Annotated in this window: 45 protein-coding genes (1 of these 45 running past the window's edge); 11 read left to right on the plus strand and 34 right to left on the minus strand. The window is 36.0% G+C overall.

Features of this window, described 5'->3' with window-relative positions:
* Positions 1–336: 336 nt before the first annotated feature.
* The 4 genes from ACFQ1K_RS00005 to ACFQ1K_RS00020 all read right to left on the minus strand — a co-directional run bounded on the left by ACFQ1K_RS00005 (position 337) and on the right by ACFQ1K_RS00020 (position 3,057).
* Positions 337–822 (minus strand): hypothetical protein, encoded by a 486-nt coding sequence (locus ACFQ1K_RS00005; RefSeq protein WP_320556058.1) that lies wholly within the window; start codon positions 820–822, stop codon positions 337–339.
* 231 nt (positions 823–1,053) lie between these two features.
* The gene (locus ACFQ1K_RS00010; RefSeq protein ID WP_320556059.1) at positions 1,054–1,848 is read right to left on the minus strand and encodes an anti-sigma factor; all 795 of its coding nucleotides are present in this window, start codon (positions 1,846–1,848) and stop codon (positions 1,054–1,056) included.
* A gap of 1 nt (position 1,849) precedes the next feature.
* On the minus strand, positions 1,850–2,380 hold the full coding sequence (locus ACFQ1K_RS00015; RefSeq protein WP_320556060.1) for an RNA polymerase sigma factor: 531 nt from the start codon (positions 2,378–2,380) through the stop codon (positions 1,850–1,852).
* Positions 2,381–2,475: 95 nt separating this feature from the next.
* Positions 2,476–3,057 (minus strand): superoxide dismutase family protein, encoded by a 582-nt coding sequence (locus ACFQ1K_RS00020; protein WP_320556061.1) that lies wholly within the window; start codon positions 3,055–3,057, stop codon positions 2,476–2,478.
* A gap of 191 nt (positions 3,058–3,248) precedes the next feature.
* Between ACFQ1K_RS00020 and hemN the strand changes: the two genes are divergently transcribed.
* Both hemN and ACFQ1K_RS00030 read left to right on the plus strand, forming a co-directional pair.
* Positions 3,249–4,613: an oxygen-independent coproporphyrinogen III oxidase gene (gene hemN, locus ACFQ1K_RS00025; protein ID WP_320556062.1), complete on the plus strand. Its 1,365-nt coding sequence runs from the start codon at positions 3,249–3,251 to the stop codon at positions 4,611–4,613.
* A gap of 11 nt (positions 4,614–4,624) precedes the next feature.
* Positions 4,625–5,458 (plus strand): universal stress protein, encoded by an 834-nt coding sequence (locus tag ACFQ1K_RS00030; protein ID WP_320556063.1) that lies wholly within the window; start codon positions 4,625–4,627, stop codon positions 5,456–5,458.
* 126 nt (positions 5,459–5,584) lie between these two features.
* Here ACFQ1K_RS00030 and ACFQ1K_RS00035 read toward each other — a convergent pair whose 3' ends face one another.
* The 8 genes from ACFQ1K_RS00035 to ACFQ1K_RS00070 form a co-directional block, all read right to left on the minus strand.
* The gene (locus ACFQ1K_RS00035) at positions 5,585–6,286 is read right to left on the minus strand and encodes a sulfite exporter TauE/SafE family protein (protein WP_320556064.1); all 702 of its coding nucleotides are present in this window, start codon (positions 6,284–6,286) and stop codon (positions 5,585–5,587) included.
* Position 6,287: 1 nt separating this feature from the next.
* Entirely contained in the window at positions 6,288–6,734 is a 447-nt protein-coding gene (locus ACFQ1K_RS00040; protein WP_320556065.1) for a FixH family protein, read from the minus strand.
* A 39-nt stretch (positions 6,735–6,773) separates the two neighbouring features.
* Positions 6,774–8,198 (minus strand): cytochrome c oxidase accessory protein CcoG, encoded by a 1,425-nt coding sequence (gene ccoG / locus ACFQ1K_RS00045; protein ID WP_320556066.1) that lies wholly within the window; start codon positions 8,196–8,198, stop codon positions 6,774–6,776.
* A 21-nt stretch (positions 8,199–8,219) separates the two neighbouring features.
* Positions 8,220–9,206 carry a cbb3-type cytochrome c oxidase N-terminal domain-containing protein gene (locus tag ACFQ1K_RS00050; RefSeq protein WP_320556067.1) on the minus strand — a complete coding sequence of 329 codons (987 nt, stop codon included), beginning with the start codon at positions 9,204–9,206 and terminating at the stop codon, positions 8,220–8,222.
* Positions 9,203–9,388 carry a CcoQ/FixQ family Cbb3-type cytochrome c oxidase assembly chaperone gene (locus ACFQ1K_RS00055; RefSeq protein ID WP_320556068.1) on the minus strand — a complete coding sequence of 62 codons (186 nt, stop codon included), beginning with the start codon at positions 9,386–9,388 and terminating at the stop codon, positions 9,203–9,205. Before ACFQ1K_RS00055 ends, ACFQ1K_RS00050 begins: the two co-directional genes overlap by 4 nt.
* A 5-nt stretch (positions 9,389–9,393) precedes the next feature.
* On the minus strand, positions 9,394–11,601 hold the full coding sequence (ccoN, locus tag ACFQ1K_RS00060; RefSeq protein ID WP_320556069.1) for a cytochrome-c oxidase, cbb3-type subunit I: 2,208 nt from the start codon (positions 11,599–11,601) through the stop codon (positions 9,394–9,396).
* A gap of 10 nt (positions 11,602–11,611) precedes the next feature.
* A complete protein-coding gene (gene ccoS / locus ACFQ1K_RS00065) occupies positions 11,612–11,785 on the minus strand; it encodes a cbb3-type cytochrome oxidase assembly protein CcoS (protein ID WP_320556070.1) in 174 nt (57 codons plus the stop codon).
* Between the two features lie 94 nt (positions 11,786–11,879).
* A complete protein-coding gene (locus tag ACFQ1K_RS00070; protein WP_320556071.1) occupies positions 11,880–14,255 on the minus strand; it encodes a heavy metal translocating P-type ATPase in 2,376 nt (791 codons plus the stop codon).
* Between the two features lie 112 nt (positions 14,256–14,367).
* Between ACFQ1K_RS00070 and ACFQ1K_RS00075 the strand changes: the two genes are divergently transcribed.
* The gene (locus tag ACFQ1K_RS00075; protein ID WP_320556072.1) at positions 14,368–15,045 is read left to right on the plus strand and encodes a Crp/Fnr family transcriptional regulator; all 678 of its coding nucleotides are present in this window, start codon (positions 14,368–14,370) and stop codon (positions 15,043–15,045) included.
* Between the two features lie 30 nt (positions 15,046–15,075).
* Here ACFQ1K_RS00075 and ACFQ1K_RS00080 read toward each other — a convergent pair whose 3' ends face one another.
* Complete coding sequence (locus ACFQ1K_RS00080) at positions 15,076–18,282, minus strand: VPS10 domain-containing protein (protein ID WP_320556073.1); 3,207 nt, start codon at positions 18,280–18,282, stop codon at positions 15,076–15,078.
* Positions 18,283–18,361: 79 nt separating this feature from the next.
* Complete coding sequence (locus tag ACFQ1K_RS00085) at positions 18,362–18,964, minus strand: hypothetical protein (protein WP_320556074.1); 603 nt, start codon at positions 18,962–18,964, stop codon at positions 18,362–18,364.
* Positions 18,965–19,054: 90 nt separating this feature from the next.
* Between ACFQ1K_RS00085 and ACFQ1K_RS00090 the strand changes: the two genes are divergently transcribed.
* Both ACFQ1K_RS00090 and ACFQ1K_RS00095 read left to right on the plus strand, forming a co-directional pair.
* The gene (locus tag ACFQ1K_RS00090; protein WP_320556075.1) at positions 19,055–20,206 is read left to right on the plus strand and encodes a vWA domain-containing protein; all 1,152 of its coding nucleotides are present in this window, start codon (positions 19,055–19,057) and stop codon (positions 20,204–20,206) included.
* A gap of 22 nt (positions 20,207–20,228) precedes the next feature.
* Positions 20,229–21,686 carry a magnesium chelatase gene (locus ACFQ1K_RS00095; protein ID WP_320556076.1) on the plus strand — a complete coding sequence of 486 codons (1,458 nt, stop codon included), beginning with the start codon at positions 20,229–20,231 and terminating at the stop codon, positions 21,684–21,686.
* A gap of 4 nt (positions 21,687–21,690) precedes the next feature.
* Here the strand turns inward: ACFQ1K_RS00095 and ACFQ1K_RS00100 are convergent, their stop codons facing one another.
* The 6 genes from ACFQ1K_RS00100 to ACFQ1K_RS00125 are packed head-to-tail and all read right to left on the minus strand — an operon-like array spanning position 21,691 to position 28,353.
* Positions 21,691–22,257 (minus strand): YdeI/OmpD-associated family protein, encoded by a 567-nt coding sequence (locus ACFQ1K_RS00100; protein WP_320556077.1) that lies wholly within the window; start codon positions 22,255–22,257, stop codon positions 21,691–21,693.
* 2 nt (positions 22,258–22,259) lie between these two features.
* Positions 22,260–23,861 carry a M1 family metallopeptidase gene (locus ACFQ1K_RS00105; RefSeq protein ID WP_320556078.1) on the minus strand — a complete coding sequence of 534 codons (1,602 nt, stop codon included), beginning with the start codon at positions 23,859–23,861 and terminating at the stop codon, positions 22,260–22,262.
* Positions 23,862–23,896: 35 nt separating this feature from the next.
* On the minus strand, positions 23,897–24,247 hold the full coding sequence (locus ACFQ1K_RS00110; protein WP_320556079.1) for a hypothetical protein: 351 nt from the start codon (positions 24,245–24,247) through the stop codon (positions 23,897–23,899).
* Between the two features lie 7 nt (positions 24,248–24,254).
* Positions 24,255–25,601, minus strand: a complete 1,347-nt coding sequence (locus ACFQ1K_RS00115) for a M28 family metallopeptidase (RefSeq protein ID WP_320556080.1) — start codon at positions 25,599–25,601, stop codon at positions 24,255–24,257.
* 6 nt (positions 25,602–25,607) lie between these two features.
* Positions 25,608–26,750, minus strand: a complete 1,143-nt coding sequence (locus ACFQ1K_RS00120) for a DUF6265 family protein (protein ID WP_320556081.1) — start codon at positions 26,748–26,750, stop codon at positions 25,608–25,610.
* Positions 26,751–26,754: 4 nt separating this feature from the next.
* Positions 26,755–28,353, minus strand: coding sequence for a nuclear transport factor 2 family protein (locus tag ACFQ1K_RS00125; protein WP_320556082.1), 1,599 nt, complete (start codon positions 28,351–28,353; stop codon positions 26,755–26,757).
* Positions 28,354–28,583: 230 nt separating this feature from the next.
* On the opposite strand from ACFQ1K_RS00125, the gene ACFQ1K_RS00130 reads away from it, so the two are divergent.
* Complete coding sequence (locus ACFQ1K_RS00130) at positions 28,584–29,417, plus strand: T9SS type A sorting domain-containing protein (protein WP_320556083.1); 834 nt, start codon at positions 28,584–28,586, stop codon at positions 29,415–29,417.
* A gap of 54 nt (positions 29,418–29,471) precedes the next feature.
* Here the strand turns inward: ACFQ1K_RS00130 and ACFQ1K_RS00135 are convergent, their stop codons facing one another.
* The 6 genes from ACFQ1K_RS00135 to ACFQ1K_RS00160 all read right to left on the minus strand — a co-directional run bounded on the left by ACFQ1K_RS00135 (position 29,472) and on the right by ACFQ1K_RS00160 (position 37,776).
* Entirely contained in the window at positions 29,472–31,280 is a 1,809-nt protein-coding gene (locus tag ACFQ1K_RS00135; protein WP_320556084.1) for an acyl-CoA dehydrogenase family protein, read from the minus strand.
* 23 nt (positions 31,281–31,303) lie between these two features.
* Positions 31,304–32,494: an acetyl-CoA C-acyltransferase gene (locus tag ACFQ1K_RS00140; RefSeq protein WP_320556085.1), complete on the minus strand. Its 1,191-nt coding sequence runs from the start codon at positions 32,492–32,494 to the stop codon at positions 31,304–31,306.
* A 4-nt stretch (positions 32,495–32,498) separates the two neighbouring features.
* Complete coding sequence (locus tag ACFQ1K_RS00145) at positions 32,499–34,907, minus strand: 3-hydroxyacyl-CoA dehydrogenase/enoyl-CoA hydratase family protein (RefSeq protein WP_320556086.1); 2,409 nt, start codon at positions 34,905–34,907, stop codon at positions 32,499–32,501.
* Between the two features lie 3 nt (positions 34,908–34,910).
* The gene (locus ACFQ1K_RS00150) at positions 34,911–35,360 is read right to left on the minus strand and encodes a MarR family winged helix-turn-helix transcriptional regulator (RefSeq protein ID WP_320556087.1); all 450 of its coding nucleotides are present in this window, start codon (positions 35,358–35,360) and stop codon (positions 34,911–34,913) included.
* Positions 35,361–35,510: 150 nt separating this feature from the next.
* Positions 35,511–35,906 carry a hypothetical protein gene (locus tag ACFQ1K_RS00155; protein WP_320556088.1) on the minus strand — a complete coding sequence of 132 codons (396 nt, stop codon included), beginning with the start codon at positions 35,904–35,906 and terminating at the stop codon, positions 35,511–35,513.
* A 94-nt stretch (positions 35,907–36,000) separates the two neighbouring features.
* Positions 36,001–37,776, minus strand: a complete 1,776-nt coding sequence (locus ACFQ1K_RS00160) for an AMP-dependent synthetase/ligase (RefSeq protein ID WP_320556089.1) — start codon at positions 37,774–37,776, stop codon at positions 36,001–36,003.
* A gap of 361 nt (positions 37,777–38,137) precedes the next feature.
* On the opposite strand from ACFQ1K_RS00160, the gene pflB reads away from it, so the two are divergent.
* The 3 genes from pflB to ACFQ1K_RS00175 all read left to right on the plus strand — a co-directional run bounded on the left by pflB (position 38,138) and on the right by ACFQ1K_RS00175 (position 42,468).
* Positions 38,138–40,363, plus strand: coding sequence for a formate C-acetyltransferase (gene pflB, locus ACFQ1K_RS00165; RefSeq protein WP_320556090.1), 2,226 nt, complete (start codon positions 38,138–38,140; stop codon positions 40,361–40,363).
* Between the two features lie 94 nt (positions 40,364–40,457).
* Positions 40,458–41,171 carry a pyruvate formate-lyase-activating protein gene (gene pflA / locus ACFQ1K_RS00170; RefSeq protein ID WP_320556166.1) on the plus strand — a complete coding sequence of 238 codons (714 nt, stop codon included), beginning with the start codon at positions 40,458–40,460 and terminating at the stop codon, positions 41,169–41,171.
* Positions 41,172–41,211: 40 nt separating this feature from the next.
* A complete protein-coding gene (locus tag ACFQ1K_RS00175) occupies positions 41,212–42,468 on the plus strand; it encodes an L-lactate MFS transporter (RefSeq protein WP_320556091.1) in 1,257 nt (418 codons plus the stop codon).
* 17 nt (positions 42,469–42,485) lie between these two features.
* Here ACFQ1K_RS00175 and purL read toward each other — a convergent pair whose 3' ends face one another.
* The 3 genes from purL to ACFQ1K_RS00190 all read right to left on the minus strand — a co-directional run bounded on the left by purL (position 42,486) and on the right by ACFQ1K_RS00190 (position 49,417).
* Positions 42,486–46,148, minus strand: a complete 3,663-nt coding sequence (gene purL, locus ACFQ1K_RS00180) for a phosphoribosylformylglycinamidine synthase (RefSeq protein ID WP_320556092.1) — start codon at positions 46,146–46,148, stop codon at positions 42,486–42,488.
* A 138-nt stretch (positions 46,149–46,286) separates the two neighbouring features.
* Complete coding sequence (locus ACFQ1K_RS00185; protein ID WP_320556093.1) at positions 46,287–48,197, minus strand: endonuclease; 1,911 nt, start codon at positions 48,195–48,197, stop codon at positions 46,287–46,289.
* Entirely contained in the window at positions 48,194–49,417 is a 1,224-nt protein-coding gene (locus tag ACFQ1K_RS00190; protein ID WP_320556094.1) for an RsmB/NOP family class I SAM-dependent RNA methyltransferase, read from the minus strand. Before ACFQ1K_RS00190 ends, ACFQ1K_RS00185 begins: the two co-directional genes overlap by 4 nt.
* Positions 49,418–49,596: 179 nt before the next feature.
* Between ACFQ1K_RS00190 and ACFQ1K_RS00195 the strand changes: the two genes are divergently transcribed.
* Positions 49,597–50,643 (plus strand): WD40/YVTN/BNR-like repeat-containing protein, encoded by a 1,047-nt coding sequence (locus ACFQ1K_RS00195; RefSeq protein WP_320556095.1) that lies wholly within the window; start codon positions 49,597–49,599, stop codon positions 50,641–50,643.
* Between the two features lie 28 nt (positions 50,644–50,671).
* On the opposite strand, the gene ACFQ1K_RS00200 is transcribed toward ACFQ1K_RS00195, so the two are convergent.
* Genes ACFQ1K_RS00200 through ACFQ1K_RS00210 form a run of 3 tightly spaced genes read right to left on the minus strand, consistent with a single transcriptional unit; the run spans position 50,672 to position 52,209 of the window.
* Positions 50,672–51,124 carry a sensor of ECF-type sigma factor gene (locus tag ACFQ1K_RS00200; protein WP_320556096.1) on the minus strand — a complete coding sequence of 151 codons (453 nt, stop codon included), beginning with the start codon at positions 51,122–51,124 and terminating at the stop codon, positions 50,672–50,674.
* Between the two features lie 10 nt (positions 51,125–51,134).
* Positions 51,135–51,635 carry a hypothetical protein gene (locus ACFQ1K_RS00205; protein ID WP_320556097.1) on the minus strand — a complete coding sequence of 167 codons (501 nt, stop codon included), beginning with the start codon at positions 51,633–51,635 and terminating at the stop codon, positions 51,135–51,137.
* A 31-nt stretch (positions 51,636–51,666) separates the two neighbouring features.
* The gene (locus ACFQ1K_RS00210; RefSeq protein ID WP_320556098.1) at positions 51,667–52,209 is read right to left on the minus strand and encodes an RNA polymerase sigma factor; all 543 of its coding nucleotides are present in this window, start codon (positions 52,207–52,209) and stop codon (positions 51,667–51,669) included.
* 385 nt (positions 52,210–52,594) lie between these two features.
* On the opposite strand from ACFQ1K_RS00210, the gene ACFQ1K_RS00215 reads away from it, so the two are divergent.
* Positions 52,595–54,973, plus strand: coding sequence for a hypothetical protein (locus ACFQ1K_RS00215; RefSeq protein ID WP_320556099.1), 2,379 nt, complete (start codon positions 52,595–52,597; stop codon positions 54,971–54,973).
* On the opposite strand, the gene ACFQ1K_RS00220 is transcribed toward ACFQ1K_RS00215, so the two are convergent.
* Together ACFQ1K_RS00220 and ACFQ1K_RS00225 are read right to left on the minus strand one after the other, a co-directional pair.
* Positions 54,970–56,793, minus strand: coding sequence for an ABC transporter ATP-binding protein (locus ACFQ1K_RS00220; protein WP_320556100.1), 1,824 nt, complete (start codon positions 56,791–56,793; stop codon positions 54,970–54,972). The two genes, ACFQ1K_RS00215 and ACFQ1K_RS00220, sit on opposite strands and share 4 nt — an antisense overlap.
* Before the next feature lie 3 nt (positions 56,794–56,796).
* On the minus strand, positions 56,797–57,671 hold the 3' portion of the coding sequence (locus ACFQ1K_RS00225) for a phospho-sugar mutase (RefSeq protein ID WP_320556101.1). Its footprint extends 853 nt past the window's final position; the window shows 875 of its 1,728 coding nt (coding positions 854–1,728); its start codon lies beyond the right edge, outside the window; its stop codon occupies positions 56,797–56,799.

Here is a 57,671-nt window from a genome sequence, read left to right on the forward strand (position 1 = left end):
TTTAGCTTTCCGGTTGTAAGTTCGTCTAAAATTTTCAGTTTGAAAGGTTCTGAATACCGTCTGATGACTTTGTCGTTTTTGTACATAATGTTTAAAATTATGTAGCCTTTATTCAGGACGGGTCATGCTTGTGCTTAACGGTTTTGTGTATGACTCGTTGCGGAAAATCAGCTATGATTTTCCGCCGTAACCGAAAGATAGCTAATTGCAATGAATTCCGATTAGGAATTCAGCCGCAATGAATTATACACATTGTTGTGCGTTCGTTTTTTTAATAACTATACCACATTTTGTTTTTCAAGCTGGTCTTTTTAAAAACTGTAGACGAATCCATAATTAATTAACATTGAGTTTATAATTTTTTAAGTATTCTGGATGTAATATATCTTGATCTTTTGTTTGAATATTTATTTCATTATGATTTGGATTTTTTATTTGAATTTCCTCCTCATTCATTATAAAACTGTACTTAATAATATTGACTTGTTCAGCTTCGAATTCAACCATTCCTTCATAATTAGTTTCTTTTTCTTCATTACTGTCATTTATTCTAACTATAGCATGTTCTAGAGGTCCATCTTTATCAGAGAAATAAATTCTTATTTTATTTTTTAATTCGGGATTTATCTTTCCGTTGTAAATCGTTACGGGAATTTCAGGTTGTAATATTGTATTCAATTCAATAGTGTCATTTGTCAATTGCTTCCATGTTCCACTAGTTAGATTTCCACTGCCATCAGGGTCATTATGGATTAAGTAGTCAAATGTATTGTCCGCCTTAAGTTCAATTTGTGAGCAGTCAGGTTTATTTTTTTTACACATATCATTACTGTATAAACCTATGACGGTTTTATTAGTTGAACATGAACTACAAAAAAGAAATAGCAATATGAATTTAATATATTTCACGATTTGGTTTTAGAAATGACGAACAACAAATGAATATAGTTATTGACTATATCCACATTATATGTTTTCGCTACAATTTACAGAAAATAAAAACCACTAATAAAGCTATTAGTGGTTTTTTAAAATTATTGTTCCCAATAGTTCTTAAGGAGTAGCGGCGACAACACCAAGTGTATAGAGTTGTTCCATTGTTGGACTTTCGCTACCACCTGCTGGCTCCAAGGTTATTCCAAAGGCCTGACTTTCATTGGTATTGGCAATGGTAAATATTTTATTTTCGTCTGTATTGAAATCGTCTATAGTGCCTAAACTCGTTGGTGTTAATGGGTTTAACGTTAAGGACCACACTTGCCATACTTTGCCATCTGGAGCGTTTGGTAAGCCTTCGCCATCTAAGTAAATGGTGTTATCGGCTTTATTCCAGTAGACCTTGGCATAGGTAGAGGCGTAGTCTCCTTGTCCGCCCAATGGTACGGTAATAATATCTTTATCCCGTATGGCATCTAATAGGCTTTTGGTGGCAGTCAGATTGTTTCTAGCTTCTTCTATTTGTATTTCGAGATATTGCTTTTCGGTAGAAACGGTTTGAAGTTCTTCCTCAACCTTGGTTTTGTTGTTAAGCGTCCATAACAAACCACCAGCAAGTATGATAGAGGCGGCCCATCCTGTAAAGGATATCCAGTTTGGTTTTCTTGGCTTTAGATCAATAACTTTAGTGCCGGTGGTATCTAATTTACCTTTAAACGATTCAAAATCTATGGCATGTGGTGATGCAGCTCCTGTCAGTTTTACAACGGCTGCTTCTATCTCTAAAACTTCTTGTAATATTTCAGGGTGTTCCTGCATTAACTCATAAATCTCCTGATTTTCTTTTTCAGAAAGCTTACCCGCCACGTAGAGCTCTAAAATACCCGATGCTATGTATGCTTTTATATCCATATTACAATACCATATCCCTTAGTTGCTGAATACAGTTTCTATTTCTTGTTTTTATTGTGCCAATAGGCATGTTGAGCTCTTCTGAAGCTTCCTTTTGTGTAAATCCTTTAAAGTACAACAACTCTATAACTTCCTTGCATTTTTGGCTTAGGTTGGTCACAAACTTTTTAATGCCGATAGCATCTGTACGTTCATCTAAACTATCATTGTTTGTTATAGTATCTACGAAATAATCGGAGTTAAGGTTTTGCTTGGATTGTTTGAAGGCTTTAGATCGGGTCATATCAATAGCCGCATTGCGTGCAATATTTAAGATCCACGTAAAAAATCGGCCCTTTTTTGAAGAATAGGTATCTGCCTTATGCCATGCTTTTATAAACACATCTTGCATAATTTCATCTGCAATATCGGCATCCTTCACAATGTTGTACACCACACCATGTATGCTTTGGCTGTACATACTATAGAGTTTTTTGAACGCAACCTGATTTTTAGATTGAAATTGCTGTACTAAGATTTCTAATTCGGTCATAAGTGACTTGCTTAGAATTTTTGCAGACAAGGGGAAGATTAGTACTGCAATAGCTCTAGCTAATTGAATTTATTTATTTGATTAGTGTTTTTAATTTATTCTATAATGGCCCCGCAACTTACTCTACTACCAGCAGCACCTGAAGGTTGGGATGTGAAGTCATCTGTGCCTTGGTGTACGATAATAGCTTTACCAATGATGTTTTTGGTGTCATCTTCACAACCTAGGCACCATTCACTGGTAGAGAATTTAACTTCTCCTTTACCATCTTCTCCAACCATGAAGTTTCCTATATCTCCTTTATGGTAGCCTGTATCTGCTCCCCATTTACCATGAGGTTGCGCAGTTGGATTCCAGTGTCCGCCTGTAGATTTTCCATCTGGTGATGAGCAATCTGCAGACTCGTGAATATGAATGGCGTGCTCACCTTCATCTAATCCTGACAGATATGCCGTCATGGTCACTACACCATTTTCTTCAACAAAAGTTACAGTTCCAGAAGCATTAGAACCACTTTTAGGGTCTAATGTCATTTTTAATTCTGTTTTGGTTACGGTGTCTTCAACCGTTTTTTCAACCTCAATGTCTACGGTTTCTTCTGTTTCTTTCTTATTCTCTTTACATGCTGTCATAACCATAATCGCTAAGGCCATAACGCTATATTTTAAGTGTCTCATAGTTCTTTTAAGTTTTTAGTAAAGTTAAGGATATAAGCCTATGAATGCAAATAGAGTCAAAGGATTCTTTCAAATTTAAATAAAGCTAATGCTTATAAATTAAGCTATTATGTTAATTATAAGGGCTTCATGACAAAAATCATATTTTATGCAGACGCTTAGGAGTAATTTTGAGTTAGGAGAAAATAAATATGTGTCAGAAGTTAGTCAATAAATACAATGTGGCAGGTCCACGTTATACGAGTTATCCAACAGTGCCTTATTGGGATGTTGAGTCGTTTTCATTACAACAATGGAAACAGGTTTTAAAGCAATCCTTTGAAGAATCTAACATCAAAGAAGGGATAAGTCTGTACTTGCACCTGCCATTTTGCGAAAGCCTTTGTACCTTTTGTGGGTGCCACAAACGCATAACGAAACGGCACGAGGTAGAATTACCATATATAAAAGCGGTCTTAAAGGAATGGCAGTTATACCGTCAATTATTAGGGACTAAGCCAAAAATTAAGGAATTACATTTGGGTGGTGGCACACCAACATTTTTTTCTCCAGAACATTTAACGCTTTTAATTTCAGAACTGCTCAGAGTATCTGACCTTGCTGATGATTATGAATTCTCTTTTGAAGGACATCCTAACAATACGACGGCTGAGCATTTACAAGCACTATATGATTTAGGGTTTAGACGAGTGAGCTTCGGCGTTCAGGATTATAATGCTAAAGTTCAAAAAGCTATTAATCGTATACAGCCATTTGAATATGTAAAGCGTGCCACAGAAATGGCCAGAGCTATTGGTTATACCTCTGTAGGACATGATATTATTTTTGGCTTGCCATTTCAAACCGAAGCAGATGTTAGGGAAACGATTAGCAAAACAGAAGCTTTAATGCCAGATCGTATTGCCTTTTACAGCTATGCGCATGTACCTTGGATAAAGGGTAATGGACAGCGTGGCTTTAAAGACGAGGATTTACCAACTGCTGAGTCCAAGCGTGCACAATATGAAACAGGTAAATCGCTTTTAGAAAAAGTGGGCTATACCGAAATAGGTATGGACCATTTTGCACTCAAAACTGATGGTTTGTATAAAGCCATGCAAAATGAAACCATGCATCGTAATTTTATGGGTTATACAGCCTCAAAAACCCAAGTTATGATTGGGTTGGGAGTATCTTCCATAAGTGATAGTTGGTACGGTTTTGCTCAAAATGTAAAGTCCATAGAGGAATATTATAACTTGTTGGAAAATAATATAATCCCGGTTTACAGAGGGCATATTTTAATTGAAGAAGATCTTAAAATTAGAAAACATATTCTCAATTTAATGTGTCACTTTAAAACTTCTTGGTTACAACCCGAATTAACGTTTAACGAATTGCCTGAAGTGCTCATGAAGCTAAAGGAATTGGAGCAAGATGGTTTAATCGAGTTTGAAAGAAAGCAGTTAATCGTAACCGAAAAGGGGAGACCTTTTATAAGAAATATTTGTATGGCCTTTGATTTGCTATTGCAGCGCAAAAAGCCAGATACTCAACTATTTTCAATGACCATTTAAACACTAACACCATGAAAAAAATTATTGTACCCATAGATTTTTCGGAGCATTCAGAATATGCTCTAGAAGCAGCAGCTAACTTGGCTCAAAAGTATGGCTCTGAACTTATCGTATTACACATGTTAGAGCTGTCTAATGCCATATTAACGGCCAACGGCAATTCTATTAATGAAGAAGCTGTCTTTTATTTAAAATTAGCAGAGCAAAAGTTTGATGCCTTTTTGGATAGACCCTATTTAGAGGGGTTGAAAATCACTCCCATTGTAAAACACTTTAAAGTATGGAGTGAGGTGAATGATGTAGCTAATGAACACCATGCTAATCTCATTGTCATGGGTTCCCATGGTGCAAGTGGAGTTAAAGAGGTATTGGTGGGTTCTAATACAGAAAAAGTAGTACGCCATGCAGATATCCCTGTGTTGGTGATAAAGCATAATCCAATCTTGTTGGATTTTGAAAACGGAGTCTTTGCCAGTGATTTTACAGACGAGGCCATTACACCGTACCTTAATGCCAGAAAAACATTTGAGAAATTAGGGGCGGAAATGCATTTGGTCTATGTTAACTCTCCAGATGGCAATTTTAGAAGTTCAATGGAAATAGATAAGCGTATATCTTTATTCCTTAAAAAGGCTGATGGTGATTTAGACAACTTAGAAAATGTTCATATCGTATCAGATTATTCTATTGAAAAGGGTATTTTGAATTTTGCCAATACCATTGGTGCAGATTTGATAGCCGTTGCCACACATGGCAGAAAAGGTTTGGCGCATTTCTTTGAGGGAAGTATTTCCGAAGACATTGCCAATCATTCAACCTTACCAGTGATGACTTTTAAAATATAGTTCTTGATGTTTGTTAGTTAGTGTTATTAATATCAAGTAATAACGCCAAAGACGAGGGCTTTGGCGTTTTTTATGGCATCTTTTTTTTTGAATTATTTTCTTGTTGAAAACTAAGAATCAAATCTTTTAATGGCATTCAATAGCACTAGTAGTCATTTCTACGACTGGGGCAGGAGAGATGTAAGGAATGCCTAATCCCAAACCTCTGAGAATAAATAAAACACCGATGAGCACAACAAAAACAGGAATGGCTTTTTGTATGCGTTGTTTTATAGTTTGGTTCAAAAACTTACCCAGATAAATAGCAGAGGTCATTAAAGGAATGGTGCCTAACCCAAATAAAACCATATATAGGCTGCCTTGAAATAGACTTCCTGTTGCAATGGCTCCAAAAACAGCCATATAAACTAAACCACAAGGTAAAAAGCCGTTAAGAAAACCTATGGTTAAGAAGGTATCTGGTGTTTTTTTCTTCAAGGCTTGACCTAAGTTAGATTTAATCTTGGAAATAAACGTGTTTAAAGGTTTGGACAGGTTGTATTTAGCAAAGGCCTTATAAGGGATAAGAACAACAATAATCATTAATATACCTATAGCTATAGAGAGTTGTTGTTGTACTCCAAAGAGATTGAGACTTTTTCCAACTAAACCAAAAACCAAACCAATAAGGCTATACGCCAATAATCTACCAAAGTGGTAAACACCGATTTGAGATACTTTTTTAATTGAATTAGAACGATCTACCGGCAGCATAAAGGCTATTGGTCCACACATGCCTACACAGTGTAAACTACCCAATAAGCCCAGTATAAATGCCGAATATAGCATGTTAGTAATTTATAGCGTCCTTGAAGAGGTAAGATTCATTATTATAGGTCCAGTCTATACTAATGTTCCAGCGACCATCTAACAATTTGTTGTCAGGTATGAGCAAATTATGATTAGACAATGAAATAGGAATTTCAAAATCTAAATGCTTGTTAGATGGTCTGTATAGGAACACTTTACCTTTAATATTTTCTATATCTAAATTTTTAGGGAACTCAACTAAAATGCCATCTTGGGTCTTTTTCCAGCTGACGTTGATTATTAGGTTTTTGGAGTTTTCTTCCTTATCAATATCGGTTTGAAATTTTAATTCTTTTTGATAATAATCTTCTACCACCAAATCATGATCGTACTTATCATTCGTTGCCATGCTAATCACAAAATACATGATAAAACCTATGAAGCCTACAAAAGCTAATACAATGGCTGTTCCCCAATTTACTTTCATAATAACGTTTATTTTATCATCCTGAACTTGTCTCAGGATTTAATTATAACTTCTAGGACCTAAAAACGATACCGAAGTTGTTTCTATTAATTTATCACCACTGTAAACATCAATGGTTAAGGTATTCTTGTCTCCAGAAAGATCACTTTGTTTAAGCTCTATAAACAATGTGCCTTCTGACAATCCATTTCCCTTGACCTCAAAAGTATCGCTGGTAGAGACTAGTTTAATTTCACCATCAATACCTCTTAGTTTAAAACTCACGTCCTTGATGTTCTCAGTCGTTTTGTTTACTAATTTATAGGTATATACATTACTTATAATGTTGTTGTCTTTGTGCTCGTATAGCTGGCCAGGTAATCTTAGTACTCTGGCCTCAACATCATTTCTTAAGGCTAGCATACCTAATAACACACCGATTAAAATAACCAGTACGGCAATATACCCTTTCATACGTACCGTTAGTTTAAAAGGCTCTTTTTTCTCTATATTATCTTCACTTGCATAGCGGATTAATCCTTTAGGCTTGTCAATTTTTTCCATTATGGTATCGCACTCGTCAATACAAGCCGTACAGTTTACACATTCCAATTGTGTACCATTTCTTATGTCAATACCTGTAGGACAAACATGAACACATTGAAAACAGTCTATACAGTCACCATGACCCAAAGCATCCCTATCCTCATTTTTTCTGAATTTTTTTCTACCGTTTTCACCCTCTCCACGTTTATGGTCATAAGCCACAACAATAGATTTATTATCTAAAAGAACACCTTGTAATCTACCATAAGGACAAGCAATGATACAGACCTGTTCTCTAAACCAAGCAAAAATGAAATAGAAAACTCCTGTGAAAATTAATAAGGGCACTAAGGTTCCTAAATGTTCAGAAGGTCCTTCTTTTACATATCTGAGGAGCTTATCACCTCCAATTAAATAGGCTAGGAAAATATTAGCGATTAAAAAGGAGATCACTAAAAAGATAAACCACTTTAAAGTACGTTTTCTAATTTTTTCGGCATCCCATTTTTGTTTTTTAAGTCGTATCTGTTTATTTCTATCACCATCTATCCAAAACTCAATACGTCTAAAGACCATTTCCATAAAAATGGTCTGAGGGCAAATCCACCCACAGAAAATACGACCAAAACCTACAGTAAATAGGGTGATAAATACCACACCAATAATCATAGAGATGACAAACAGATGAAAGTCCTGTGGCCAGAATGGAAAACCAAAGATGTTAAAACGCCTTTCTAAAACATTAAACATTAGGAATTGGTTACCATTAATCTTTATAAATGGAGCAGAGAAAAGAAAGGCTAACAGAAAGTAGCTTACTAGTTTTCTCTTTTCCCAGTATGGGCCTGAAGGTTTTTTAGGGAAAATCCAATTACGCTTACCTTCTTCATTGATGGTACCTATTGAATCTCTAAAAACTTCATTTTCTGGCGTTTCCATTTGGGTATGGATTTATATGATTTAATTGGAGGCTATGGTTTGGGCTTCTTCAACAACCTCAGTAGCATTCTCTTCTGTTTCATTGGTTGTTTCTTCAGAAGATGATTCTTCAGTTTCTGTTGCTTGTTCAGATTCATCTACCCAAACATCTCCTTCAGCTTCTTTTGGATTGGCTGGCGTTGTCCCTTGGAATTGTAATACATAACTAGCGACTTGAGCCATTTCAAGAGGTTTTAAACTGTTTTTCCAAGCAACCATTCCTTTACCATCTCTACCACCTTCGGAAATAGTTCTAAAAACATTTTTGATACCACCACCAAGAATCCAGTGTTGATCCGTTAGGTTAGGGCCAATACCACCACCGCCATCAGCCATATGACAGGCCACACAGTTAACTTCAAAAATCTTTTTACCAGCATTTAAGTCTGATGCATCTGTGAGTATTTCTACGGTATTAACATCAACTAAATTTTTCGCGGTCTTTTTATATTCTTCGATAGCTCTATTAGCCTCGGCATATTCAATTTCGTATTCTGCAAATTGATCTCCAGCATTAAAAACATGATAACGGGCCAAATAAACCGCAGCGAAAATAATAGTAGCATAAAAACCATATAACCACCATGGTGGAAGACTATTATCTAATTCTTTTATACCGTCGTAGTTGTGGTCTAGTATAATTTCACCTTCTTCTTCTATGGGTTTGGCTCCTCTAAGTTTATCATAGGTCTTATTGATCCATGAAGCTAGTTTAGATGGTGCCGCTCTTTGTGCATCGTATCTGGCCTTACCTTCTTCATCTAAACTTTGATAAAGAATGTTATCCATTGTGCCTACAATACCCTCTATGGCGATTAAAAACAGAAGCACCAATAAAAGGAATAATAGGATGACAGGTTGTTCAATAAACGCTGGTTGATCACCAGAATCTACAAAGTATTCAATAAGTCCTGCAATTATGAAGAATACAACAGGGACTCTGATATATGATGGAATTAAATTTCTCATAGTTGTGAATCTTTTTGGTTATCTAAAGGAATATTACTAACGGTTGTGATATAGTCTTTCTTTGCTGTAAATACCCAGAAAAAGAGTGCTACAAAAAAGAGGAAGAATATTAAAAGGGATATCAAGGGATAGATTTCTATCCCTGTGATACTTTCCATATGATGTTTTACAAATTTTAGCATGGCGATTAGTTTTGAGCAGTTTCGTTAATGATTTCTTTCACTTTAATGTCGGTACCTAAACGTTGTAGGTAAGCAATAAGTGCAACAATTTCTCTATTTCGCATTTCGACGAAATCTTCACCGCCAGCGGCTTTATCAGCTTCATAAGATTTTGCAAAATCAGGATCGCTATAAAGATTTTTCTCAATTTGAGTACCTTGTTCTAACATAGAAGCTTGTGCGTTAGCAATATCTTCTTCTGTGTAAGGGACACCCAGACTAACCATAGTTTCCATTTTCTTTTCGGTCATGGACTTATCTAGTTTAGCACCCTCACCAACAATTAACCATTTATAGGCAGGCATGATTGAACCTGATGAGGTTGTTTGTGGATCGTACATATGATTAAAGTGCCAATTGTCGTTATACTTACCACCAACGCGATGTAAGTCTGGTCCTGTACGTTTACTACCCCAAAGGAATGGATGATCATAAACATATTCACCAGCTTTAGAATACTCACCATAGCGTTCTACCTCACTTCTAAATGGTCTTACCATTTGTGAGTGGCAGCCTACACAACCTTCTCTGATGTAGATGTCTCTACCTTCAAGTTCTAATGGAGTATAAGGCTGGACACTACTTATGGTTGGTATATTAGATTCAACCACAATTGTTGGTATAATCTGTACAATACCACCTATTAATATGGCTATTGTAGCGTAAATAGTAAGAAGTACAGGCTTACGCTCTAACCATGTGTGCCATCCTTCACCAGCAACGCGTCTCTTAGATACCCGTTTTAAAGCTGGGGCTTCAGCAAGCTCATCTGTAACTTTACTGTCTGATTTTACAATCGTAACGATAACATTATAGACTAAGATTAACATACCAGTGATGTAAAGTGTGCCACCAATAGCACGCATCCAATACATTGGCATAATTTCGGTTACAGTTTCAAGGAAGTTACCATAAACTATACTACCATCTGGATTAAATTGTTTCCACATACTTGCTTGGGTGAACCCTGCAACATACATAGGTAATGCATAAAGTATAATACCTAGGGTACCTACCCAGAAATGTAAATTGGCTAAACCAACGGAATGTAGTTTTGTTTTAAATAGTCTTGGGATTAACCAATATATCATACCGAAGGCCAAGAATCCATTCCAAGCTAGGGCTCCAACGTGCACGTGTGCAATAATCCAGTCTGTAAAGTGTGCAATGGCATTTACATTCTTAAGGGATAGCATAGGCCCTTCAAACGTAGCCATACCGTAACCTGTAATTGCAACGACCATGAATTTAAGAACCGGATCTGTACGCACTTTATCCCAAGCACCACGTAAGGTTAATAGACCATTAATCATACCTCCCCAAGATGGTGCGATTAACATTACAGAGAATGCAACGCCTAAGTGCTGTGCCCATTCTGGAAGTGCCGTATATAATAAGTGGTGAGGTCCAGCCCATATATAGATGAATATCAATGACCAGAAGTGAACAATTGAAAGCCTGTAGGAATATACAGGTCGATTAGCCGCTTTAGGTACAAAATAGTACATTAACCCTAGGAAAGGTGTCGTTAAGAAAAATGCAACTGCATTATGGCCATACCACCATTGTACCAAGGCATCTTGAACACCAGCATAAACAGAGTAACTTTTCATACCAGTTAAACTGACCGGGAGTTCTAAACTGTTAAAAATATGTAGTACTGCGACGGTTACAAATGTTGCGATGTAAAACCAAATGGCCACATAGAGGTGACGTTGGCGACGTTTTAAAATGGTACCAATCATATTAACACCAAAAACAACCCAAACCAAAGCAATGGCAATATCAAACGGCCATTCTAATTCAGCGTATTCTTTAGATGTGGTATAACCAAGAGGTAAAGTGATTGCAGCACCAACAATGATTAATTGCCAGCCCCAAAAGTTAATGTTACTCAGTAAATCACTAAACATTCTAGCTTTAAGCAAACGCTGTAGTGAGTAGTATACACCTGCAAAAATGGCATTACCTACAAAGGCAAAAATAACCGCGTTGGTGTGAAGTGGTCTTAAACGACCAAAACTTAACCACGAAATACCGTCGGTCATGTTCGGGAATAAAAACATAAAGGCCAAAATAAGCCCAACGAGCATCCCAACCACACCGAATACTATGGTGGCGTAGAGGAATTTTTTAACGATTTTGTTATCGTAGTAAAATTGTTGCATTTCCATATTAATATAATTAGTCAGTTTTTGTTGATTTTTTTGGTTTTACTATTTCGTCTTCAAATAGCATACGTACTGATGGAGTATAGCTATCATCGTACTGACCAGATTTTACAGCCAATAAAAAAACGATAAAGAAAGCTACACCTACAATGACACTTACTGTTAAAACTATGTATATAACACTCATACCTATTTTGAAGTTATGGTTCAAATTTACAGTGGTCCCTTTTTTAAAAACATGACTTTTATCATGTCGACCTATTTTTATTTATTTCAAATAATCATTTTAATTTTCTTCCTATGATATTGGTACACACTGTTGTAAATATTACAATACTTATAGAGCTCAATGGCATTAATATGGCTGCAACTACTGGTGCTAATTGACCAGTTACGGCAAAATATAATCCAATAACATTGTATACGAATGATAGTACAAAGCTCCATTTGATGATATTTATGGCCGATTTTGAAGCCATAATGTAGCGATACAATTGTTTGAATTTTGAAGCGTCTAAAATGGCATCACAAGCTGGAGAGAATACATTAACATCTTCCGAAATCGCAATACCTACATTACTTTGTGCCAAAGCTCCTGCGTCATTAAGCCCATCTCCAATCATAAGTACTTTAGCACCTTCGGACTGATGGTATCTGATAAATTCCAACTTGTCGTCCGGCTTTTGGTCAAAAATTAATTTAGTCTTTGCTGGTAATAATTTTTTAAGATTTTCACGCTCACCTTCATTATCACCAGAAAGAATAACTAGATCAAAATGTTTTTTCAGTTGATTAAAAAGCTTTGAAACTCCTTTTCTATAGCTGTTATAAAATGTAAACTTGCCTTTGTAAACATTATTACTACTTACGTGTACTGTCGTGTTAAGCGTTGATGTTTGCTCTACATTGCCTACAAAGCTTGCAGAGCCAACCTTTAGGTTAATGTCATCATGTTTTGCTTCAATACCTTTACCAATGTGTTCCTCAAAACAATCAAGGGTGATGATGTTATGTTCATCTAAAATGTTGTAAAGTGTTCTACTTAATGGATGATTAGAGCCTCTGAGTGAATTTTTTAACACCAAACTTTCGGAATCGGATAAGGATATACCTTCGTATTCAGCATTACTTTGTTGGTTAGAGGTAATGGTTCCTGTTTTATCAAATATGACGGTATTGATATGTGCTAATTGCTCAATAACACTCGCATTTTTGACGTAAAATTTTAATTTCCCAAATATGCGAAGTAGATTTCCAAATGTAAAAGGAGCTGAGAGGGCAATAGCACAAGGACAAGCAATAATGAGTACTGCCGTAAACACATTCATGGCTTTGCTTGCGTCTGTAAACAACCAATATGTTGTTGCAATAACGGCTATTGTAATAATGGCAATTGTAAAATGTTTACTAATGTTATTGGTAATGTTGGTAAAACCATCCTCTTTATTCTTACTGAAAACATCGTTACTCCATAACTGGGTGAGGTAGCTTTGTTCTACAGATTTAATGGCTTCAAGCTCTATGATTCCAGAGGTTTGTTTGCCACCAGCAAAAAGTTTATCACCAGATTGTTTTGTAACAGGTTGAGATTCACCCGTCACAAAGCTATAATCAATTTTTCCTCTACCATTGATAAGGATACCATCTACAGGAATCAACTCTTCGTTTCTTATGAGAAGTCGGTCTCCTTTTTTAATGTCATAAACTTGAATGGCATTCTCACTACCATCTTTTTCGATTTTAGTGATGGCGATGGGAAAGTAGCTTTTATAATCGCGTTCAAAGGATAAGAAATCGTATGTTTTCTGCTGGAAAAACTTACCGGCTAAAAGAAAGAATACCAACCCTGAAAGACTATCAAAAAAACCAGAGCCAATATCAAACGAAATTTCTATGGTACTCCTAATAAACAATACCGATATACCTAATGCGATGGGTACATCTATATTCAGTAGTTTAGCTTTTAATCCTTTATATGCCGAAATAAAATAATCTTGTGCAGCATAGAAAACTACAGGAATAGACAAAGCAAACATAAGCCAACGAAACATGTGCTTGTATTGCTCTAGCCAATATTCATTGATTTCGAAATATTCAGGAAACGAAAGAAACATAATGTTCCCAAATGCAAAACCTGCTACACCAAGTTTATAGATCAGCGTGCGGTTAATATGTTGCTTCCCTGCCTTAAAATCATCTAAGCTAATGTAAGGCTCGTATCCAATGCCACTAAGTAAAGTGACAACTGACTTTAAATCTGTAGCCTTAGGGTTATAAGAAACCCTAACGGTTTTTTTGCCAAAATTAACTTGAGAATCTGAAATATGAGGGTTGAGCTTATTGAGGTTTTCCAAGATCCAAATACATGAACTACAGTGAATATGTGGAATGTATAAGGTGGCGATTTCTAGATCGTCACTTCTAAATTCGGTAAGTTTTTCAATAATATTACCTTGTGAAAGAAAGTCGTACTTCCCTTCAATTTCCTTAGGAATCGCACCAGGCGATTTCTGTAAGTCGTAGTAACAGGTTAAATCGTTTTTATTAAAAATTTCAAACACGGTTTTACAACCATTACAACAAAATGATTTTTCCTGAAACGTAATCGGGTGGTTGCCACAATCGTCACCACAATGAAAACAAGATTTGTTTTCCATTTTTATAATTTGCTCATTTATACCTGTAACAAAGGTGACATTATCTCTAAAGATAAAATATGATATTTGTCATGTAATTATTATATTTGATACAGTCACAAAATCAATTGGTATGAGTAAATGTGAGTCTTGTATTGTTAAGGAGTTTAATTCCTTAAAGTCTCTGACGCGCGATGAATTAATGCGAGTTTCCGCTTGTAAAACAGGTAAATTATATAAAAAAGGTCAGCTTATCTTTGAAGAGGGAGAAACACTTAATGGTGTTTACTGTGTAAGATCTGGTGTCTGTAAGCTTACAAAGTTAAGTGAAAACGGTAAGGACCAAGTTGTAAAACTCGTTGTTAAAGGCGACCTTTTGGGCAAACGCTCTTTGGTTACAGATCAGAAAACGAATCTAAGTGCGGTCGCTTTAAACGACATGGAAATGTGTTTTATCCCTAAGAGTGAAATCATGGATGATTTATCAAAAAATCCAAAATTCACCATGGATGTGCTGAGGGAAATGGCAAATGATTTAAAAGATTCTGACGTTTCCTTAGTAAATATGGCACAGAAATCCGTTAAAAAACGTATGGCTGAAATATTGATGTATAGTCATGATAGTTTTGGAACCGATGACGATGGCTATTTAAGTATTGTACTGTCCCGTGAAGATTATGCTAGCATCGTGGGAACAGCAACGGAGTCTGCTATCAGAATTTTGTCGCAGTTCAAAAAAGAAGGACTCATCTCTACAACAGGTAAACGTATTAAGATTGAAGACTACAATGGTCTGAAATGGATCGAATAAAAAAAGCGCCCTTTCTGGGCGCTTTTTGTTTTAATCAATTTTGAACGTCTCTATGGGTTTAAAAGGGTCGAGTTTTAAACTTTGCATTTGATTTTTATACTCCATCCAATCCTCTCTAAAGAATGTGTTGGTAATATCTAAAACTTCCTTGATTGCATCTTTGGCATGATTGATTAAGGTGGTTTCCGTATTGGTTAAACCATTTTGGCTACCATTTACATAGCCTCTTGCTGTACCTAGACGTTGCATAGGGGTAACTTCTGGATTTCTGGTAATACCTTGTCGTTTATCAACCTTGCCCAAAAATCTGTCTAATAAACTATCAATTGATTTTATGGTTTTGTCCGATAATTCAATTTGATCTTTATAGGATTCCTTATCTAATTTAGAAAGTTCATTCTTATAGCTTTGAGCTATGGTTTTGCTTTCTGCCAATTGTTTGGTAGCATCAGCAATTGTTTGTTGCATTTGCTCTAACTGTTTGGATGCAGCGTAAACCTCATTGGTGTTTTTCTCTGAATACTCTAACCTTGGATCTGGTTTCACTTCGATTTGAGTTTCTGAAGTTAATTCTCCATAATACAGCACAACTTTATATGTGCCTGGTTTCACAGACACCCCTCTGGGTTCTCGATTGCGTTTTCTTAAGGTTCTTGAAGGTCTGTCAGCACCAGATTCGTCCATATACCATGTCCAATAATGTATTCCATTTTCTTTAGGTGCTTTTTGCTTTAAGGTTCTGATTAATCGGTTGCCATCATAGACTTTTAAGAATAGAGTGTCCCATTTCTTTTCAGCCACTTTTTTGTCACTAACTGTTTTATCCTCTTTTTTGGTATCAGATTTCACATCGGCCTTTACGGGTTCTTTTTTATTGAAAATATAGCTTAACCGTGCACCACCACCACGATTATCACCTTGATACATAGCATCTGCACCAAATCGGCTTCCAGTAGGTTGTTGGTATGCCGCTTGATAAGCCGTTGGTGGATTAAAAAGTTTGACATGTTCTTTTAATACGGATTTGTCTTTAGCTATGGCTCGAAGTGGTCTAATATCATCTAATACCCAAGCTGCACGACCAAAGGTACCTATTACCAAATCGTGTTCTCTTGGATGAATGACTAAGTCTTTAACTGATGTGGTTGGAAAACCTTCTGTCCACTTGGTCCATTGCTCACCAGCATCTATAGATACGTAAAGACCATCATCAGTTCCTAAAAACATTAAGTTAGATTCTACAGGATCTTCAATTATTGCCAGAGTATAACTTTGTACGTCATTTTCATCCACAATACGCACCCACGTTTTGCCGTAATTTGTGGTTCTATAGGCATAGGGAGTATAGTTGAAGCGTCTGTAATCATTAGCAATTAAAAGGGCTTCCCCTTTATTCTTGTTAGAAGCTTTAATTTGGGCAATCCAACTGCCTTCTGGTAATCCTTTAATGTTTTTTGAAACATCAACCCAATCATTCCCACCATTGGTGGTATAATGTACAAGGCCATCATCGGTTCCTACCCAAAGCATATCTTTTTCAACTGGAGAGGGTTCTATGACTAGAATAGTGGTATGGTTTTCTGCACCAGTGGCGTCCATCGTTAAGCCTCCACTTTCTGACTGTTTTTGTTTTTCAGGATTGTTCGTGGTGAGATCAGGTGAAATAATGGACCAGGTTTCACCCTTATCAGTAGATTTATGCACAAATTGGCTCCCAAAATAAATGGTGTTATTATTAAAAGGATCTATATTGATGGCTGAGTTCCAGTTAAACCTTAATGCGACATCAGGATCGGGATGGGTTGGCCTTACACTATAATTATTTCCGGTTTGCCAATCGTATCGACTAACATAGCCTTGTTGACTCATAGACCAACCATAACGTGAATCATCACGGTCTGGTACGACATCAAACCCATCACCAAAACTAATTTCTTGCCAGTAACTATTTCTGATGCCTTGGGCTTTCCAAACATAGGCTGGTCCACGCCAAGAGCCATTGTCTTGCATGCCACCATATACATTATAAGGATATTCGTTGTCTACGGCTATATGGTAGAATTGTGCTACAGGAAGATTTCCAATAAAACGCCAGGTTTTGCCACCATCTTTGGTAATGTTTAGTCCACCATCGTTACCATCTATCATAAAACTACCATCGTCAGGGTGTATCCACCAAGCGTGATGATCGGGATGAACCCCATTATCTACACCATAAGCTGGCATAAGCTGTTCAAAATTCTTACCGCCATCTTCAGAGACATTAACGTAGGTGAAAATAGAATAGAGCCTGTTTTCGTTTTCTGGATCTACATAGATTTCAGAATAATAAAATGGACGATTACCAATATCATTTTTGTCGTTGATTTTTTTCCAACTAAAGCCTCCATCTTCACTCTTATACAAAGCATTTTTTTTAGCTTCGACCAGCGCATAAACAATGTTTGGTTTATTGGTTGCAATCGCTATACCAATTCTTCCTAAATTGCCCTTAGGAAAACCATCATCTTCAGTAATTTTCTTCCATGTCTCGCCACCATCGTGAGTTATATGTAACCCTGAGCCTTCACCACCAGAATTAAAAAACCATGGATCGCGCTTATGCTCCCATAGTGCCGCAATCAATTTATTGGGATTGGTAGGATCCATAACAAGATCTGCCACTCCTGTTTTGTCATTCGCAAAAAGAATTTTTTGCCATGTTTTACCGCCATCTGTGGTTTTAAAAACACCACGTTCTGGATGTTCACCCCATGGTGAACCAATAGCTCCTACATATACAATATTGGGATTGTTTGGATGAATAATGATTCTATGGATATGACGTGTTTTCTCTAGTCCCATAGCCATCCAAGTTTTACCGCCGTCTAGGGATTTGTAAACACCATAACCTCCATTTAAAGAATTTCTCGGGTTTCCTTCGCCTGTTCCCACCCAAATAACGCTTGGATTAGACTGCTGTATTTTTACGGCACCTATAGAAGCGGTTACTTCTTTTTCAAATATAGGTTCCCATTTAATGCCGCCAGATGTCGATTTCCAAAGACCACCTGAGGCGGTACCTACATACATGACATCCGGATTATTGGTTACCACATCAATTGCCGTAACGCGACCAGACATGCCACCAGGTCCTATATTTCTAGGAGTCATGTTTTTCATAACATCCATGGGAAGTTGTTGTGCAGTGAGCACGGTTATGCTAATGAGCATAACAAGAGAGAATAATCTTTTCATTACAATCAGGTTAGTTAAGTGAGCTAAAATTAATGAAAAGATAAGATTGCAACTCTAAAAGAGATGTTAACTTCTATATTTAGTTTGAAATTGAGACCGGAATGGTTTCACTTCGGTCATTGTAATTCTCATTAGATAATAACCACTCTGAACCATAAACATCTCTATATTTAATTTTGTAAACGATGTCCTTTGTGTTGAGGGCCTCCTTAAGAATTTTAATATTTTCTGTTCCATTTACTTCAAGGACATTGATTTCTTCATTTGCAGGCAGGACAAAGCCTTTAATCAATGTGCTAGTAATGTAGGGTATGGTATCTAGTCCTTTGGTGTTTTTGAAAATATGGTGAAATAGTTCGTTTGTATTATTAAACGTATGTGTTTTATCTAAGTCTATTTTTACGTCCTCAATAAAAGCTGGACCAACACCTTTATTGCCCACCACAAATTTAAATGCGTTGTTGTAGTCACTATACCATTGGTTAAGATGAGGTAAAACTGATGCGCTTTGTTGCATCTGTATAAGTTTATTTTCCTCTCTGGCTAGGTAAGATTGATAGATTAATGCTATGAGTGAAATAACACTTATAAATAGGGCGGAAGTACTTAAGATCTTATCGTTTGTCCAATGTATTTTTCGCTTAGAAGATGTTTCCGTATTATTTTCTAATTCTTCAGACATAAGGCTTTGGTTAAATTGTAAAGTTAACAAAATGTTAGAATCCAAAATAATGTAATTGTTACATCTAAAAAGTGTTATTTTTATCTTGCTATGAATGATAAGTTGAAAAAATCGGGTTTCATATTTAAAATCTATGAAGAACCCAACCAATCGCCTTTTGATAAGCTTTTTGAAATTTTCAAGGAGCTTATTACCTATACTTCGGGAGATTTTGACGAAGCCATAGACTGGTTAAGGCAGCTTGATGAAGAATACCAATTGACCACACCAGATTACACCATCGATGATTTTATCGAGGATCTTAAAAATAAAGGATACATAATAGAAGAAATTGACTTTAGTGATGGTGATGGTGATGGTGATGGATCAGGTAAAGGAAAAACCGTCATTACTTCAAAGACGGAACGAGCCATACGGAAACAAGCCTTAGAGCATATATTTGGTAAAATTAAACGCAGTGGTGCTGGTAATCATCGAAGCAAAGGTACAGGCATAGGAGATGAACATACTGGCGAGTTTAGAGCATACCAGTTTGGGGATGCTTTAGAAAAAGTATCCATTACCGAAAGTTTAAGAAATGCACAGGTTAATCATGGTGTTGGTGATTTTAATCTTACCGAAGATGATTTGGTGGTTGAAGAAACACTTCATAAAAGCCAGATGAGTACGGTACTTATGATTGATATAAGCCACAGTATGATTTTATACGGCGAAGATCGCATTACTCCAGCGAAAAAAGTAGCTATGGCATTATCGGAGTTGATTACCACGCGCTACCCGAAAGATTCCTTAGAGATTTTGGTGTTTGGTAACGATGCATGGCCGGTGAAGATTAAGGATTTACCTTATTTAAAAGTGGGACCTTTTCACACTAATACTGTTGCTGGACTTCAGTTGGCTATGGATATGCTCAGAAGAAAACGAAATACCAACAAACAAATTTTTATGATTACCGACGGTAAACCAAGTTGTTTGCGTTTACCAGATGGTCAATACTACAAAAATAGTAACGGTTTAGACCCTTACATCGTAAATAAATGCTATGCTATGGCTCAACAAGCGCGACGTTTGCATATTCCTATTACCACATTTATGATTGCAGAAGATCCTTATCTCATGCGATTTGTTAGAGAGTTTACGCAGGCTAATAAAGGTAAGGCATTTTATACGGGCTTGAAGGGATTAGGCGAAATGATTTTTGAAGATTACGAGAATAATAGAAAACGACGAATTAAAGGTTAAGATTAGCAAAAAAGACTAATACATGAATCAGATTAAAACACTTGGAGACTTAAAGAAAGCAGGGTATCAATCTAAATCTATTAAAGATGAATTACGAGATAACCTCATTGCCAATATAAAAAAAGGTATTAACACTTTCGAGGGTATACACGGTTATGAAAATACAGTTATACCTGAGTTGGAACGCGCCATATTATCAAGGCATAATATTAATCTTCTAGGTTTGCGTGGGCAGGCTAAGACACGATTGGCTAGAATGATGGTTGACTTGCTCGATGAGTATATTCCAGTTGTTGAAGGTTCAGAAATAAATGACGATCCTTTACAGCCTATTTCGCGCTATGCAAAAGAGCTTATCAAAGAAAATGGTGATGACACACCAATCATTTGGTTACATAGAAGTGAACGCTTTGCCGAAAAACTGGCTACACCAGATGTGACGGTAGCCGATATAATCGGTGATGTGGATCCGATAAAAGCCGCCAATCTAAAATTGAGCTATGCGGATGATCGTGTGATTCATTATGGAATGATACCGAGAGCCAATCGTTGTATTTTTGTTATCAATGAGTTACCAGATTTACAGGCTAGAATTCAAGTGGCTTTATTCAATATTTTGCAGGAAGGTGATATTCAGATAAGAGGATTTAAATTACGAATGCCACTGGATATGCAATTTGTGTTTACAGCTAACCCAGAAGATTATACCAATAGAGGGAGTATAGTAACACCATTAAAGGACCGTATCGGATCTCAGATTTTAACGCATTATCCAAATAGTATTGAGACAGCTAGGCAAATTACGGCTCAGGAAGCGCGATTAGATCAATCACAATCCGAAACTGTTTATATCCCAGATTTGGCAAAGGATATTTTAGAACAAATTAGTTTTGAGGCTCGAGAAAGTGAGTATATCGATGTGAAAAGTGGGGTGAGTGCCAGAATGAGTATTACCGCCTATGAGAATTTAATAAGTACTGCAGAACGCAGAGCACTTCTGAATGGTGATAAAGATACTACAGTAAGACTCACCGACTTTTTAGGAGTAATACCTTCTATTACTGGTAAAGTTGAGTTGGTGTACGAAGGAGAACAAGAAGGTGCCGATTATGTAGCTAATTTATTATTAGAGAGTGCTATAAAATCCTTATTTCCAAAATATTTTCCTAAGATAGAAAAGCTGCAAAAACAAGACGAAGAAACACCTTACGATGACTTAGTGTCTTGGTTTTTTAATAATGATGGTTTTGAATTATTAGATGACGATAATGATGCTACGTATAAATCTAAACTAGATCGAATACAACCATTAGATGCACTTATTGCAGATTACCAGCCAGATATTGACCAAAAAGATGTGTATTTTGAAAAGGAATTTATTCTATGGGGATTGGTACAATTTAAAAAATTGTCTAAATACAAATTTACAGAAGGAACACAGTTTAAAGATCCTTACGGGAGCTATATAAGTGGCCTATAAAGATCTATTGCCTGCTTTTGATATTTGTTTGACAGAGGTTAATAATCTCTGAGATTCGTTTTTGGCGAGTCGTATCTCGCTTAGCACTGTGCAACCATGCTAAGTAACTTTTTTGATAGCCTTTCGCAAAGTTTTGATAATTTTCAAAGGCTTTTGGATTATCATCAAAAGCATTCAGTAAATCTTTAGGGATTATACCATTTTCTACATCGTCCATCTCAGACCATTTACCAGATTGTTTGGCCAATTTAATCACTTTATAACCCGTTTCGTGGATCAGGTTGTTTGCTTCTAATTCTATAATATATTTTTTATTCAGAGCACTCCATGTACTTTTCGGATTTCGAGGTGAAAAGTATTGTTTGCGTTTACCGTTTCCAAGGCTCTTTACTGTAGAATCTATCCACCCAAAACACAAAGCAACTTTGACGGCTTCTTCCCAACGCATTGAAGGTAGGTGATGCTCTACTTTATAGAAAATTAGATACACAGCGTTATACCTGGTATGATTATTCAATAACCAATGATACCAGTCAGTGTCACGTTCAAAATACAGTTCTGGAATGTCCAACACTATAATTTTTTAGAATAGATGTAAAAGTCTTCATCTATCACGAATGAACCTCTTTTAATAGGCTTTGTTTTCCATTCAGCATTTGGGAAAATCCATTCGGATGTTCCATCTATTTCGACCCTAATTGGCATATCAAAACCGTCTACAATATCTGTATATCTGAATTTGAGCAGATTGTTTTCTATTTTATATTCGAGCGTTGGAATTTTGGTGGTTCTCAAATATTGATTGAAAAAAGCCGTTAAATCTTTATTGGTTTTTTTACTGATGAAACGTTCTATTTGTTGGGTTGTTACGGTTTGATGGAAAAATTTAGCATTTAAACCTCTTAAAATCTCTCGCCATTTTTCATCATCTTCAACAAGCTGTCGTAATGTATGAAGCATATTTGCTCCTTTATAATACATATCTCCTGAACCCTCATTATTGACGCCGTAAGCACCAATTAATGGTCTGTCATTTTTTATTCTCGACCTTGTACCTATGACATATGCTGCTGATGCTTCTTCACCATAATAATAATCCAAAAATAAGTTTTCTGAATAGGCGGTAAACCCTTCATGAATCCACATGTCTGCAATATCTTTATTGGTAATATTGTTGGCAAACCATTCATGACCAGCTTCGTGAATGATAATAAAATCAAATTTTAATCCCCATCCTGTCCCGGATAAATCCATACCCAGATAGCCATTTTTGTACTGATTACCATAAGTGACTGAGCTTTGATGTTCCATACCCAAATAAGGCACTTCAACGAGTTTAAAACTGTCTTCGTAAAAAGGATAGGGCCCAAACCAGTGCTCAAAGGCTTCCATCATTCTTGGAGCATCCTTAAACTGTTTTTTCGCTTTTTGAAGATTATACGATAACACCCAATAATCCATATCCAAATTCCCTTTCTCACCATTATAAACTTCAGAAAAGTTAACATAATCACCAATATTTACATTAACCCCATAGTTATTGATAGGGTTGGATACATACCACTTATACATTTTGTATCCACCATACTCATATTCGAAGGTGTCTTTAAGTCTTCCATTGGCAACAGCGACTAGGTCTTTAGGAACATCAATGGCTATACGCATACTATCTACTTCATCGTACATATGGTCTTTATTTGGCCACCAAACGCTAGCACCAAGACCTTGGCAGGATGTAGCGATAAAATGTTTTCCGTTTTTATCTTTTTTCCAAGAGAACCCACCATCCCATGGTGCTCGTTTAGCTTCCTTTGGCTTTCCTGAATATTGAACATATAATTCATTGTATTCACCAGGAACTTGTTCCTTTTTAAGAGAAACAAAATAAGCAGCACCAATTTTAGTATAGTCTAACGTTTCATTGTCTTGTTTAAAAACAACGACTTCTAAAGGATCTTGCAAATCAATTTGAATGATATTATGAGAATTTAATACTTTATAGCGTATAATATTATAGCCTGATATGTACTTTTCGTCGGGTTGAACTTTAATGTTGAGATCGTAATATGTGAGGTCCCACCATTCACGCTCGGGTGTAATACTTCCTCTTAAGGTATCCTGTTTAGTAAAAGTTCCTTTTTCCTGAAGTAGCTGTGCGTTTGAGATTAATGACATTAACAAACAGTAAATTATCACTAAATATTTCAATCTTAATGTATTTTAAGTTTTACATATTTTAAAAACATGACACCGCCAAGGCACAGGTTGATGCCTAAATATAAAGTGCCAAAAATGAGCAGATTATTATAAGCTTTAGTTAACTCTTCAAATTCAGATAATTCTGAAATTAGGGCTAAGACCATAAAGAGTGTTAAGGCTATAAATACAATGGAAAGTAAAAGACCTAACGTGGATTTTTTGCTAAAGATGAGGTATAATAGAACGGCTAGTAGCCCTATGGCTATTGGGTTAAAAAGATTTCCCGTTAAAATCCAGTAATAGATTACAGATACTATTAGAAATAGTTCGGGTACAATACACTTTAAGTTTAATTTGCTCATTTTTACTTTATCTTATGATTGAGTTAGGAAATACGACTATACTTTCATGTCCGTTTTCGCCAATAGCTGCTACACCAAAATAGTAATTATCAATAACAATGCCTTCGAGTGTAAACTCGTTGACATTTCCCACATAGCGGCTATAATCCCAAGTGGGAGAGGTTGTGCGTCTCCAGTAGATTTTATAACCTTTGGCACCATCAACCTTGTTCCATTTTAATTTTGCAGAAGGTTCTACAATACCACCAATACCAACTTCATTTGGTGCAGGAGGTGCCCATGCCAAACTAGCAAGTGTAATGGCATTGACTGCCGTTAACTTTTTGCAATATGGAAAATTAACGTGCTCAAATGTATCTCCATAGTTAATCCCGTTTTCAGTTCTAATATCTTGGTGCTGTTGTGTATAGTTTTCGTGAGCTTCCATAATTCTTATACCTGCAAACCCTAGATCGTTAAATGGGCGATGATGTCCTCCGCGACCAAATCTATCTAAGCGATATATCATTAGTGGATTCATTTCAGGCATATAGGTCTTGGTTGTATTGTATACATATCTTGCTAATTGTCTTGAAATACCATCAACTTCTCCACCATAAAAGCGTCTTGCTCTGGCTTGCCTAGCTAATTTTTCAGAGTCAGTTTCATCTGTTGTTATTGGTTCAGAGAAGATTCTAAAGGTTCTGTTATCTATAACGCCATCAACACCTTTAATATTTCCTATCATGTCATTATTGAGCACACCCATAATATTCCAGTTGTTTTCCTTAGCATATTTAGCTAGGCCCTGGCCACCAAAAAGCCCTTGTTCTTCACCGGATAAGCCAACATAAACGATGCTGCTTTCAAACGTATAATTTGAAAGAACTCTTGCTGCTTCAATAGTACCAGCCATACCAGAAGCGTTGTCATTAGCACCTGGGGAATCTGAGGTGTAATCGGTTGGATCAGATACCCTAGAATCTATGTCGCCACTCATAATGATATAGCGATTTGGGTACTTTGTACCACGCTGAATCGCCACCACATTAACTACATTTACATCTTTGATGATACGTTGATTGGTGCCTTTTTCATAAAAATTATTCTGAAAGAAAACCTCTAAGCAATTATTACAATTCTCAGAAATTTCATCAAACTGCTGTTTAATCCATCGTCTTGCCGCTCCAATACCTCTGGTGCTTGATATGGTATCACTTAACGTATGTCGCGTACCAAAATCGGCTAAGGTTTTAACGTCTTCTCTCAAGCGATCTTCAGAAACAGCATTTATAATATCATATAATCTGGTATCGGTTTGAGAAAACGAAACTATTGAATAAAAAAATGTAAAAACAATAAGGAATATCTTCATAGTATTTTATTTAATAAGTTTTAAAGTTCCGAAAATATTGGCATCAATCCAACCTCGATTTTTATCATCACCCTCTACATAAACGGATCCAATAAAATTTTCGCGATGTTCACTATTGTCATTGTCGCAATAGGCGAGGGCAAATCCGATATTTTTTCCAGTAACTAATTCAACAGGCGTATTTACCTGGTACTCTTGGTAGCTGTCATCAAAAAGTAAAATCTTAACCTCCCAAATAGAGGTATTGTCTTTAGTGGTGCGTTTGGATTCAACATGAGAATTATAGAGCTTGCCTATTTTTTCAGGCGACATATCTACCACATTACCATCCAATGAGACATGATAAGCAAAAGCATTATGGTTATATTGATGTTCACCACCACTATTATCTTCATCGATAAAAATTTCCAAACAATCATCATCCCACCAAATAGTAAGGGGATCTTGGTTAATGTCCAGGAGCTTGTCATCCTTTATTTCTGCTAAAAGGTAGAGGGCATCTTTAGTCCAGGTAAGTTTATAACGTCCTTCAAAATCGGTTGACGAGTAGGGTTTGCCCAACCAAAGTTGATCTATGGGATGCCATTGCGTTTTCTGCCAGATATTTTCATCAGCTACACCGTCAATCATAGGGCTAGCATCTGCTTTTTTTACCTCTAAAAAAGACTTATAAGGCTTTTCAGTTTTCTTTTTGTAGTTGAATTTTGAGGTCTCGACAGTATCATTTTCCTTAATGTCTACATAGACGTTCATCTCCTGGTCAGATACTTTTTCAAAAGTCATGCCCTCAAAAACAACTTTATTTTCTGTGATATATTTTAAAGGAAAATCTACTGTTTCGTTTTTGGACTCCCAACCTTTTAGTGTATTATCGAAATGCTTGAGTTGAAGAATTAGAGAGTTTTCTATTTCTCTTATAATTTCTATCTCATAGAATGTAACCTTATCGTCATTGATAAGTTTAAAGGTCGCCATCATTGAGCCTCCCGATGGCTCACTCCAAATTTCTTCGGTAATACCACCAAAGGCTTCTCCATGCCAAGTACCTGAAATCCACTCAATATTTTTTAGTTTTGGTTCTAGGGTATTTTCCTGTGAAGCGCTACATAAGCTAATTGCAAGTACAAAAAGGGTAAAAAGTATTTTCATTGTCTTATTGAATAAACGTCACTTTTGATATGAGTCCATCTTTTACCTCATAAATGGCTAAAGCATAGTATGTTTTCCCATTTATAGTAGCTTTCTCTTTATCAATGACCTTGTTGCCCAAAACGATTCTGTTCATGATTTCAGCATTAAGATCTGGTACGCTTTTAAAGATTATGTCATATCGTTTTCTCAATTCTTCTCTACCACTTGTAGTTAGATTTTCAGGAAACTCATAAAGTTTTACATCCTTAGTGTATGTTTTTGTAAATGCTTCGATATCTCTTTTGTTATAGGCCTCGAGTTGGTCGTTAACAATAGTCTCTGGATTAGAAGTGGTGTTTTTATTTCTAACAAAGGTCATGGATTTTATACCATTTCCATCCACATCATAAATGGTCGCTTGCCGTACCGTTATGTTATTGATGGTTACCAATTCTTCATCAACAACCATATTATTTAAAATCATACGATTCAATACTTTGATGTTGGCTTTTTTATTATTTCTGAAGAATTGCCTGTAATTTTCCTTAAGCGTGTTTCGACCTGAATACATGTAATCTTTTGGAAATTCATTTACAATAACATTGGTGTCAAAGGCATTTGCAAAATCATTGAGCTGTCTCTTGTTAAAAGGTTCTACATGTTTTTGAACAACTGCTGCAGCTTCGCTTTCTGATAATAGGTTTGAAACTACCGCATTTTCAGAAGTCATATTAGAAGTCTGAGATTCTGTAACGTCCGATTTTAATTCTGCTGCGATTAGCAATTTTGTACCATTTTCATTAAGGGAAAGACGTGTAATTTTAGAAATGCCATAAGAAGATAAGTCTGCAATTTTTTTCCAGTTATTGTCGCGTTTTAATGTGAGTTTGTACAAACTGCCACCTTTTCCAGATAGCAAGGTTCTGCCATCTAACCAGCAAATATCCTCCACACCTTGCATAGTATTGGCTATAAGTCTTGTGATGCCATTGTTAGGGTTTAATGATCTTATTTGCCAAGATTTGTCGTTTTCCTTGTAAATAAAACTTACCAAGTTAGAGTTAGGGATTTTGTGAAAGGATCTACCAACACTAGTAGCGTATTTTCTACTGATGCCATTACTAATGGTCGTGACATATAAATTGAGTTGCTCATTTTCTATTACCGCAGATACCGTAGTATTTTCATCATACCAGGTATAATAGGCAACCACTAAATCTTTTATAAGTTCTGTAGACTCACCATTACTCAGATTATAACTATATAGCCGTTGTTTGCCATCAGGATCTAACCTAACTGCAGATACGGCATTTTTATTTGGAATTTTTAAAGGAGTGTATTCACCGCCTTTGGTATAGTTTATATAGGTTTTTGATTTATAAGCGATATCATATTGAGCAATATCCGTTTGACCATTCCTTGTTGAAGCATATAAAATAGTATCATCCCCAAAAAAAGAAGGCTGATTGTCATAACCTTCATTATTTGAAATATTTACACCATTTGAAACCTCTATGTTTGTGTTGGTTTTTGCTAGGTCAAAAAGGAAGATTTCGGTATTAGATTGAGCAAAGGAGAGGGTAGATAATAGGGAGCATAGGATTAAAAAATAATATTTCATAAGATAGCAAGATTGATTCCTTAAATATAGTGATTATAAGTAATGTTTCTAAACAAACTAAAATGATATTGGTTTGAAAAATCAACAAGGAATTAAGCTTGCTAGTTATCGATAAAATTTGCAATTGGATTCATTTTAGCGAATTTATAGGCTTTTAAAATAAGTAAGATTAATAATTCCTAACTTTTTTGAATATTAGAAGAAATAATAACTTCATCCCTCTAAAAGTTATGAATGCAGCCACATCAACCATTAAGGCCATTGGTCTTATTTTATCCTTTTTGATTCTTCAAATGGGATTTGGGCAAGACACTTCAGCCCTGAATGATGGGAGCTTACCGTTAGATGACTTAGATATGTCCACTGAAAATTCTACTGACGATAGACCTAAAATAAGACTGCTATTTACCTCTGTAGGTATTATTAACAGAGAAATTCTTTTAACTGTTGATGACAGATGTACTGACGGTTATGATTGGGGATTTGATGGATATTTAAATGATGTCCAAGTTGATGATATGTCTTGGTTAATTGATGACGAATTATTTGTTATACAAGGCATTGGTGATATAGATACAGAAGAAACAATTTTGCCACTTAACATTCTTAAGAGCGATGTTGGTGATGTTGTTATAGCCATTCAAGCATTAGAGAATATTCCAGATGATTTAGACATCATACTTCATGATACTGAACTTGGTACGCATCACGATTTAAGAACCTCTAATTATGAAACTATGCTTCCAGCAGGTATTTATGAAGATCGTTTTGTTCTGGGCTTTCAAAATCCAAGTGCATTGAGTGTAGATGATAGTGAACAAGAACAGATAGATTTTTACTATGTCGCGAATACTAATAACTTAGTTGTTCTTAACCCAGAATACTCAAGTTTAAGCACGATTGAAGTTTATAATATTTCAGGTCAGACAGTGCATAAAATCAAAGATTTACAGCAAGGCTCATATCATGAATACAGTATGAATAACCTGTCTACAGGTATCTATATCGTAAGATTATATACAACTGAGCATAGGGTTGTTACGAAAAAAATCATTGTACAGTAAATAAAAAAGCCAATTCAATCGAATTGGCTTTCTTCATTCCTAACTTAAACTTAATTAAAAACAGTACCCATTTTCTTCAGATAATTTATCTGCGATTTGAGTACGTAGGGCAACAACATTAGGCATGTTGGTGTACTTTGTAAATCGTTTTAGGCCCATAAGCATCATACGTTGCTCATCTCCTTCAGCAAAACTTACAATACCTTCTTTAGCATTTTTGGTGATAATATCAACGGCGTTATATAAATACAACTTAGCCATTGCTATTTGGTGCGATTGCGCCTCTTCACCAAAACGTTTAGCGTTTTTCTCAGTTCTTAGAATAGTCGACTCTGCCATATATATTTCAATCAAAATATTAGAGGCTGCTAATAACAACTGTTGGTGTTTTTCTAAATCTGGTCCAAATTTTTGTACTGCAGAACCGGCTACCATTAAGAATACTTTTTTAAGTTTCGCAATCATCTCTTTTTCTTCAGAGAATAACTCAGAATAATCGGGTGTATCAAAGGAAGGTATACCCATTAACTCATCGGCAACTTTCATTGCAGGTCCTAATAAATCTACATGTCCTTTCATTGCTTTTTTAACCAACATACCAACAGCTAACATTCTGTTGATTTCGTTAGTCCCTTCATAGATTCTTGAAATACGTGCATCTCTCCAAGCAGATTCCATTGGTGTGTCCGCAGAGAAGCCCATACCACCAAATACTTGTATACCTTCATCTGAGCAATTTTGAATATCTTCGGATACAGCTACTTTTAAAATCGAACATTCAATAGCATACTCTTCTACACCTTTAAGTTCAGCTTCTTGATGGGTATTACCAGAAGCAACACGAATCGCAATACGATCTTCAATATTTTTAGCAGCTCTATAACATGCCGATTCACCAGCGTAAGCGCTAGTGGCCATTTCAGCTAGTTTTGATTTAATAGCTCCAAACTTTACAATAGGAGTTTTAAACTGAACACGTTCATTAGCATATTTTACAGCTTCTGTAGTCACACGACGTTGAGCATCTAGGCATGCAGCTGCCAATTTAATACGCCCAACATTTAAGGCATTCATTGCAATTTTAAATCCGCCACCACGCTCAGATAACATATTTTCTACAGGAACTTTGGTGTCGTTAAAAAATACTTGACGCGTAGAAGAGGAGTGGATACCTAATTTGTGCTCTTCTTCACCAAATGTCATACCATTTGGATTGTCTTTGTCATATTCTACGATAAAGCCAGTGATATTTTTATCATCTTCAATACGTGCAAAAACAATAAACGTTTCAGCAAAACCTGCATTGGAGATCCACATTTTTTGCCCTGAAATCAAATAGTGCTTGCCATCTTCAGACAAAACGGCTTTTGTTTTACCAGAGTTAGCATCGGATCCTGCACCAGGCTCTGTCAAACAGTAAGCCCCAAATTTTTCACCTGTTGCCAAAGCTGGAACATATTTTTTCTTTTGTTCTTCAGTACCATATAAGGTAATAGGCATAGTACCAATACCGGTATGCGCACCAAATGCAGTGGCAATAGATCCTGTAGCTCCTGAAATATAGTCACAAACCAACATGGTAGATACAAATCCCATATCTAAGCCATCGTATTCTTCAGGTACTGCTACACCAAGCAAACCTAACTCACCTGCCTTACGCATTATTTCTTCTGTAAGAGCATAATCTTTCTTTTCAAATCGTTCCTTGTTCGGCCAGATTTCTCTATCCACAAACTCTCTTACAGTTTCTAACATCATTTTTTGTTCCTCCGTGAAATCTTCAGGAGTAAAGATGTCGTCGCAACTTGTTTCTTTTACGAGGAATTGTCCTCCTCTTAAAATGTCTTTTTCTACAGTCTCCATTTTTTTATATGTTATAAGTTTTTTTAATTTAAAAATTCGAATATTCCTGCGGCACCTTGACCTGTACCAACGCACATGGTTACCATACCATACTTATTTTTCATATTCCGTTTGCGCATTTCATCAAATAATTGAACAGAGAGTTTTGCTCCTGTGCAACCAAGTGGATGACCTAATGCAATAGCACCACCATTAACATTTACAATATCTTGGTTGAGGTCTAGCTCGCGCATTACTGCCAATGATTGAGATGCAAAAGCTTCGTTAAGCTCTATTAATTCAATATCGTTTTGGGATAATCCAGCCTGTTTTAGTGCTTTTGGAATCGCAGCTACAGGTCCTATGCCCATAATTCTAGGTGGTACACCTGCTGCCGCATAACTTACTAAGCGTGCAATAGGCTCAAGATTTAACTCTTTTACCATCGTTTCACTCATTACTAGTACAAATGCAGCACCATCACTAGTTTGAGATGAGTTTCCAGCAGTTACGGAACCACCCTGAGCAAATACAGGTCTTAATTTTGCTAAAGCTTCTTTGCTAGTTCCTTTTCTTGGTCCTTCGTCTTTAGTGACAGTAAACTTACGTGTTGCTTTTTTTCCGTTTTCGTCAACATAAGTTTCTTCTACTTCTATTGGTACAATCTGGTCTTGAAATTTGTTTTCTTCAAGTGCTTTTAGAGCTTTCATGTGTGAGTAGTAAGCAAACTCATCCTGGTCTTCCCGAGACACATTGTATTTGTTTGCAACAGCTTCGGCGGTGTTACCCATTCCCCAATAATAGTCCTCGTGACCAGCATTAACAATTTCGTAATTTAGTTCTGGTTTAAATCCTGTCATAGGAACGGAACTCATACTCTCAGCACCACCTGCAATAATACAATCTGCCATACCAGCTTGAATTTTGGCAACAGCCATTGCAATGGTTTCTAATCCTGAAGAGCAGAATCTATTTACCGTTACACCTGGTACATCAACCGTATTTAAACCGATTAATGAAATGATACGCGCCATATTAAGACCTTGAGATCCTTCAGGCATGGCATTACCAACGATAACGTCATCGATACGAGTAACGTCAAATTCTGGTAATTTACCCATCATATATTGAATGGTTTCTGCCGCGAGCTCATCAGCTCTTTTAAATCTAAAACCGCCTTTTTTTGATTTACCAACTGCAGTTCGATATCCTTTTACTATATATACTTGTTTCATTTTTTTAATTTCTTAAAGGTTTACCTGTTTTTAGCATGTGCTGAATTCTTTCAAGAGTTTTTCGCTCTGTACAAAGCGAAAGGAATGCCTCACGCTCTAAATCAAGTAAATATTGTTCTGTAACTAGAGTTGGTTCAGATAAATCACCACCAGCCATTACGTAGGCTAGTTTATTGGCAATTTTTTGATCGTGCTCACTAATGTAGTGACTTGCTTCCATAGCGTCTGTTCCTACTAAGAACATACCTAAGGCTTGTTTACCAAGTACTTTTACATCTTTGCGTTTTACAGGTTGAGTATAACCAGCATCAGCTAACAATCTAGCATGTGCTTTGGCTGTAGCAATCTGACGATCTTTGTTAACCACAACGATATCCTTGCCTTTTTGCAGCACGCCTAAATCAAAGGCTTCATAAGCAGAGGTCGCTACTTTGGCCATACCAATAGTTAAGAAATACTCTTGTAAAACATTCAGTTCAACATCTCCTTTATTAAAAGTGTCAGCTGCTCTTAAAGCCATTTCTTTAGAGCCACCACCACCAGGAATAACACCAACACCAAATTCTACTAAACCAATATACGTTTCAGCAGCAGCTACAACTTTATCTGCATGCATTGATAACTCACAGCCACCACCTAAGGTCATGCCATGTGGTGCAGCAATTGTAGGTATAGAAGAATAACGCATACGCATCATCGTGTCCTGAAAGTATTTGATAGCCATATTAAGTTCGTCATATTCTTGCTCAACAGCCATCATAAAAATCATTCCGATATTAGCACCAACTGAGAAATTAGCGCCCTGGTTTCCAATTACTAAACCGTCATAATCTTTTTCGGCTAAGTCGACAGCTTTATTTAAACCAGCTAAAACATCTCCACCAATGGTATTCATTTTAGATTGGAATTCGCAGTTAAGGATACCATCTCCTAAATCTTCGATAACAACACCAGAGTTCTTGAAGACCTCTTTGGATTTTCTGATATTATCTAAAATGATAAAGCTATCCTGACCAGGTATTTTTTGTTGTGATTTTGAGGGAATGTCATACGTATAAGACGCCCCATCTTTTATGGTATAGAAAGATGTAATGCCCGATGCTAACATCTTATTAACCCAAGCATTTGGTTCTAGACCTTCGGCTTTCATCATTTCAATACCAGCTTCTACACCAATAGCATCCCAAATTTGAAAAGGACCATGCTCCCAACCAAATCCGGCCTTCATGGCATCGTCAATTTTATATAAGTCGTCTGTAATTTCTGGAATACGGTTAGATACATAAGCAAATAATGCTGCAAAACTCTTTCTGTAGAATTCACCTGCTTTATCTTTTCCATTTACCAATACCTTAAAACGATCTACAACCTTGTCTATTGTTTTAGTAAGTTCAAGAGTGGCAAATTTTGCACGTTTGTTCTCTCTATATTCTAAAGAGTTAAGATCTAAAGAAAGGATTTCTTTTTTACCTTCTTTCGATACCGTTTTTTTATAGAAACCTTGGCCTGTTTTACTGCCTAACCATTTGTTTTCCATCATGGTATTGATAAAGTCAGGAAGCTGAAACAACTCATGACGCTCATCATCCGGGCAATTTTCTCTAATACCGTTGGCTACATGTACTAAGGTGTCTAAACCAACAACATCAACTGTTCTAAACGTTGCAGATTTTGGACGACCAATAACAGGGCCAGATAATTTATCTACCTCTTCAATAGTTAAGTCTAAATCTTTTACAGTGTGAAAAAGACTCATTATACTGAAGATACCTATTCTATTACCAATAAAAGCTGGTGTGTCTTTAGCAATCACAGAGGTTTTTCCAAGGAATTGTTCACCATAACCATTTAAAAACTCTAGAACAGAAGCATCGGTTTTTGGACCTGGAATGACCTCAAATAATTTTAGATAGCGCGCTGGATTGAAGAAGTGCGTTCCGCAGAAGTGCTTCTGGAAATCTTCACTTCGGCCTTCGCTCATAAATTTAATCGGAATACCTGAGGTATTTGAAGTTATTAAAGTACCAGGTGTTCTGTATTTTTCAAGCTTTTCAAACACTTGTTTTTTAATGTCTAAACGTTCCACAACGACCTCCATAATCCAATCAACATGAGCAACTTTAGCAATATCGTCTTCTAAGTTACCGGTTGTGATGCGATCTTTAAATGAAGGGTGGTAGAGTGGTGCTGGCTTAGATTTTATTGAGGCCGTAAGTGCCTCATTAACCAAGCGGTTGCGTACTACTTTATCATCCAAAGTTAGGCCCTTAACTTTCTCAGAGTCATTCAGTTCCCTCGGTACAATGTCCAATAAAAGGACATCTACACCAATATTGGCAAAATGGCAGGCAATACCGCTTCCCATGATACCAGAACCAATGATGGCGATTTTCTTTATTCTTCGTTTGCTCATTGTTTAAATTGTATTCTTTTGATTGTATATTTTTTTGTTGGAAATCATATTATTGATAAGTTCAGCTACTTCGTAAAAATGTTCGATTTTTTCTGAACTTATATTTGATTTTATAGCGTCATTGAAGGTTAATACACGTTCACGGGAGTAGGCTCTTTTTTCTTTACCAAATTCGGTTAGATGGATTAAGACCCCTCGACCATCTTCTGGATTTGGTTTTCGTGTAATCAACCCTTTTGCTTCCATTGATTTGAGTGTACGGGAAAGACTTGTTGCTTCCATTCCCATTTTTGGACCTAAAGAGGTGGATGGTGTACCCTTCTCAGGATCAATACTCAATAATGCAAAACCAGTAGCCATGGTGGTGTCAAATTTTGAAGCCTCTTCGTTATACATCTTGTTGACTGCTAACCAAGTGGTTCTTAGTACATAATCTATTGTTTTATCCTTCATTTTTATCTAGTGAGTACCAAAGATATAAAAAAATACTATGCACGCATAATAAATATATAAAAATTATGCATGCATAGTAAATTTTAAATGTAAAGAAAAAGACTTCAATTAAAATGAAGTCTTTTAATTATAATTTAGTCTTGAAGCGTGCTAATTAAGTTTTCCACTTATAGCAGCGATTACCGCACCGGTTATTGCTGTCATTACAATGGTTATAACAATATCTACGGCAAACATCTCATAGGTCATCTCTTTATTCATTGCCAATCCAAAAAAGCCATAGTATAATGCCGTGAAAATACCAATTACAGCACCTGCTTTTGCACCAGAGGCGGCTGTTGATATTTGCGCCCATTTATTGTAAATAAACGAAATAAATAAACCATAGGTTACACAACCTAATAAAATTAAAATCATAGTATTAGCAGACTCTTCTGGTTGTGGGAAGAAACTTGCGAAAAGAATACCGTAAAAAAGCCAGCCCAAAAGCCAATTAGCGACTCCTCCGACAATACCACTGATAAGAAATGTTTTTGTTTTCATCATAAAATATTTTTAGTTAGTAATGTAAATTTACATTTTTAACATTATATTTTATAAAATATTAATAAAAACGTGAAAAAATTATGAAAAATATAATCTAATCTCTGTAGATTTTTTCATATAAATCTTGATAGATGTGTTTAATAACATCGCGTTTCATTTTCATAGTAGGAGTTAGGTGACCAGCATCAATCGTCCAGGCTTCAGGTGTTAATTCAAAACGCTTTATTTGCTCCCATTTACCAAAGTTTTTATTGTATTTATCAACTTCTTTCTGAATGCGATTGATTACAATTTCGGATGTAGCAATCTCTTTTTCCGTTGTACCTATAGTGTGCCCTTTATATTCTATCCAGTCTCGGATAAATTCAAAATTAGGTTGAATAATGGCACCAGGCATTTTTTCACCTTCACCTACAACCATAACTTGTTCAATAAACAAAGACTGCTTTAGATCATTCTCTAAAAGTGTTGGAATGATGTACTTCCCTCCGGATGTTTTAAACATTTCCTTTTTTCGTCCTGTAATTTTTAAGAAGCCATCTTCGTCTATAATTCCTTTGTCACCAGTATGGAAATACTTACCGGTCATGACATCAGCGGTTTTTTCAGGGTCTTTGTAATAACCCATCATAACGTTAGGTCCTTTGATTAGTATTTCACCATCCTCGGCGATTTTGACCTCTACATTTTTTATAGGTTTCCCAACAGTACCTACTTTGTAGTGTTTGTCTTTATACATGCCTACAGAAACAACAGGTGAAGTTTCGGTAAGTCCATAGCCCTCCATAACTCGCATTCCAGCGGCTGCAAAAATACGAGACAGGCGTGGCTGTAATGCAGCACTTCCCGAAACCATGGTGCGTAATTCCCCACCAAGCGCCTCTCTCCATTTGCTAAAAATAAGTTTGTTGACAATACGAAGTTTAAACTCGTACCAAGGACCATTAGCTTTGTAGGGTTCCCATACTTCACCTAATTGTACGGCCCAAAAGAAAAGTGCTTTTTTTATACCGGTAAGTTCTTCTCCCTTTAGCATTATTTTATCAAACACTTTTTCCAGTAATCTAGGAACAACACTCATTAAATGCGGTTTAATTTCTTTAGCATTGTCTCCGATTTTATCTAAAGCTTCAGCAAAATAAATCGAGGTGCCGGCGTATTGATAAACATATATGAGGACACGTTCAAAAATATGACAAATAGGTAAAAAGCTTAAAACTCTAGTTTCTCCTGATGTCGGTAAAGGTACTCGAGGAGAGCTGTCCAATACGTTGCTCGTAATATTCCAGTGACTTAACATGACACCCTTTGGTTTTCCAGTTGTACCTGAAGTATATATGATTGTTGCTAAATCATCTGGTTTAACGGCATCTTTTCTCTCTTCAACCTCATTTTGATTACTTTCATCCTTACCTAATTCAAACAACTCAGAGTAATGTTTACAACCGTCGATATGGTCAAAAGAATAAACTTCTTTCAATTTGGTTTTAGACTGCACCTTTTTTACTTTTTCTAGCACTTCTTTATCCGATACAAAGCAATAAATCGATTCACTATGATTTAACACATATTCATAATCTTCAGCAGATATTGTTGGGTAAATCGGGATATTTTGGGCTCCTACTTGAAGCACACCAATATCCATAATGTTCCACTCTGTTCTATTGGTTGAGGATATGAGGGCAATTTTGTCATTTTTTTGAACACCCAATTTGAGTAATGCGCGGCTTACAGCATTAGCCTTATCGATGTATTCTTGAGTAGACATCGGTGTCCATTTACCGTCATATTTAGTAATTAAGGCTTTTTGGTTGGGTTTATGCTTTAATTGATAATAGGGAAAATCAAAAAGGCGAGTAACTTCAGTCATAATAGTTTTTGCAAATAATTAGTCGGATTATTACGAAAATATGAAAATCTATCCTATAAATATGGTTATTTGAATAATGCAGGCGTTTTTTTTAACAAAATTTTGCCAGATTTCAATTTAAACCTTGATTTTTCCTAAAAAATTATCGCCTTTTCTGGATTATGAATACCAACAACTAAAAAGTTATAAAAATTATTATTTTCAACTTTCCTTATTTCAATCGTTTTCGTTGATAATCCCTTTATTTGTAAGGGGTTGAAAAAACAAAACATGATAAAAATCAGTATTAATAATTTATTTCAGAGGTAATTTTGTAACGCTGAAAAAACATAATTTTTTTAAGATATAAAATCACATAATCATGGAAGTAAAACAATTCCTGGAAGGTCTATGGACAGAATCAGTAAACGTTAGAAGTTTTGTTTTTAATAACATCACACCTTATCGCGGTACGGCTGAATTTTTAGAAGGTCCAACAACCAAAACAGAAAAGCTTTGGGACATTTGTAAAAATGCCATGGCAGAGGAACGCGCTAATAATGGTGTACGCTGTATAGATACAGATACAATTTCTACTATAGATGCTTTTGAGGCAGGATATATTGACAAAGAAAACGAGGTAATTGTTGGTTTGCAAACCGATGAGCTCTTAAAGCGTACTATGAAACCTTTTGGTGGATTTAAAGTTGTTCAAAAAGCACTATCAGAGCACGGTCTAGAACCAAATGAAAAGATAACTAAACTCTTTTCAAAATATGTTAAAACTCATAATGATGGTGTTTTTGATGCATATAATGATGAAATTAAAAAATACAGATCACTAGGTATTTTAACAGGCTTGCCAGACAATTATGCAAGAGGAAGAATAATCGGTGATTACAGACGAATTGCACTTTATGGTATAGACTTCTTAATTGAAAAGAAAGAAGAAGATTTAACAAGAATTACAGGACCTATGACGGATGAAGTCATTAGGTTGCGAGAAGAAGTATCTGAACAAATTAAGGCGTTAAATGCCATGACGCGTTTAGGTGAAAAGTATGACTTGGATTTAAGCAGACCTGCAGAGAATGCAAAAGAAGCGGTTCAGTGGACGTATATGGCATACTTAGCAGCTGTAAAAGAACAAGATGGTGCAGCTATGTCGTTAGGTAATGTATCTACGTTTTTAGATATATATATCGAAAATGATTTACGAGAAGGTATTATTACTGAAGCTCAAGCTCAAGAATACATTGACCAATTTGTAATGAAGTTGAGAATGGTGCGTCACTTGAGAATGAAAGCTTATGATGAAATATTTGCTGGTGACCCAACTTGGGTAACAGAAGCCATTGGTGGTATGTTCTCAGATGGTAGAACAAAAGTTACCAAAACATCTTATCGTTTCTTAAATACACTATATAATTTAGGACCTTCACCAGAACCAAACATGACGGTATTATGGTCTGATGATTTACCTGAAAACTTTAAAAAATTCTGTGCTAGGGTTGCCATAGAAACCTCCTCATTACAGTTTGAAAATGATAGATTAATGCGAGAAGTACGCTACAGTGATGACTATGGTATTGCTTGTTGTGTATCGCATCAGGACCTAGGTAAGTCTATTCAGTTTTTTGGAGCTAGAACCAATTTAGCCAAAACTTTATTACTAGCCCTAAATGGCGGTAAATGTGAGTTAACTGGTGTACAGATTTTTGATGGTGTACCAATTGATAAAGATGAGGTTTTAGATTTTGATAAGGTGATGACTAACTTCAAAATTGCTATGCAAGAAATTGCAAGAGTCTACAGTGATACTATGAATATCATTCATTATATGCATGATAAGTACTATTATGAGAAAGCTCAGATGGCTTTAATTGATACAAATCCGCATATAAATATTGCCTATGGAATAGCTGGTTTATCAATTGTTGCAGATTCATTGTCAGCTATTAAATATGCTAAGGTTAAACCAATTAGAAACGAAAAAGGATTAACTGTTGATTTTGAAATCGAAGGTGAATTCCCTAAGTACGGTAATGATGACGATCGCGTAGATTATCTTGCAGCTCAAGCTGTAGCAGATTTTAATAATGAGCTTAAGCAATTCCCGGTTTATAAAAATGCAGAACCTTCGTTATCTGTTTTAACCATAACATCTAATGTTGTTTATGGTAAAAAAACAGGGGCAACTCCAGATGGTAGAGCGTTAGGCGTGCCATTTGCGCCAGGAGCTAACCCTATGCATGGTCGCGACGAGCTTGGCGCTATTGCTTCTCTAAATTCAGTAGCTAAAATTAATTATCGAGATGCTCAAGATGGTATTTCTAATACCTTTTCAATTGTACCAAAATCCTTGGGTTCTGATATTGAAACCAGAGTTGAGAATCTGACGTCAATACTCGATGGGTATTTTGAGCACGATGCACAGCACGTTAACATTAATGTGTTAGATAAAGAGACATTGCTTGATGCTATGGAACATCCTGAAGAATATCCACAACTAACCATTAGAGTTTCTGGTTATGCGGTTAATTTTGTTAGACTTACAAGAGAACAACAGTTAGAGGTGATTTCGAGATCGTTCCATGAAACGATGTAATTTGACTAATAAAAGCATCTGAAAATCTCTTTTCAGATGCTTTTTAAATTCCAAACTTATTAAAACGCAAGAAAACATATTAAACGTTCATTCCATTGAATCTTTTGGTACGCATGACGGTCCTGGAGTACGATTTGTAATCTTTCTACAAGGCTGTAAATTAAAGTGTTTGTACTGCCATAATCCTGATACTATTGCTATGGAAGGTGGTAAACCTTACCATGTCGATGAGCTTTTTGATTTAATTTTAAAGTCAAAGTCATATTTCGGCAAAAAGGGTGGTGTCACAGTATCTGGTGGTGAGCCATTATTACAGGCAAAGGCACTTATTCCGTTATTCAAAAAATTGAAGGAAGAAGGCATTCATACTGCTTTAGATACAAATGGTAGAATACTTAATCATTTTGCAGAGGCGCTTATGGATAAGTATACGGATTTAGTAATGCTGGATATTAAACATATGACTGAAGATGGCTATGAGTATATCACAGGTATGAAGAATAACCAGACTACATTCAATTTTTCGCAATACAGAGAACGTTCAAAAAAAACCATGTGGTTACGTTATGTTTTAATTCCTGGTATTACAGATCATCCGGAATTATTAGTGTCCATGGGTGAGCAGTTCAAAGATTATCAATCCATAGAAAAAATAGAAATTCAACCTTACCATAAACTTGGTGTTCATAAATGGAAGGAGTTAGGTTGGGATTATCAGTTGAAAGATGCTAGAGAGAATACCGAAAATGAAATTGAAACTGCAAAGGAAATTTTAAGACCCTATTTCAAATCTGTAGTGGTTAATTGATAAACGCAATAGTAATTATTTAAATGAAAACTAATTAGATATGAATACTCAAAAATTAAAAAACCGTTGGTTAATAGCACTTTCTGCAGTTGGAATTCACATCTCAATTGGTTCGGTTTATGCTTACTCTGTTATTACAAATCCTGTAAAGGATATTTTTGATGTTGAAGGCAGTGTTATTAAATGGGCATTTAAAATAGCAATTCTGCTATTGGGCTTATCTGCAGCATTTCTTGGTCGCTGGGTAGAAAAAGTAGGGCCTAAAATTAGTGGTACAGCAGCAGGATTGTTTTACGGTATAGGTATATTGGGTTCTGGTTTGGCCGTACAATTAGAGTCATTAACTTTATTTTATTTGTGCTATGGAGTGATTGGTGGTATTGGACTAGGTCTTGGTTATATAACACCGGTAAGTACATTGGTAAAATGGTTTCCTGACAAACGTGGTTTGGCGACTGGTATGGCAATAATGGGATTTGGATTTTCGGCATTAATCTTTGGGCCAGTCATGCAATCTTTGTTTGAATCTGTTGGTGTTTCTATGGCGTTTTATATTCTCGGAGCAATATATATGATACTTATCTTATCGTCTTCACGATATATTGAAAAACCACCAGAAGGGTATTTGCCAGATGGCTTTAAACCAGGCGAGGGTAAAACTATTAAGGAGGATATTTCAAATATAACGGCTAATGCGGCATTAAAATCTTCACGCTTTTATTACATGTGGATTATGATGTTCATCAATATCACGTGTGGTATAGCGGTGATTGCAGCCGCAAGTCCTATGATGCAAGAAAAGCTAAGTTACAGTCCAATGGAAGCAGCAGCCGTTGTTGGTTTGATTGGCGTGTTTAATGGATTTGGAAGAATTTTATGGTCAAGTCTTTCAGATTATTTAGGAAGAGCCAATGTTTATATTCTGTTCTTTGTGTTTCAGATATTGGCATTTTATTACTTGCCTGAGATAACAATGGAGTTACTTTTCTTGCTTATTCTTTTTACAGTGATTACGATGTATGGCGGTGGTTTTGCAACTCTACCAGCATTTTTAGGTGATCTATTTGGTACAAAACAGTTGGGTGCTATCCACGGAATGATATTGGCTGGTTGGGGACTTGCAGGTGTTGTAGGACCAACTATCTATGACATAGTAAAGCACTCAACAGGTTCTTTAGACATTACACTAAAGGTATTTTCAGGACTGTTTGTTGTGGCACTTATTGTTTCGTTACTAATGAAGCGATCTGTAAACAAAGCTTACAAGGCAAAAATTAGTGAAATAAAAGTGGCTTAAGATTAATTTTAGTAACGCTAATGCTTTTCAATCCATTTTCTAGCATTTACAAAGGCTTCAAGCCATGGCGAAACTTCGTCTTTCCGGTCTTTAGGGTAATACGCCCAGTTCCACTGAAATGTAGAGCGCTCTATGTGTGGCATGGTCACTAAGTGTCTGCCTGTTTTATCGCACATCATTGCAGTGTTATAGTCGGAACCATTCGGGTTATGAGGATATTCACCATACCCGTATTTAGCAACTATATGATAGTTGTCTTCAGAATATGGTAAATGAAACTTTCCTTCACCGTGAGAAATCCACACTCCTAATTGACTGCCTGCTAAACTCGATAGCATCACCGAATTATTCTCTTGAATTTTTACTGAAGTGAATGAACTTTCATGTTTGTGGGAATCATTATGAACCATTTTACCATGTTGTTCATGATCTTGATTGATAAGATCTAACTCCATAAAGAGTTGGCAGCCATTACATATACCTACCGACAAGGTATCGTCACGCTCGAAGAATTTTTTAATGACTTCATTTGCTTTATCGTTGTATTTTATCGCACCTGCCCAACCTTTTGCAGATCCCAATACATCAGAATTTGAGAAACCACCAACAGCACCCAAAAACTGAATGTCTTCTAATGTTTCGCGTCCCGAGATTAAATCGGTCATATGCACATCTTTTACATCAAAACCAGCTAAATACATAGCGTTTGCCATTTCACGTTCTGAGTTACTTCCTTTTTCTCTAAGAATGGCTGCTTTAGGTCTAGGTTTAGTGTTATCAATATTAGGTAATTTACCCGTAAAATGATTTGGGAACGTATATTGAAGTGGTTGTTGCTTGTAGTTGTTGTAACGTGTTTTAGCCAAACCATTAGCGGTTTGTTTTTGGTCGAGTAGGTAAGAGGTTTTGTACCACATGTCTCTTAAACGAGAGATGGTCATGGTAAATACATCATTTCCATTAATAATACCTAATACATCAGCATTAGTCACTTTACCTATGTTCTGAAAATCAATACCAGCCTCGGTTAATGTGTTTTCAATACTATCATCTAAAGACTGAATAACAATACCGCAATTCTCAGCAAACAAGACTTTGAATGAGTCTTTTTCAGATAAAGAAGTAATATCCAATTCAGCACCAAGATGATTATCCGCAAAACACATTTCTAAAAGTGTGGTGATGAGTCCACCTGAAGCTACATCATGTCCTGCAACGATTTTATCGTCTTTAATTAAATTTTGTAGGGTATTAAAAACTGTTTTTACATACGATGCACTTTTTATACTTGGAGTTGTTTCCCCAACTTTATTATTGATTTGTGCAAACGAGCTACCACCCAATTTAAAATTATCTTGAGATACATTAATATAATAAATATCACCCTTGTTTTTCTGAAAAACAGGCTCTACCGTTTTAGTAATATCGTTACAATTAGCAGCTGCCGAAATGATAACCGTACCAGGTGAAATAACATCTCCATCAGGATATTTTTGTTTCATGGATAAGGAATCTTTACCGGTTGGTACATTGATTCCTAATTCTATAGCAAACTCTGAGACGGCTTTTACTGCCTCATATAATCGTGCATCTTCACCTTCGTTTTTACAAGGCCACATCCAATTGGCTGAAAGCGAAACACTTTTTAATCCATCTTTTAATGGTGCCCAAATAATATTAGTTAACGCTTCGGTAATGGAATTGCGACTACCTGCAATAGGATCAATGAGTCCTGAAATAGGTGAGTGCCCAATACTTGTAGCGATACCCTCTTTACCTTTAAAATCCAAAGCCATAACACCAAGATTATTTAATGGTAACTGTAGTGGGCCAGTACATTGTTGTTTGGCCACCCTACCGCCAACACAGCGGTCGACTTTATTGGTGAGCCAATCTTTACATGCCACAGCTTCAAGTTGTAAGACCTGATCGAGATAATCATAAAATTTGTCTTTGCTATAAGTAATGCCCGAATACTGTTTTTTTATGGTGATGTCTTTCATTATTGTTTTGGGAGAGCTGCCAAACATATCTTCTAAAGCTAAATCCATTGGTTTGTCACCTTTGGTTTTAGATTCAAATGTAAAGCGATGTTTCCCAGTTACTTCACCGACATCATAAATAGGTGAGCGTTCTCTGTCTGCAATTTTATGCAATGTTTCAAGATGCTCATCAGCAATAACCAATCCCATACGTTCTTGAGATTCATTTCCAATAATCTCTTTAGCCGAAAGGGTAGGGTCTCCGATAGGGAGTTTGTCTAAATCTATATGTCCGCCAGTATCTTCGACCAATTCCGATAAACAATTTAAATGTCCACCAGCTCCATGATCGTGAATAGAAACAATATAATTTTCATCACTTTCTACCATGCCACGTACAGCATTAGCAGCACGTTTTTGCATTTCGGGATTGGAACGCTGAACGGCATTTAGCTCTATACCCGTATCGAACTCACCTGTGTCAGCAGATGAAACAGCAGCACCTCCCATACCAATTCTATAGTTATCTCCACCTAAAATCACAATTTTATCACCTGTTTTAGGCGTTTCTTTTATCGCTTGGTCAGCCTTACCATAACCGATACCACCAGCCAGCATTATGACTTTGTCATAACCAAGTTTGTCATTTTCTTCTTGGTGTTCAAAGGTCAATACAGAACCGCAAATCAGTGGTTGACCAAATTTATTACCAAAATCTGAAGCACCGTTGGAAGCTTTAATAAGAATATCCATGGGTGTTTGGTACAGCCATTTGCGTTCAGGAAATGCCTTTTCCCAAGGACGTTCTTCTTCTAGTCGCGAATACGAAGTCATGTAAACGGCAGTTCCTGCCAAAGGGATAGAACCTTTACCACCAGCAAGACGGTCTCTAATTTCACCACCAGAACCTGTGGCAGCACCATTGAAGGGTTCTACTGTTGTAGGGAAGTTATGTGTTTCTGCTTTTAAGGAAATTACAGATTCAAAATCTTTTGTTTGGTAATAGTCAGGTACATCAGCACGCTTTGGAGCAAACTGCTCAACAACAGGTCCTTTAATAAAAGCAACATTGTCTTTATAAGCTGAAACAATGTCGTTAGGATGTTGCTTAGATGTTTCCTTAATCAATTTGAATAAGGATGTTGGCTTTTCTATACCATCTATAACAAACGTACCGTTAAAAATTTTATGACGACAGTGCTCTGAATTTACTTGTGAAAAACCAAATACTTCAGAGTCTGTTAGTGGTCGTCCTATTTTTTTAGAGACACTTTCTAAATATTCAATTTCTTCTTCACTAAGCGCTAATCCTTCCTGTTGGTTGTATGCTGCTATATCTTCAATATTCTGAATGGCTTCAGGTTGAATATTTATAGTAAAAACATTTTGAGATAAACCATTAAATTTCTCTGAAATCATTGGATCGTAACCTTTGAAATCTTCTGAAACAGATGTAAATTCCTCAATACGTAGAATTCCTAAAATCCCCATATTTTGGGTGATTTCAACAGCATTGGTACTCCAAGGAGTAATCATAGCGGCTCTAGGACCAACAAAAAAAGCATCAATTGATGCTTCCTCTATTTTTGGCTGGTTGCCAAATAACCATACCAATTTAGAAATGGTTTCAGTTGATAATTCTTTTGTGGCTTGAACAGCAAAAACCTTGCTGTTTTGGTTTCCAAAGAAATGAATCATTTATGTGTTGTGTTTGGTGTGAAAAATAAAACACAAAGTTAATTCATTTTGACAAAATGATACTATTTATTTAGTGCTAAAGAAAAACTTATTCAACAAGTTTTAAACAAAAAAGCAGCCATAAAGCTGCTTTTTAATTTATGATTTTATCAGTTTTTTGCTAATCGTAGAATTGTTCTGAGTTAATGTAATGATATAAACTCCAGCTTTTAAACTATGAAGATCAATTCGTCCAGAGTCCGATATAGTTTTATTAAAGACTTGCTTACCTAAAATATCAAAAATTTGAATTTTTACAGGTTGATTATTTTCTATGTTTATGGTCAGATACGATTTAACCGGATTCGGGTAAAATGATACCTTGTTTTCAGCATAACTATCAAGGTTTAAAGTTTGGTTGTGTGTACCCAAATCGTCACAATTATTAGAACCAAAACTGTTCCATTCGCTAATATCAAAAGTTGTTGTTGGCCTGTCTACTGTGGGCTTTCTAACCAAGGTTGTATTTTGGGCATAGTTAGCACTACTATTAAAATCACCAAGTATATCAATTAGTACATCATTTTTAAATAAGCCGATAGCATCATTTCCATTAAATGACGTTATGGCGTTGTTGAGGTCGTCATATTCCGATGTGCATACCGTAGAGCCACCGTTGGCAATTATGAACACATCTTGGTTAGCAATCGTAGCACCAGCGGGAAATGAATATGGTGTGCCCCAAGAGGCATTACCATTAGCACTTAGCTTTAATGTGTAGTTTGATAAGTTAACACTAGTGCCCGTAAAGTTGGCTATCTCTAACACCTTATTATTACTAGACCCTTCAATATACTCTGAAAAGAAAATATCGATGTCTCCTCCAGAAGAGCCGTTATCTGTTGTAGTTTCACAAGTTTGGTTGCTAAATCCAGACTCATTGTTGGAAGTATCTCTTGCCTTTACAGTAAAGCAATAATTTGTATTAGGAAGTAAGCCTGCTACTGTTGTGTTTGTATTGGGGTTTCCCGTATTGTAAGCGAAAGCAGCATTAATGTAAACATCATAAGATGCTACGGCAATATTGTCTGTTGACGCTGTCCAGTTCAGATCTATGGTGTTATCCGTTGGGTTTGAAGCTATCAAATTCGTTGGGTCAGATGGAGCTTCAGTATCTTGGGTTGTAACCCAAATTGCATTTACCCATTCAGGATGATCAATAAAAGGATTTCTATTGTTTTGATGGTTGTAGAAAATATTATTATTTCTATCGATTTCTTTTTGAGATACAGGATCATTGTTATGCCAGGTGAGTAAAATGCTCAAAAATGTATCTGTAAACACCTTATCATTACTGCCATCAAACATATCAAATGAACTCCAAGCACTTACCTGATCTTCGTAGCGTGTCGCAAAGTAAAAATAGATTCTTGCTACATCCCCTTTAAACTCATCAATGGGTTCAAAAACAATACCTGTATAACCGGCAGAATAACCACTATTCAAATTATTGCCGACTTTACTGCCGTTTAGAGTTGGATTAGAAATTCCGCCTTGACTCAATAACTGGTTATCATCAACAACTCCGTAGGGATAATTGCTTCTAAAACCATTAACTCGTCCATCTGTTGGCAAGAGTTCATGGGCATCGCTATACATTGGAGTGGCATCGTTGAAAACAGAAGCTGGAATAACATGTTCCTTATTGTAGCAATCGCCTTCGCCAGAATAGTTACCACATTCGTCAGATATAGGTGTGTAAGTATAGGGATCGGTTCCACTAGGATTTTCTGAATAGATGTCTAAAATAGTATTGCTTCCCGTTTCATAGTAATTATCTAAGTCAAAAGAAGCAATGAAGCCATCCATGGCATTGTAGCCTTGATCTTGATGCAGTTCTTCAATAGCATTGCTAATCTCTGGGTCATCTATATCATCGATGATTTTTTTTAATTGGGTTTTTAAGGAATAACCTGTACCTGTCGCGTAATCATAATAACCCGATGGGATTTGGGCAAATACAGTTGAGGTGATTAATAAACCGATTATCAGAATGTAAAATTGTTTCATGTATTTTCAGTTTTCTTTTCTAGTAACGCCATGTAAAATCCATCAAAACCAGATTTATGGGCGAGTATTTTTTTGTCTTTTATAAGCTTAAATGCTTTTCCGTCTTCCGAATTTAAAAAATTTTCAACTTGCTTTTGGTTTTCAGATGGTAAAATAGAGCAAGTGGCATAGACCATTTTGCCTCCATTCTTCACCATTTTTGAATACTGTTGCAATACCTCGGATTGTGTTTTTTTAATGTTTTCTATAAACTCAGGTTCTAGTTTCCACTTGGCATCTGGGTTTCGTCTCAACACTCCTAAACCGGAACATGGTGCATCAATCAGCAAGCGATCTGCTTTGCCATACAATTTTTTAATAGGCTTTGTAGAGTCAATAACTTTCAATTCAATATTATGCACTCCGTTTCTTCTGGCCCTCACTTTTAGTTTTTTCAATTTACTTTCATAAATATCCATAGCAATGACCTGTCCCTTATTTTCCATAAGCGATGCTAAGTGCAAGGTTTTTCCACCAGCACCTGCGCAAGCATCCACAACTTTCATACCTGGTTTTACATCCAAAAAATCTGCAACAAGTTGAGAAGATGCGTCCTGAACTTCAAACCAACCATTTTTAAAAGCTTCGGTTTTAAATACATTAGCACGTTTTGTGAGTTTTAAAGCCCAAGGGTGATCCGATAAAAACTCAGTTTCTATATCCTCAGATTGTAATTTTAATTGTAAATCTTTTTTGTTGGTTTTTAAGGTGTTGACTCTCAAAATCACATCTGCCTGCTCGTTTTGTATAGCCATTTCTTCAGTCCAGATTTTTTCGCCTAGTTCCCTAACACCTAGATCATCCATCCAGTCTGGTATGGACTCGCGAAACTTTCTAATTTTGGATAATTCATCAAAACGACCTTTTATTTTTCTGGTAGGAGTCTCAGTAAAATATTTCCAATCCGGAAGTTTAATGCCTTTAAGTGTTGCCCAAACGGCAAAAAGCCTCCAAAGATTATCTCTGTCGTAAGGGGCTTTTACATTCGCAATTTCTGCATAGAGGCGTTGGTATCTCACGATTTCATACACAGTCTCAGCAACAAATCCTCTATCCCGACTTCCCCAGCGTTTATCTCGTTTAAGTAGTTGTTGTACTACCTTATCTGCGTACTCGTTTTCATTAAAGATTTGGTGCAGACCATCAATAACCGCAAAACATAAATTTCTGTGTAATCTCATTGCAAAAAAATAGCATGCAAATGTACTATAAAAGTTGAGATGTGCTACTGTAATGAATGTTAAGTCTTTTTTATGGTTTACGGAGTAATAAGGTTAAATAGTGGGAGCATAAAGAGTTTATCAGAAAAGCACTTCGGTAATATGAAAAAGCTTTTCTATTTTTAAGGAAAATTGAGAGTATGAGAGTATTGTTAGTTTGTTTATTACTGTTAGGCTTGTGTTCTTGTAAATCTGAAGTGCCTTTAAAACAAAGAAATTTTTCAACGGTTAAGATCGAAACTTTGCTGCAAGATTCGCTTTTGAATGTTAGGGCTTTAGAAATAAATGAAGGTAGAGTAGTTGTAGCTACTTCTTCTGGTAAGATATTAAGATCTATTTTATCATATATGAATTATTTTGAAGAGGGTAATTATTGGTTGCAAACAGAAGATTCATTACTTCCAAATAATTTTAGATCAATCGCATTTCAAGGAGATAAAACATTCACTTTATCAATTAGTAGTCCAGCTAAATTATTTTATGATGGAAGGTTGGTTTATTATGAAACCCACCCGAAAGCATTTTATGATTCCATGGACTTTTGGAACGATCAAGAAGGTATTGCCATTGGTGATCCAACAGATAGTTGTATGAGCATTATTATTACCAGAGATGGTGGTGAGAGGTGGACAAAATTATCTTGTGATGATTTACCAAAGGCCAAAGAGGGAGAAGCCGCTTTTGCCGCTAGTGATACCAATATTGCCATTGTAGGTGTCCATACTTGGGTGGCTACAGGCGGCAAGGCCAGTCGGATTTTATATTCGCCAGATAAAGGAAAAACATGGGAAGTTTTTGAGACACCTATCCTTCAAGGCAAAGTAACTACAGGGATGTATTCTTTAGATTTTTATGATGAAAACAATGGTTTTGCCATTGGAGGTGATTACACAAAGCCCAATGATACTCTTAACAATAAAATAAGAACAGCAGATGGAGGTAGATCTTGGGAAGTGGTAGCTAATGGCAAAGGACCAGGTTATAGAAGTTGTGTACAGTATGTGCCAAATTCTAATGCTAAGGAATTAGTTGTTGTAGGTTTTAAAGGCATAGATTATAGTAACGATTCGGGAGATACTTGGAAGCATTTAAGTGATGAAGGTTTTTATACAATCAGGTTTTTAAATGACTCGGTGGCTTATGCAGCTGGTCAAGGTCGTATAAGTCAATTAATATTTAAGGAATAAAAAAGAGACCGCATTGGTCTCTTTTGATTTAGTTACGTCGCTTTTGTCGGCGTTCCCTAAATTCTTTTAATCGATCTAAAAGCTTTTGATTAAATTGATCTTCGGCGACCTGAAGCAAAATGATTTTTTTGGCAGGTAGTACCTTTTTTAAATCATTTAAAAGTTCTTGTTTCGCCTCGAACATAGCCGTTTCTGCCTTCATAAGTTTCTCCAAAATTTCATTTGCCCGTTTATCGCTAACATTGCCTTGGCGCATTTCTTTCTTTAAAGGTCTTAATTCTTCAGATTTAATGGTTTCAACTTTAGCTTCAAATTCGTTATATATTGGCCAAAACTGTTGTGCTTCTTCTGAGCTTAAATCTAGTTTATCTGTAATAAAGGCAATTTTTTGAGCTTTTATTTTTTCCTGAATTTCACTTCCTGGTTGGGAAAAACCCAATGTGCTCGTTAGTAAAATCAATATGAGGATTAATCGTTTCATGGTTGTAATATTATTGTTGCAAAATGGTTTCAATATCTGTGTTTTCCAAAAGGTAAGATTCTAGGTGTTCTTCGTTAAAGTCCGTTTCCATTACTTTAAAATCGGTATCTATAATCTCAGCTTTAGCAAGTAGTTCTGCTAACTCATAACTATCTAAGTCACTGTTTTCAAAATAGGTTGTAACCATTTCTGCGGATATATCTTCAGTGTTGTTGTCATTATTTATAAATATAGCGAATAGCAATACTAATGAGGCGGCTATACCAGAAATATAATATAGGGCCTTTCTGCTATAGAGGCTAATTACTGGCTTATCATTGAGTTTGCTAATTATGTTATGCTCTACAGAATCAAAATAGCCTTCGGGTGTTTTAAATCCAGTTGTAATAATTCCCTCAATACTGTCTTTTTTGTTTAATCGATTAAAGAAAGCGTCTTCAACAGTATCGAAATAATTGTCTGGTACCTTAAAACCGTTGGATTTGATGTTATGTAATTTCTCTTTTTTCATTTCTACTATGACTTCAAAATAATAAAATGGTTTAATATGAAGTTAAAATGCTTTCTATTTTTTTTACTGCAATATGGTAAGAAGCTTTTAAAGCTCCTTCACTGGTTTCTAGTATTTCTGCCATTTCTTTGTATTTAAGATCATCAAAATACTTCATGTTAAATACGAGTTGTTGCTTTTGAGGGAGGGTGGCAATTGCCTTTTGTAATTTCAGCTGAATTGCATCACCTTCAAAATAGACATCGGCTTTTAAATTGTTTATGGCTAGGTTTTGATATTCTTCATTACTAATTTGCTTACGTTTTGCATTTCTATTGATCAACGTTATCGATTCGTTGGTGGCAATACGATACAACCATGAGTATAGTTTACTATCACCTTTAAATTTATCAATACTACGATACACCTTGATGAAGGTGTTTTGTAAGACGTCGTCCGCATCGTCATGAGAGATTACAATCTTTCGGATATGCCAATACAAACGCTCTTTATAGAGCTCTAGAAGTTCTCTAAAGGCCGCATCTTTATGTGTAGGGTTCTTAAGGCGCAGTATAAAATCTGTCTCGTTTATCAAGTGATTGCTTTTGGTTTTTAGACCTGTGAATCTACTAAAAGTTTAAAGTCGAAAAAATATTATTTTCTAACAAATGTTTAAGTAATTGATAGACAGGTGTATAGATATTTAAAAGTCGATAAAAAGCAAAAAAATACGATAAAATGCATTATTTTCTTGTTTTGTAGATTTATTTGTTATATGTTTGACACAGCTTAACCTATTAACTGTTATCAGTTTCCCCAAATCTGGTAGCAATTATGAGAAGGGTGTACAAATGTGCACCCTTTTTTAATGCACTTCTATCTTTCTAGTAGACTGATATATTTAGGATTATCTCTATATTTTTTTTAGAATATTTATAAAAATAGTATCTTCAATCGCTTTATTTTAAATATAGTATACAATGAAAATTACAGCTCTACTATTTTCACTAATGTTCACATTTTGTATTTATGCCCAGGTTGGTGTTGGTACTACAACTCCAGACCCTTCGGCTGTATTAGACATTACGGCCACTAACCAAGGGGTTTTGGTTCCTCGTGTTGCATTAACAGATGTTGCGGATGCAACGGTACCAATTAATGCGCCAGCCACAGGCTTATTGATTTGGAATACCAATGGCGCAGTTACGGGTGGTAGTGGTGTTGGCTTTTACTTTTTTAACGGCGCTCAATGGGTAGCCATACAACAAGCACAAGTGGACGATGCCGATTTTTATGAGGAAGGTACAACGACAGCACCAGACGATATTAATGATGACATGTACACACAAGGGAATATTGGCATTGGGCAGGTCACTGCGGATTATAAGTTAGATATCACCGAAGACACTGGGCTCAAGGCTGTCGATATTTCTGTTACTGGAGATGTGGATGGCAATCGGGTAGCTATAGATAATAATATTTCAGGAACCCAAAATCCTGGTATTGCTAATCAAATATATGGTCTACGCAATACTATATTCTCTGGAGGAGGATTTGGAGTCTATGGAGTTGAGAATAGGCTGTCAGGTAATTATTCTTCACTGAAAAATACTGTTTCCAATGTCATTGATGGTGGAACGGGAAATCATTTTGGTATATCGAATAGCTTAAGTGGAAGTGATCCCACAACAAGCAATTTGCGTATTGGAGTTCAAAATCAGTTTAATTATAACGATCCATCTAATGGATCAGAACGAGGAATATCAACTATTTTCTCTGGAACTTCAACTGGTACTAAATATGGTGTCTTTAGTTCGTTTGAATTTACTTCTGATGCAACACTGTACGGGATGTTTAATAGAACAGATTTTTCAAGTGGAAATGGCTCTCAGTTTGGTGTTTACAATTTGTTATCATCAGAAGGTTCGGGTTTTCTTTATGGTGGGCATAATTATTTTAGAGGTTCAGGAACTGGTAACAATACAGGCTTATTTAATGGATTTGAAAGTTTAGGAGGTTCAGAATATTATGGTTTACACAATGAATTTTCAGGATCTTCAACAGTTGAAAGAGGGGTTTTCAATAATTTTGTGCAGTCAGATTCAGCCAATAGATATGGATTATACAATATATTTGATTCAACAGATTCACTAAGCCCAACTGACTATGGGGTCTTTACTATAATGACTGGGAATTCCACGTCTAATCAATATGGGATTTATCAAAGCATAGGGACCACTGGAGCCGGAACGCACTACGGATTTTTTAATCAATTAAATGGTGGTGGTGGACTTAAATTTGCCATTGAAAATGAAATCACAATTCCAAATTCAGCGGAGGGTACTGGTGTCCACAGTACGTTATCTGCTGCAACTAGTTCAGCTTCTGCAACAGGAAGTCATAATGAATTTTTGGGTTCCGCTTCAGAAATGACGGGTGTAAAAAATGAATTTTCAGGAAGTGAGGCTTTACAAACAAAAGGGGTCGATAATGATTTTTCCGGTTTTACTGTCACGGGAAGTAATAACTATGGATTATTTTCAATCTTTAACAATAATTCAAATGGCAGCCAATATGGTACTTACAATCAGTTTACAAGTGCGTTAGGAGAAATGTATGGTACTGCTAATTTGGTTTCAGGTGGCACTCAGCGATTTTATGGGCTTTATAACCAAGTAACGAGTACAGCAAGCTCAACAGAAGATAAATATGGAGTTTATAATGTCTTTGATTCCGCAGCTGGTGGTGCACATTATGGCGTCTATTCTTCAGTATTAAAGGCTGGAAGTTATGCAGGTTATTTTTTAGGTGACGTTTCTATTGGAACAACTGCAGTTAATACTTATATTTTACCGGATTCCGATGGTATAGCTGGCCAAATTATGCAAACTGATGGTGCAGGTAATGTGGATTGGGTGGATAATAATGATAATTCTACATTATCACTTGTTAGAGTTAATTTATCGAGTACTTATAATCAGTCTGCTACAGGTGCGACTTGGGTGAATATAGATTTTGATAATGAGATTTTTGATACTAATGCTGAGTTTAACACAGCAACAAATACCTTTACGGCAGCAAGTGCAGGATACTATCGAGTAAATGCAAGCTATCATACTACAGCACAATCAAATACGGGGTATTTTGGAATAGCAATATATGTTAATGGAACACTTTATGCTGAGTCAACTCATAACCATCATAATGTTGGTGATGTAATGCGTCAAGTAAATTGTTTAGTTGCTTTGGCAGTTTCCGATACAGTTGAAGTAAGAATAAGAGCTGAAAGCAATGCTGTAGATATTGATGGATTTGGTGGAAAAACGTTTATGGAAATAGAACAGGTTAAAAGAAACTAGTCAAAACTCTGCATATCAACCAGCTTTTTATAAGCGCCATTTTTGGCCAAAAGTTCTGAGTGGGTACCTTGCTCAACAATTTCTCCTTTTTGCATTACTACAATAAGATCTGCATTTTGGATGGTAGATAGCCTATGTGCAATAACGATGGACGTTCTATTTCTCATCATGTTCTCCAGAGCATCCTGTACCAAGCGTTCACTTTCTGTATCTAGTGCAGAAGTCGCTTCGTCTAAAATCATAATAGGTGGGTTTTTTAGTACGGCGCGTGCAATACTTAAGCGTTGTTTCTGTCCACCAGAAAGTTTATTGCCAGAATCTCCAATATTAGTATTTATGCCTTGAGGTAAATCTTTTACAAACTCCCAAGCATTAGCAATTTTTAAGGCTTCAATGATTTCTTCGTCATTAGCATCTTCTTTTCCTAAAAGTACATTATTCTTAATGGTATCATTGAATAAGATAGAATCTTGTGTTACAATTCCCATCAAGTTTCGTAACGAATGCTTTGTAAGCCCTTTTATATTTTCACCGTCAATAGAAATAGCACCATTATTAACATCATAAAAACGGGTGACTAAATTAGCAATGGTGCTTTTTCCACTTCCAGACTGACCGACCAGGGCAACACTTTTTCCTTTTGATACTGTAAGTGAAAAGTTTTTAAGTACTAAATCATCTTCGTATTTAAACGAGATGTTATTCAGTTTGATTTCTGACTTAAAATCGGTTTTGATTTTGGCGTTTGGGGCATCCGCCAAAGGTGATTCTGTATTTAAAATTTGTAGAACACGCTCGGCTGCTGCATTTCCTTTTTTAACACTATAACTCGCTTTACTTATAGCCTTCGCAGGTGTTAGAATGTTGTATGCCAATCCCATATAAACAATAAATAGACCAGCCTCTAAATCACCATCATTTAAAACCATTTGTCCACCATACCATAATAAAACCGAAATAACCAAGATTCCTAAAAATTCGCTCGTGGGTGATGCTAGGTTTTGTCGGTGAAGTAGGTTATTGGAGAATTTGTTAAAGCGACTGGTGGAATCGTTAAATTTATCACCAAAGATTTTTTGAGCGTTAAATCCTTTGATGACCTTAAGGCCACCCAAAGTCTCTTCAATAATGGATAATAACTGACCTTGCTCACTTTGGACTCTATCCGAGCGTTTTTTCAAACTTTTACCTATTCTCGAAATTATAAAGCCAGATACAGGAATAAAAATAAAAACAAATAATGTTAACTTGGCGCTAATAAGAAACATCGTTACAATAGTAAAAAGAATCATTAAAGGCTCTCTTACAATAAGCTCTAAAATAGAAAGAAATGACACTTGTATTTCCTGTACATCTGTTGTGATTCTAGCAATGGTGTCACCTTTGCGTTTCTCAGAAAAATAGGCGATAGGCAAATCAACAACTTTATCATAGAGTGCATTTCGAATGTCCTTCAAAACCCCATTTCTTAAAAAGGTAATAAAGTACATGGCTAAATAGCTGAATAGGTTCTTTAGTAAAAACATACTCACCACAAGGACAACCATAAAAATAAGAACGTCGTCGTGTCCTTCACTGGCTTTTTGGGTAACAAAATAGTTTAAATAACTTTCAAGATAGTCTTTAACATTTCCTATGCCTTCCCATGTTGGTTTAGTATTGATTTGTTTTGTTTTGTCAAACAAGACATTAAGCATTGGAAAAAGCGAAACCATGGCAAGTGTACCAAACAGCGCATAAAAAATATTACTTATGATATTTAAAACTGCGAAGCTTTTATAAGGTTTGGCAAAGCCAATGATCTGTTTAAAATAATTCATACATTATAAATTCATATCCTTAAGGATAGCATCAATCTTGCTTTCCAATAACTGCTCCGTTGCTGCAAAATCGGACACATTGGCAAGATCTGCATTAACGCTAATGTAGAATTTAATTTTTGGTTCTGTACCACTTGGTCTTAATGCGATTTTACTACCTTCTTCGGTGTAGTAAATTAATACATTAGATTTTGGTATATCTATAGTTGTTTCCTCTAGGGTTTGAAGATTTTTTGAAATGGATGTTTGATAATCCTCGATAAGTACTACTTTTTCTCCATTAATCTCTTTTAATGGGTTGTTTCTAGCCTCAATCATCATTTGTTTAATTTCTTCTGCACCTTCAATTCCTTTTTTAGTGAGAGACACCAAGCGTTCCTTAAAGAACCCATGTTCTACATATAAGTCAATTAATTTTTCATATAAAGTTTTTCCTTCTGCTTTGGCTTGTGCAGCTATTTCACATGCTAATAGAGTAGAGGTCACCGCATCTTTGTCTCTTACAAAATCACCAACCATAAAACCAAAGCTTTCTTCTCCACCACCAATAAAATCCAGTTTTGGAAAGTCTTTAATCATTTTAGCGATCCACTTAAAACCTGTTAATCCAATTTTACATTCCACATCAAAGGCATTGGCTAAAACAGACATCATTGGAGTGGATACTATTGTAGACCCTACAAACTGCTTTCCGTTGATTTTACCTTGGTTTTTCCATTGTTTTAAAAGGAAATCAGTCATTAAAATCATAGTTTGATTTCCGTTAAGAATCACCAATTCGTTATCAAGATTTCTAACGACAACACCCAATCGATCACAATCTGGATCTGTACCAATTACGATATCACCATCTACCTTATCTGCCAATTGCATAGCCA

The sequence above is a fragment of the Winogradskyella aquimaris genome (assembly GCF_042676105.1).
Taxonomy (GTDB): domain Bacteria; phylum Bacteroidota; class Bacteroidia; order Flavobacteriales; family Flavobacteriaceae; genus Winogradskyella; species Winogradskyella aquimaris.

What these genes read in the sequence shown, in the direction of transcription:
- ACFQ1K_RS00005 (WP_320556058.1), bottom strand. Translation starts at nt 822, where the DNA reads ATGTGTAAAAAAAATAAACCTGACTGCTCACAAATTGAACTTAAGGCG.
- ACFQ1K_RS00010 (WP_320556059.1), bottom strand. Translation starts at nt 1,848, where the DNA reads ATGGATATAAAAGCATACATAGCATCGGGTATTTTAGAGCTCTACGTG.
- ACFQ1K_RS00015 (WP_320556060.1), bottom strand. Translation starts at nt 2,380, where the DNA reads ATGACCGAATTAGAAATCTTAGTACAGCAATTTCAATCTAAAAATCAG.
- ACFQ1K_RS00020 (WP_320556061.1), bottom strand. Translation starts at nt 3,057, where the DNA reads ATGAGACACTTAAAATATAGCGTTATGGCCTTAGCGATTATGGTTATG.
- hemN (WP_320556062.1), top strand. Translation starts at nt 3,249, where the DNA reads ATGTGTCAGAAGTTAGTCAATAAATACAATGTGGCAGGTCCACGTTAT.
- ACFQ1K_RS00030 (WP_320556063.1), top strand. Translation starts at nt 4,625, where the DNA reads ATGAAAAAAATTATTGTACCCATAGATTTTTCGGAGCATTCAGAATAT.
- ACFQ1K_RS00035 (WP_320556064.1), bottom strand. Translation starts at nt 6,286, where the DNA reads ATGCTATATTCGGCATTTATACTGGGCTTATTGGGTAGTTTACACTGT.
- ACFQ1K_RS00040 (WP_320556065.1), bottom strand. Translation starts at nt 6,734, where the DNA reads ATGAAAGTAAATTGGGGAACAGCCATTGTATTAGCTTTTGTAGGCTTC.
- ccoG (WP_320556066.1), bottom strand. Translation starts at nt 8,198, where the DNA reads ATGGAAACGCCAGAAAATGAAGTTTTTAGAGATTCAATAGGTACCATC.
- ACFQ1K_RS00050 (WP_320556067.1), bottom strand. Translation starts at nt 9,206, where the DNA reads ATGAGAAATTTAATTCCATCATATATCAGAGTCCCTGTTGTATTCTTC.
- ACFQ1K_RS00055 (WP_320556068.1), bottom strand. Translation starts at nt 9,388, where the DNA reads ATGCTAAAATTTGTAAAACATCATATGGAAAGTATCACAGGGATAGAA.
- ccoN (WP_320556069.1), bottom strand. Translation starts at nt 11,601, where the DNA reads ATGGAAATGCAACAATTTTACTACGATAACAAAATCGTTAAAAAATTC.
- ccoS (WP_320556070.1), bottom strand. Translation starts at nt 11,785, where the DNA reads ATGAGTGTTATATACATAGTTTTAACAGTAAGTGTCATTGTAGGTGTA.
- ACFQ1K_RS00070 (WP_320556071.1), bottom strand. Translation starts at nt 14,255, where the DNA reads ATGGAAAACAAATCTTGTTTTCATTGTGGTGACGATTGTGGCAACCAC.
- ACFQ1K_RS00075 (WP_320556072.1), top strand. Translation starts at nt 14,368, where the DNA reads ATGAGTAAATGTGAGTCTTGTATTGTTAAGGAGTTTAATTCCTTAAAG.
- ACFQ1K_RS00080 (WP_320556073.1), bottom strand. Translation starts at nt 18,282, where the DNA reads ATGAAAAGATTATTCTCTCTTGTTATGCTCATTAGCATAACCGTGCTC.
- ACFQ1K_RS00085 (WP_320556074.1), bottom strand. Translation starts at nt 18,964, where the DNA reads ATGTCTGAAGAATTAGAAAATAATACGGAAACATCTTCTAAGCGAAAA.
- ACFQ1K_RS00090 (WP_320556075.1), top strand. Translation starts at nt 19,055, where the DNA reads ATGAATGATAAGTTGAAAAAATCGGGTTTCATATTTAAAATCTATGAA.
- ACFQ1K_RS00095 (WP_320556076.1), top strand. Translation starts at nt 20,229, where the DNA reads ATGAATCAGATTAAAACACTTGGAGACTTAAAGAAAGCAGGGTATCAA.
- ACFQ1K_RS00105 (WP_320556078.1), bottom strand. Translation starts at nt 23,861, where the DNA reads ATGTCATTAATCTCAAACGCACAGCTACTTCAGGAAAAAGGAACTTTT.
- ACFQ1K_RS00110 (WP_320556079.1), bottom strand. Translation starts at nt 24,247, where the DNA reads ATGAGCAAATTAAACTTAAAGTGTATTGTACCCGAACTATTTCTAATA.
- ACFQ1K_RS00115 (WP_320556080.1), bottom strand. Translation starts at nt 25,601, where the DNA reads ATGAAGATATTCCTTATTGTTTTTACATTTTTTTATTCAATAGTTTCG.
- ACFQ1K_RS00120 (WP_320556081.1), bottom strand. Translation starts at nt 26,750, where the DNA reads ATGAAAATACTTTTTACCCTTTTTGTACTTGCAATTAGCTTATGTAGC.
- ACFQ1K_RS00125 (WP_320556082.1), bottom strand. Translation starts at nt 28,353, where the DNA reads ATGAAATATTATTTTTTAATCCTATGCTCCCTATTATCTACCCTCTCC.
- ACFQ1K_RS00130 (WP_320556083.1), top strand. Translation starts at nt 28,584, where the DNA reads ATGAATGCAGCCACATCAACCATTAAGGCCATTGGTCTTATTTTATCC.
- ACFQ1K_RS00135 (WP_320556084.1), bottom strand. Translation starts at nt 31,280, where the DNA reads ATGGAGACTGTAGAAAAAGACATTTTAAGAGGAGGACAATTCCTCGTA.
- ACFQ1K_RS00140 (WP_320556085.1), bottom strand. Translation starts at nt 32,494, where the DNA reads ATGAAACAAGTATATATAGTAAAAGGATATCGAACTGCAGTTGGTAAA.
- ACFQ1K_RS00145 (WP_320556086.1), bottom strand. Translation starts at nt 34,907, where the DNA reads ATGAGCAAACGAAGAATAAAGAAAATCGCCATCATTGGTTCTGGTATC.
- ACFQ1K_RS00150 (WP_320556087.1), bottom strand. Translation starts at nt 35,360, where the DNA reads ATGAAGGATAAAACAATAGATTATGTACTAAGAACCACTTGGTTAGCA.
- ACFQ1K_RS00155 (WP_320556088.1), bottom strand. Translation starts at nt 35,906, where the DNA reads ATGATGAAAACAAAAACATTTCTTATCAGTGGTATTGTCGGAGGAGTC.
- ACFQ1K_RS00160 (WP_320556089.1), bottom strand. Translation starts at nt 37,776, where the DNA reads ATGACTGAAGTTACTCGCCTTTTTGATTTTCCCTATTATCAATTAAAG.
- pflB (WP_320556090.1), top strand. Translation starts at nt 38,138, where the DNA reads ATGGAAGTAAAACAATTCCTGGAAGGTCTATGGACAGAATCAGTAAAC.
- ACFQ1K_RS00175 (WP_320556091.1), top strand. Translation starts at nt 41,212, where the DNA reads ATGAATACTCAAAAATTAAAAAACCGTTGGTTAATAGCACTTTCTGCA.
- purL (WP_320556092.1), bottom strand. Translation starts at nt 46,148, where the DNA reads ATGATTCATTTCTTTGGAAACCAAAACAGCAAGGTTTTTGCTGTTCAA.
- ACFQ1K_RS00185 (WP_320556093.1), bottom strand. Translation starts at nt 48,197, where the DNA reads ATGAAACAATTTTACATTCTGATAATCGGTTTATTAATCACCTCAACT.
- ACFQ1K_RS00190 (WP_320556094.1), bottom strand. Translation starts at nt 49,417, where the DNA reads ATGAGATTACACAGAAATTTATGTTTTGCGGTTATTGATGGTCTGCAC.
- ACFQ1K_RS00195 (WP_320556095.1), top strand. Translation starts at nt 49,597, where the DNA reads ATGAGAGTATTGTTAGTTTGTTTATTACTGTTAGGCTTGTGTTCTTGT.
- ACFQ1K_RS00200 (WP_320556096.1), bottom strand. Translation starts at nt 51,124, where the DNA reads ATGAAACGATTAATCCTCATATTGATTTTACTAACGAGCACATTGGGT.
- ACFQ1K_RS00205 (WP_320556097.1), bottom strand. Translation starts at nt 51,635, where the DNA reads ATGAAAAAAGAGAAATTACATAACATCAAATCCAACGGTTTTAAGGTA.
- ACFQ1K_RS00215 (WP_320556099.1), top strand. Translation starts at nt 52,595, where the DNA reads ATGAAAATTACAGCTCTACTATTTTCACTAATGTTCACATTTTGTATT.
- ACFQ1K_RS00220 (WP_320556100.1), bottom strand. Translation starts at nt 56,793, where the DNA reads ATGAATTATTTTAAACAGATCATTGGCTTTGCCAAACCTTATAAAAGC.